The following is a 57,671-nucleotide window of genomic DNA, read 5'->3' on the forward strand; positions in this document are numbered from 1 at the left end:
TATATGTAATAAGAAAGAGATTAAGTATAACTACCTTTAACAAGCTTATGAAATTGTTTTATATTACTTGCTTGTGACTCTTAACATTGATAAATAAAATAACACTAGGTTAGAAACTATATATAAAAATAGAATTAAATTAAATAAAACCTAGAAAGAACATTTAGCTTAAATGCTCTGTTTAAGTTTTGATTTGTGAAATAAAGCTCGTATTCTATCTCTTTAAGCTTAAATTATTCTTAAAGTTTGAAAATTTTTTTTAAAAAAATTAAGAATTTAAAAAAGCATTCTAAATTCTTAATTTTAAATTCTACTAGCGGTATTTAATTTATAAATACTCTGCTAGAAATACCCCCCCCCTATCTCGTGTAACATAGAGCGAACGCAATTTCTACCATCTTCTTTTGCTTTATATAAATAAGCATCAGCAGCTTTTAATACTGATTCAAAATCTCTATTATCAGCATTTCTACAAGCTACACCAATACTTGTGCTACCTTTCCAAATCACTTTTTTATGTTCGTCTAATACTTCTATACCATTTACTACTGCGTGTAAAGCATTTGCAATTGCCACTGCTTCATCTAAAGAATATTTTTGTAATATTACTAAAAATTCATCACCACCTAAACGGCAAAAGTGTATGCTATCTCTATCGTTATACTTATACTTATTACATAATTCATTAGTATCAAAAAAATATTTAACAGCATTTGAAAATTGTTTTAAAACCAAATCTCCTGCATGGTGTCCATAAGTATCATTAACTTCTTTAAACTTATCTAAATCTAATTGAATAATAGCACAGGTTGGGTCTTGATATTCATTCCATATATTATTTAATACAAACATAGCCTGTCGTCTATTAAACAATCCTGTTAATTCATCTGTAATTGATTTTTTCTTATTTTCTTGAATTTGTTCTTGCAGTTGTTTTTCTTTTTTGTTAAGACTTGATTTAATATCTGCTTCAATTTCTAATAATTTCTCGTTTCTAATCTCATAAATTTTTAAAAGATTTGATAAGGTAATAGTTAGAATTTCTATATTTTTATCCATCTTTTCATTTATCATCTCAAATGCTCTTTGAGGACTATTACCAGCTTCTATAAATTTAATTTGTTTAGCTATTTTATAATCTTCTCCAACTATATGAAAAATCAGCCAATTTTTAACAAAATAAGCCAAGTTAATTGCAAGTTCTTTTTGATATACCATATCATCTTCACTATTTTGCTTTAACACTGCATCTCTCATCTTACCTAATTGTGATATACACTGCGAGTGAATATCTCTGTGGGTTTCTACATATTTTGTATATATAGCCATACTTTTCATATAATCTTCTTCATTTTTAAAATGCCAAGCAATATGACTTAAAACCACTTGAAATACAGATTCAAATTCTTTATAACCACTATTAGCTGCTTCAAATACTTGCTCTATTAATTCAAAGAACATTTTATGTTCTTCATCAACCACATCAATACCTATTTCTAATTCAGGCCCCCAGCCTTTTATATATTCTTGAATTGTTGCTTTTTTACTTTCACTACTCATATATTACTCTATTTCTTCCTGAATTTTTTGCTTTATATAACTTAGCATCAGCGTTTTTAAAGGCTTTTATTTTATCATCTTCTACCATTTCAACTCCAATACTAATAGTAACTTTTATAATTTTTTCATTAAATTTAAATATTTCTTTTTCTATATTTTCTCTTATATTATCTAATTTTGTTACACAATTTTTAAAGTCTTGATTTTTATATACGATTACAAATTCTTCTCCGCCAAATCTATAAACTTTATCTACATTAGCTTTTAATATCTTAGCTACATTTTTTAATATAAAATCACCAGCATCATGACCATAAGTATCATTAACTTTTTTAAAAAAATCTATATCACATACTGCTATTACATCATTAGTAATAAGCCTAGTTCTATCATAAGCTCTTCTATTTAAAACTTGAGTTAAAGCATCAAAAAATGCTAATTTATACCCTTCAAGAAATATAGAGATTAAAAATATTAAAGAAGCAAATTCAAAAAACCCAACATCTGTTTTTTCAAGAGTTTTAAAAAACATAAATTCAAAATAAGCTCCAATATACGCAAAAATTAATGTTTTTTCAAAAAATATAAAAAATCTTAATATCAATAAATACACTAAAAATACTAGAAAAAACACTAAGCCTAAATCAGTGATAAAAGAATTTGAAAATAAAAATTTATTAGTAGAATTTAATGCAAAGCTAGTATTTTGAGATAAAAATATACCTAATACTATGTATAAAATAAAAACAAAACTAATAGGTAATAAGCATTTTATAGTATCATACTCTTTTTTTAAAGATACTAAAAGCGCAAAAGCAAAAGGCATAAACAAACTTACATAAATATGGGTTTGATAATTTGCTGAAAATAAATAAATCATTTTAGAACTTATTAATAAAATACATACCGATATTATGTTGTATTTTTTAAAGTAAAGTGCAATAATAAGTGCTAATATCTCTAAAATAAAAGTAGCACTAGGCAAAGAAATTATTAATTCACTTAAAAATGAGTTCATTGATTGTAGAGCCTTTTGTAAATTTTAAAGAAACGATTATATAAAAAAAGGATAAAAAATGGTAGAAATCAAATCTCTTACTATGAGATACCCTACGGGATTATTATTTGAAAATGTAAATTTAAGCTTAAAAAGAGGCGAAAAATATGGACTTATCGGTGCAAACGGGGCTGGAAAATCAACATTTTTAAAAATTATAGCAGGAGAACTTGAAGCAACTAGCGGAGAAGTTAGTTTTGAAAATGGCGTAAGATACGGCGTGTTAGAGCAAAATCAATTTGCGTATGAAGAATTTAGTTTAAAAGATGCAGTTTTATATGGAAACAAAAGACTTTATAATGCAGTAAAAGAAAAAGAAAATATATATGCAACTTGCACGGATTATACCGATGAAATAAATAATCGCTTAAGTGAACTTGAAATGATTTGTGCAGAAGAAGACCCAAATTATGAATACGATACTAGATGTGAAAAAATATTAAGCTCTTTAAATCTTCATAATTATGATGAACTTATGAAAAATGTTCAAACAAGTGATAAATTTAAAGTTCTAATCGCACAGGTATTATTTGCTAAACCTGATGTGTTATTTTTAGATGAGCCTACGAATAACCTTGATTTAGACGCTATTAATTGGCTAGAAAATGAACTAAAACGCCACGATGGAACAATGGTTGTAATTTCTCACGATAGATTTTTCTTAAATAGTATTTGCACAAGAATGCTTGATGTAGATTTCAAACAAATTCGTGAATTTGCAGGAAATTACGATGATTGGTATATGCAAAGCACACTTATTAAAAGACAAAAAGAAGCAAGTCTTGCTAAGAATTTAAAAGAAAAAGAAGCTTTAGAAAAATTTATAGCTCGTTTTAGCGCAAATGCTTCTAAAGCAAGACAAGCAACAAGTCGTGCAAAAAACTTAGCAAAACTTGATGTAAGTGAAATAGAGATTTCAAGTAGGCGTGACCCATCAATTTTATTTAGATGTAATAGAGAAATTGGTAATGAAGTTTTAGAGCTAAACAATATAAGTAAAGCTTATGATAAGCAACTATTTAAAAACTTAAATCTTAAAGTAAATAAAGGCGATAAAATAGCAATAATTGGAGCAAGTGGAGCTGGAAAAAGCACACTAGCAAAGATTATAATGAATGAAATTTCTCCTGATAATGGAGAAGTAAAAATGGGTGCTACAATTGAGCCTAGTTACTTCCCACAAGATACCTCAAGTAAAATTTGTGAAAATTTGAAACTATATGACTATTTAATTAGCGAAAAACATAAAGATATTGATGAAATTCGCAAATGCTTAGGTAGAATGCTCTTTAGCGGAACCGATCAAGAAAAAATGGCAAAAGATTTAAGCGGTGGTGAAAAGCACAGATTGATGTTGAGTAAAATTATGCTTGAAAGGGGTAATTTTATCTTACTTGATGAGCCAAATAACCATCTTGACCTTGAAGCTATTATTTCTCTTGGTGAAGCACTTTATGAATACGATGGAGTAGCAATTTGTATAAGCCACGATAGGGAATTAATCAATTCTTATGCAAATAGAATTTGGTATTTAAACAACGGTGAGCTTATTGATTTTGTTGGCACGTATGAAGAGTTTTTATTAAAATATGGGGAGAGCAAATGACATTTAAGGTGGAGTATTCGGCAGGTTTTGGTAATTTTAGTCAAAATCATATGGGTTTTGGGCCTACTATTTATATTGAAGAAATTATTAACTATGAGAGCAATAAGGATTATTTTGATTATGTTGACTTCTTTTTAAAGTATTCAAAAAAAGATGATACATTCTTTCAAATTAAATTACTTGAAGATAGAGAATTAAGTGAAAATGAAAAATTGTCTAAGAAAAAGTATTTAATGCTAAGAGATGCGATGTGTGAATGGGCTAAAAACAACACTCAAGATGAAGAGATAGAATTAGAAAAAAATTATCATCAAGGAGATTAAAAATCTCCTTTCGCTTAATTTAAATTCTAAAAAAATAATATTAAGTTTTATACACAAAATATCTAGTAATGATTACTATGCAATATTTTTATATAAATAATTACAATAATTCAAACTTTAGCTTTATAAAATCTAAGTTGATTGTAAAATATTGCTATAAAATTATGTTTTTATATTTTAATTTTTATACTTATTTAATTGTCAATATCTAATTTTGTTTGTGATTATTCCAAAAATATACCATTGACATTTAATAATAAAACTAAAACATTTATGAATATGGTTAAAAATAATACTTAAATAATTGGCGAAAAATACAAAGTGGTACGCTAGGTAGGAGTCGAACCCACAACCTACAGATCCGAAGTCTGTTGCTCTATCCATTGAGCTACTAACGCAACAAAACTAAAATATGATTTTTTAAAAAAGTGGGGTGAGTGATGGGAATCGAACCCACGACCCTCAGGACCACAATCTGATGCTCTAACCGACTGAGCTACACTCACCATAAATGAAATAATAAAGAAGTGGTCGGGGTGAAAGGATTCGAACCTTCGGCCCCTTGGTCCCAAACCAAGTGCGCTAACCAGACTGCGCTACACCCCGAAAATGTTTTATAAGAAAGGTCGCATTATATATTAACTTTTTTAAAATGTCAAGAAAAAAATAATTTATTCACAAAATATTGCTAAAATTATACACAATGACCCCGTAACTCAGTGGTAGAGTGTTACCTTGACATGGTAAAAGTCGTTGGTTCAAGTCCAATCGGGGTCACCATTTTAATTATTCTTTTTTGATTATTCTTTTTATAAAATATGTTTTAATATTTTTTCTTGTGGAATTTAAATACTTTAAGAAATTATATAAATTTATAAGATTAATATATTTAAAAATAAACAACCGCAAAAGCAGTTGTTTAAAAAAAATAACTTGCCTAAAATAAGGCAAATTATAAATAATAAGCTATTAAAGCACCACCTACTACTAAAGGTATATTATAGAATATAAATGTAGGGATACATACATCTTTTATGTGATCACTTTGATTATCAGCATTAAGCCCAACGGTAATTCCTAAAGTTGCTTCACTAGCAGGACTACCTGTATCTCCAACTGCACCAGCACAAGCAATGATGAAAATAATACTTTCAGCACTAAAACCTAAAGCCGTGCAAATTGGCACAAATAAAGTAGCAATAATAGGAACCGTTCCAAACGAACTTCCAATTCCAAGAGTAATTAATAATCCTATACACATCATTCCAAACGCTATTATTAATTTATTAGTAGTAATACTTAAAGTAAAATCAACTATTTCTTTAATAGCTCCTGTGCTTTGTAAAACAGCTCCAAAACCACAAGCAATTAGCATAATAAACGCTACATAACCCATTAAAGAAAATCCACCCAAAAACACTTCATCAATTTTTTTATACTCAACTCCACCGCTTACACAAATAAATAAAAAGCCAAGTAAAGCCGAAAGCGGTAAAGAACCAACAAGTATTTGAGTAGTTAAAGTAATTAATAAACCTATCATTACCATTAGTTCTTTTTTACCAAAACTAATATTATCTAAGTTTTCATATTTTGTTTCAAGCTCTTGATATGCTTTAGGTTTTCTATAATAAATAAACGAAGCAAGAAGACCAAAAAACATTATAAAAAACATAAGCCAAACAACACCAGCAACATCACTTTGAGTAACTTTTACTCCATTATCATTTAGCGATTGAGTAATTATATCTTGGAATATAAGACCAAATCCCACAGGTAAAGTCATATAAGGCGTTGTAAGCCCAAATGTTACCGCACAAGCTACAGCACGCCTGTCAATTTTCAGCTTATTAAATAGACTTAGCATTGGTGGGATTAAAATCGGAATAAATGCTACGTGAATTGGAATTAAATTCTGAGAAAAGCTTGAAATTATAGCTAAAGAAAATAGCAATAAAATTCTTTTATCTGACATCTTTTTACTAATAAAATTAACTAAATAAGCAGTTAAATTAGTCCTAGATACAGCAACTGCTAAAGCACCTACTAAAACATAGCTAAGTGAGGTTTGCAAATTGCCACTCATACCACTTATGAATGTATTCATAATATTTTTTAATACTACTAAAATATTATCATCAAAACTAACACTCATAAGTCCTGCTATTAGTCCAGAAACTAAAATAGCTAAAAATACATTAAATCTTAATAGACATAGTCCAAGCATTATAAAAACGCTTATTAAAACAGGGTTTGTTAACATAAATTTTCCTTTAAATTAATTTTGTTTAAATGTTTAAAATATAAAAAATAATATGATAAAAAAGTATTATGAAGTCTCAATGCCCTAAGGCATGATGGAAGAAGAAGCTTGTAAATAAATTGTTTGTTAAGACAAATGATAAAACACTCATTTAAAAACTCCTTTTGTAAAATATTTGCGTTATTCAACCTAAAATATTCTGAAATTTTCCTTAAATATTTTATTTTTTTAGAAAAAATCATTAAAATTATCTAAAATTCAATACACTAAAACCTTAAGGAGTAAATATGAAAAAATTAGTAATACTTATATTTTCAATATTTGTTTATGCAAATGAAGCACAAATCGCTCTTGATTTAGCAAAAGTTAATGAATATTTATCAAAAATTAGTGCTTGTAGTAATAATGATTTTAAAGGCTGTGATGAAGCAAATAATATAAATAAAATAACTTATATAAAAGAAGCAAAAGACTATATAAACGATGAATGCAAGGCAAAAAATATGGCAGCTTGTTATACAATTTCTACTTTTAGTGATGATGATTATACGATTTTTAATGCTTTAAGACTTGCTTGTCAAAATCATTTTGAATTAGCTTGTACTAAGCTTGTATTAAATTACGAACAAAACTCAACAAAAGCACTAAAAATCATAAAAGCTCAATGTGATAACGAAAATAACCAAAACTCTTGTTATGCAACTGCTAGATATTATAAAGGATTTTTAGATAAAGAAAACGCTATTAAATACGCTCACATTGCTTGCAACAAAAATTTCTTTAATGCTTGCATATTTGAAGCAAGTGTGCATTTAGAAAATAATGACACAAAAAAAGCATTCAATCTTTTAGAGCAAACTTGCAATAAAGGCTATGAAGAAGCTTGTTTTGCTGGAGCTAATGCTTATTTAAATATGGGTAAATTTAAATTAAGTAAAAAATTCTTAGAAAAATCTTGTAATTTAGGTAATCAAATATCTTGCAAAAAACTAAGTGGTTTTTAATATATTTTGAAATTCTAAAAAAGGATAATAATGCTTGAATTTTGGCAACATTTTTATGAAAATACCAATAGAGTTGCATTTAGCATAGGAATGTTTAAAATACATTATTACGCACTTTGCTACATACTAGCACTGCTTATTGCATTATTTATAGGACAAAAATTTGCTCCACGCTTTGGCTTTAGCAAAAAAGAAATAGAAAATTATTTCGTTTGGATAGAAATAGGCATAATCTTAGGAGCTAGGATAGGATATATTTTAGTTTATAGCGACGATAGATTATATTATTTAAGCAATCCTTGGCAGATGTTTAATCCATTTGTAAATGGCGAATTTGTAGGAATTGCTGGAATGAGCTATCACGGAGCATTAGTTGGTGCATTAATTACAACTTATCTTTATTCTAAAAAATATAAAAAAAATATGTTTAAAATACTTGATTTAGTAGCATTATCAGTGCCATTAGGATATATATTTGGAAGAATTGGAAACTTTTTAAACCACGAACTATTTGGCAGAGCAACTGATGTAGCTTGGGGAGTTTATGTAGGAGATACCTTAAGACACCCTAGTCAATTATATGAAGCATTCGCTGAAGGTTTAATAATTTTCATTATCATTTACATTTTTTCAAAGAGAATAAAGTTTAACGGGCAATTAATCTGTATTTATGCAATGTCGTATGGGATAGCTAGATTTATTTGTGAATTCTTTAGAGAACCTGATTTTAATTTAGGCTTTATTGCATTAAGCCTATCTATGGGTCAAATTTTGAGTTTAATTATGTTTTGCTTTGCTCTTAGTTTGTATTTTTATTTAAATAAAATTAAAGCTAATCATTAACACGGGGGGGGGGTATAATCAAAATTACAATATTTTGATAGTATCAAGATTCAAATCATTTTAAGGAGTAAAGTATGAAAAAACTTTTATTTTTAGGTGCAATTAGTTGCTGTTTATTAGCTGATACAAATATAAATCCAAGCGAACTACCACAAAACATTCAAGACTTTGTAAAAACTCATTTTACAAATGAAAATATAGTTAAAGCTGAAAAAGATTGGGATTCTTATGAAATCAAACTTAGCAATGGAACTGAACTTGATTTTTCTAAATCTGGAGATATTAAAGAAATAGATGGAAAATACTCTCCAATTCCTGATAGCATTATGCAAGATGTTTTAAAACTTGCTAAAGAAAATCAAAAAAATGCGAAATTAATGGAAATTGAAAAAGAATGGAACGGATATAAACTAAAATTTAATAACAATTATAAAGTTTATATAGACAATAACGGAACTATCACAAAAACCGTGCTTGATGATTAAAAACAATAGGAATTTCAATTTGAAATTCCTAAGATTAGGAAAGATATGAAAACACTTAGAAAATTACATTCTTACATTGGAATTTATGCTTGTTGGTTACTTTTTATAATAACCTTTTTTGGAACCATTAGTTATTTTAGAAATGAAATTGATTTTTATATGCAGCCAAAATTGCACGAAAGCAAAACTATCTTAAATAATGATATAAATGGATTAAGTAGTGCTATTAATTACGCACAAGAAAAATATAAAGATTACGATTTTATATCTATCAAAACTCCTAGTTATTATAATAATTTATATGAGATTAATTATTATAATTCTAATTCAACAAAAGGCGAAAGAAAAAGTAATATAAGCTATTTTGATGGAGAAAATATACTAAATAAAACAAGCACTTTAGGAGCTAAATTTTTAACTAGCATTCATTATAAATTATTGCCTATTAATGGTAGTTTTAAAGATTTCTTAGAAGCAATTGTTAGTATTTTTGCAGCTGGGATAATATTTTTATATATAAGTGGGATTTTGATTTGGAATAAAAAGAATTTCAATAAAATTAATGTGAAAAATGATTTAGCAAGATTATTTGATTTTCACATAGTTGCTGGACTTTTTGTAGGTTCATTTTTATTCATCTTAGCACTTAGTGGAATAGGTATAAATTACATTAAAGATATAGAAAAATTATTTACCACAACTACCACTAAACAAGCAAAAACACCAAGTAACGCAAATACAAATAGTGATAAAAGTTTTATTTTTGATACAAATTTAATTAGCAAAGCTATTAATAATTTAGAAAATACAAAAAATATAACAATTGTTTTAAATAAAAGCACAAAAGAATTTGCAATTACTTTAAATGATGATAAAAATGTAATGCCATCAATTAATACAAAAAGTAATAAAAGCTATGTTTTTGATAGTGAAGCTAATGTAAAACAAACTCCAAAAGAAAGCAAACTAAGTGCATTTTCATCAATTTATGAAATATTTTTTAATATTCATAGAGTTATGTTTGCTGATTTTCAACTTTATTTTATTTTATTTTTATGTGGAATATTTACTTGCTTATTTATATACAAAGCTTTATTATTAGCTAGTAAAAAACATAAAGATAATCTACTTTATAAAGCAATTGCTTATGCAGCATTTTATCCATCTTTAAATGCTACTGCTATTTATTTTATCGCTAATAAACTTACTCAAAATATGCAAGTAGAACAATTTGCATTTTTAATAAGCTTTATATTAAGCATTATTCTTAGCTATATTTTTGTAAATAAAACTAAAAATCTAATGATAATTAGCTTAATTATTTTATTGGCATTATTAATATCTGATATTTGTATTAGCGGTTTTGTATTTATAACAATGATGTTTGACTTTGTTATATTACTTATAATTTTAGGATTAATTATTAATTTAAGGAGAGCAAATGTTAATAATATTAATTAATTTAATAGGAGCAATCTGCCTTAGTATTGATTATAAAAAAGCAAGTTATATTTTATTTGCAATAGCATTTGTATGTGCCTTATATCTTGATGCAAAACTATATAATTTAATGATATTTTTTAGTTCAATTTTTGCATTTTGTATAATTACGATTTGGGCTAAACACCTATATGATTTAAATAATAAAAGCTCTAACATTCGCTAATTTTTAGCGAATGTGGTTTTGGATTAGTTTTTGCTTTATTATTTAAAATCACAAAAGGAAAAATATGAAATTTAGCCAAGATGAGATATTTTCAGCTACTGATGTAGTTCGTAATTTTTCTGCAATTTTAAAAAAAATTGAAGGAAATAAAAAAGTCTTCGTAGTAAAAAATAACAAATTCCAATGTGTTATGCTAAACCTTGCCGAATATGAAAAATTACAAAATGCTTTAGTAATTTTAGAAGCTATTTATAAGGACAAAAAAAATGGCAAGAATTAATATAAAAAATCTCGGGCTAAGTTATCTAATAAGACAAGGATATGGAGAAAAAGTAGCTTTAATAATGCACGGCTGGGGTGCTAATAAAGAACTAATGGAGCAATTTTTCACAAAATCTTTAAGCAAACATTGTAAGCAAATGATATTTTTAGACTTTGCAGGATTTGGTGGAAGTGATGAGCCAAGTTATGCTTTTAACTCTATTGATTATCTTAATTTGACAAACGAATTTATAAAAGCATTAGATATAAAAGTTGATATTTTGCTAGGTCATTCTTATGGTGGCAAAATTGCTTGTCTTATGGCTAGTAAGAATGATTATGATGCGTTGATTTTATGTGCTAGTGCTGGGCTAAAATTACCAAAAAGCCCTAAAGTAAAGCTAAAAGTCTTTCTTGCAAAATGCTTAAATAAATTAGGATTTAAAAATATAAGAAGATTTTTAGCTAGTAAAGATGGTGCTACACTAAGCCCTATTATGTATGAGACTTTTAAAAATGTAGTTGATGAAGACTATCAAAACGAAATTAGCAAAATCAACACAAAAACCTTGCTATTATGGGGAGAAAGCGACACTGCAACACCACTTAGCATAGCAAATAAAATGCAAGGTTTAATCAAAAACTCAAAATTAATTACCTTTAATGGAAATCATTTTTTCTTTATGCAAAATGATTTAACGCCTTTTATTGATGAGTTTTTTCAAAAAGCTTGAAGAATTAGAAATAATTTATTTTAAAGATTGCTACAAATCTTGCAACGGGCATTGCTGTAATGCAGATAAGCCCTTTAATGTAATAATCCCTATGCTAAAAAGCGAGTATGAATACATTAAAGATAAAACCAATCTAAGTCTAGTTGCAAGTATTGCTTACAAATTAAAATGCGAAAAAACAATCACTTTATGCTTTGTCAAATGCTCTTATAAAGGCTTATGCGCTTTTCGTCCTTTAGCTTGTAAGCTATATCCGTTTTTTGCTCTAGTTAATGATGATGGGTTGGTTTTGGATATAAATGCAATTAGTTTGTATGATTTATTTTATAAAGATTTTTCATCTCATCCTTGTCCTTTGATAAAGTATGATTTTGATAATTTAAAAGCGCAATTTTTATTAAATGTAAAGCAAATCTCAAATGAGCCAATAATAATTTTTATATTTAGAGCATTAGAGCTTTTAGTCAAATACCTTAAACTTTATTTAAAAGATTTATACCTTGATAATTGTGAAAACAAAAAAGAGATTTTGCATACAAACAATTTCTTAAATGCTTACAAAAACGAAGAATTTAAAAATGAAATAAATGAACTTTATTTAAGATTAAGCCTAAAATATAAAGATAATTTAGATAAATATTTATAAGAATTAAGAAATAAATTCTTAATTCAAATTCTTAGAAATTTCTTAAGTGATAATTCAATCTATCAACTAATATTTGATGTTTGAATAATTCTCCTTCAAACTTTACACTCTTACACTCTAGCATTTTTAAAGATTTCGCTATCATTGAAGCAATACTATCAACAACACCAAACAAAATCGCAATATCATCAAGTCCGCCTAAACGATATATCAAAATCAATCTAAAAGACTTACTAACATCCATTAAAATAGGTTTTTTAGCTAATTTAAAATCAAGCCCGCTAGCAATTCCTATTTCATATTTATTAGCTAAATCAAGAAGTTCAGTTAAGCTTAATTTAAGTCCTAAAATATTTGCCGAGCTTATTAAAATACCACTAAAAGTATTTAAAATCTCGCTATCTCCTTCAAGTTTTAAGCCAAATTTTTCTTTATAATTTGCTAATAACTTAGCACCTAATTTGTTTTTATTTAATAATTCTGCGTGATTTTTACTTTCAAATTCTAAAAAAGCTGATAATTCATTATTAATATAAATCCCATCATCTCTTACAACAACCTCATCGCCTTTATTAAATCTAGCTAAATCATCATAACACCTTGCTCTTTTAGTTTGTGCGTAAGAACTAGCGAGTGATTGTTCATAAACGCCATAATTATCCCAAAAATCTCTTTCACTACAGGCAATACAGCCATGCCCCGCTTGAACCGGCCAAGAAGTTTTAGCATTAAACTTTGTCTTAGGACAATTATTAAAAGTATATGGTCCTTTACACCCTACTTTAAACAAACAAGCACCCGATTTAGCTGCTTCATCTCCAAATTCTTCAACAAATTCCCCACTCTCAAAAGCTATTTTTCTTTCGCACATATCGTGTAAGCATTTTGAATAAGCAAAAGTAGGACGATTATTATCATCTAATGTAGGAGCTTTATCAAAAAACGCAAAATGTAAAATACTAGCAATGATATTGCTCTCACTTGGAGGACAACCAGGAATTAATACAGCATCTTTTAAAATATCTTCAATACTAATAGAATTAGTAGGATTTGGCTTAGCTGCTTGAATACCACCATAAGATGAGCATGAACCTACAGCATAAACACAACTTGCACGATTAGTTAATTCTTTTAATTTATGTAAAGCAGAGTGAGCTGGAGCCCCACTTGTATAAAACTCATTACTAGCAATAGCACCTTCAACTACTAATAAAAATGGCTCTTTAATTTCTAATAAATCTTCAGCTAAAAATCCACTAGCTGCCATATAAGTTTCGTGATAGATTAAATCTATAAAATCAAAAATCAAATCATCAAGACCAATACTCTCACTTCTAATAAAGCTCTCACTACAGCCTGTGCATTCGCTAAAATGTAGCCATATTAATTTTAACTTTTTTGCATTGATTTTTTCGTAGATTTCTTTTTCATCAGCTTTCACGCCTAAAGTTTTTAATGTAGATTGAATTTGAGCTAATACATTTGCATTCATAATAATCCTTTATTTAAGCTTAAAATATCAAATTAAATGAATAATAGCGAAATAATTTTTAAAATTAGTAACTTTTCTACTCAAGTTACTAATTTAACTAGCGGTATATTTAAGATATATTTTATATTTACCCCGTTTTAACGGGGCTAAATGAGTTTAGTTTGAAATATAAATACTAACTAAACCAAACTTTAAATATTCTTAAAATTATACTTTTTTTCAAATTTTAATAAATTTTTATAAGTCTTAGTTAAAAATATATCTTAAAAAAACATAGACTTTAAATACTTAGTTAGACCTAAATTCTCTAACATTATTATAAGTATTACAATAGGACAAATAAATCTTATAAACAATAACCATATTTTAAATCCAAACTCACCCATATAAGGAATAAATAAAGTTTTAAGTTTATTCACTTCTACGAAAAATCCTACGAAAATACAAGTAATAATCGCTGATAATGGCATTAAAATATTAGAAGTTAAATAATCTAATATATCAAATATACTTTTATCAAAAAATGTAAAAATTGAAGAATATTCATTATTAAAACCTAATATGCAAAATATCCCCATAATATAAACAAAAATACCTATATAAATTAGAGCAAGTTTTCTTGAAATTCCAAATTTATTTATTAAATAAAAAGCAAAAGGTTCAATCATTGAAACAGCACTAGTAAGCCCAGCAAAGAGTAATGCTATAAAAAATGCAATCGCAAGTATATTTCCAATAATTCCAAGATTTGAAAATAAACTCATAAGGCTTACAAATATAAGTCCTGGTCCTTGCTCGCTTGCATTTGCTCCGTATTCAAAAACAAAGGTAAATACAATAAGCCCCATCATAATACCAACTAAAATATTTATAAAAATAATTGATAAAGTTGATTTAATCACATTTATATTTTCTGGCAAACTAGCAGCGTAAGTTAAAACTACGCAAACACCCATAGAAAGGCTAAAAAAGCTTAGCCCTAAAGCGTCTAAAATTAATTTTATATTAAGTTTATCTTCAACAAATAAAACAGAAAAATCAGGCTTAAACAAAAAGCTAAACGCCTTAACAAATCCATCAAAAGTAAAACTATATAAAAGCATTAAAATTAATAATATAAACAAACTTGGCATCATCCATACATTCATTTTTTCAATGCCACTTTTAATTCCTTTACTAACAACCCAAAAAATCATAAAAAACACTATACTAAAGCAAATAATTTGAGATAATAAGTCTTTTGTCAATAAATTACCAAATAAATCTCCAGCTTCGCTAACAGAATTTGGTAAAGCAAAAAAACTAGAATAAATGTATTTTAAAATCCAGCCTATTACAACGCTATAAAAACAAACTATTAAAATAGCTCCTATCATAAAAAATCCTGCAAATCCCCAAGCTTTTTTATTAGATTTTGCTAAATCGCTAAAAGCATTCACAGCGTCTTTTTGAGTGATTTTACCAATACTAAGCTCTCCTAAAAAAACCATAAAAGCTACTAAAAATGTTAAAACTAAATAAAGCAATATAAAAATAGAACCACCATTAGTTCCTACCATTGTAGGGAATTTCCACGCATTTCCAAGCCCAACAGCAGAACCTGCCATCGCTAAAATAAAGCCAATTTTAGAAAATTGTTCTCTCATTTTTATCCTTTAAATTTAAAATACACAATAACAAGCACAGCAATAGGTGCAACAAATCTTGCAAAAAATATCCATATTTTAAAACCAAGCTCACCCATATAAGGGATAAAAGTTTCTTTTAAATCTTGCTTACTAATAAAAAACCCAACAAAAATTGCAGCCATAAATGAGCCAAAAGGCATAATGATATTTGAGCTAACATTGTCTAAAATATCAAAGAAATTCATTCCAAAAAATGTTAAATTATTTTTATAAGCTTCAATACCTGAAAATATACATAAAAGCCCTAAAATATAAACAACTACCCCAATTAAAACAATAGCTTTTATTCTTGAGAAATTGAATTTATTTATTAGATAAAATACAAAAGGCTCTATCATTGAAACCGCACTAGTAATCCCTGCAAAAAATAAAGCTATAAAAAATGTAACAGCTAATATTTTGCCTAAAAGTCCAAGTTTTGCAAAAAGCGAAATCAAAGAAATAAAAATAAGCCCAGGACCTTGTGCGCTAGGGTCAGCATTAAACTCAAAAATAAAACTAAATACAATAAGCCCCATCATAAGACCTATTAAAAGATTTATAAAAATTATATAAAAAGTTGAACTTACAAAATTAGTTCTTTCAGGTAAACTAGCTGAATAAGTAATAATGCTACCTGCTCCAATACTTAAAGAAAAACAAGCAAGTCCTAAAGCGTCTAAAAAAGAATCTTGATTAATCTTGCTAAAATCAGGCATAAATAAGAAATTAAAAGCATCTTTAAAACCATCTTGAGTAAAGCTATAGCAAAGCATTAATAAAAGCATTATAAATAATGTTGGCATCATAAATACATTTAACTTTTCAATACCATCTTTAACACCTTTTGCCACCGTATAAAAGGCTATAAAAAACACTATACTAAAACATATTATCAAAGCACTTAAATTAGTTTCCACTAAATTAATAAAAAGCTCTTTATTATCAGCGATTTGAGTGCTAAGTGTATTTATATTAAAAATAGTAGATAGTGAATAATAAATATAATAAATTATCCAGCCAATAATCACACTATAAAAACTAACGATTAATAAAGCCCCAATCATTGTAAAGCCTACTAAAGACCAAGATTTTTTATACTTAGGTGCTAAAAAATAATAAGCACTAGCAGGGTCTAGCCTTGATGCTTTACCGATATATAACTCGCACAAAAATATAACAAATCCAACGCCTAAAGTAAGCAAAATAAACAGCATTACAAAGGCTGAACCACCATTAGTTCCTACCATTGTAGGGAATTTCCACGCATTTCCAAGTCCAACAGCAGAACCAGCAACTGCTAAAATAAATCCAATTTTAGAAAATGTATTATTCAAAATAAGCCCTTTTTTTGGTTTTTTAAGGTTAAAACTTTCATTCTATAATAATTTTTAAAAATTTGTATAAATAAAAATTAAAAATATATAAAAAAGGCAAAAATTTGTGTAAAAATACTAAAGAATTTACATACAAAATAATCTTAAGCTATGATGGTTCAAGATTTTTTGGTTCAGCAAAGCAACCAAATTTAACTTGCGTTCAAAATACACTTGATAATGCTTTAAAATGTGTTGGGGTATTTAAGCCTAGTATATTTGCTAGTAGGACTGATAAAGGAGTGCATGCAAATTGCAATGTGGCAAGAATTAGTTCAAGTTATAAATTAAATAAAGATTTTGTATTAAAAAAACTCAACAATACTCTAAATGGTATTTATATAAAACATATAAAAGAATGCGAATTTGAACCTAGATTTGATGCAAAACTTAGAAGCTATAGATATATAATCTCGCCTTATTTTAACGCCTTTAATAAAGCATATTGCTGTGATTACTCAAAAGAAATTGATATAAAATTATTAAAAAACGCTTTAAAAGTATATGAAGGAGAGCATGATTTTGCTAATTTTTGCTTAAGCCTTGATGATGATAAAAATAGCATTAGAACTATTTATAAAACTAGAATTTATAAGTATAAAGATTTGATTGTTTTGAACTTTTTTGCTAATGGATTTTTAAGGGGTCAGATTAGATTGATGGTTGATTTTTTACTTAAAATAAATGAAAAAAAATTAAGCATAGAAGAGCTAAAAGAACAATTAGCTTGCAAGGAAATTCACTCAAGAACCCTTGCAAAACCAAGCGGACTTTATCTTAAAAGCATAATGTATTAGAAGTTATATCCTATACCAACTAATAGATTTGAGTTAGAAAAATTACTTCTACCTTGATAGCCTAATTTAGCATTTACATATAAGCTCTCATTAATATCATAAATTCCCTCAACACCAGCACTAATATATGTGCTATTTAAATCTTTAAAATCATGATGCAAAAATATTTCTCCACCTGCTGTTACATTATCAATAATTTTTACAGAATAATGCACTCCAGCTTGAATACCAAATCCATTTAAAGTAGAGCTTGAAATACCATCATATTTTGGCTTTATTGAATAATAATAAGCTCCGGCTAATATATTTAACGCATCATCTAATTCTTGATAAGGTAAGCCAATCGCATAACCACCTAAAGCACCAAATGAATAAATGTTATATTTATACTTACCATAATAAGTTTTGCTCTCTTGCTTTGATACGCTTATATTTGCACTATATACTAAATCATCTATATTGTTATAATTTTTATAATAAATATTAGAATTTAATACATTATCACTTCCCACGCCAAACTCAATTCCCGTATGATTGTAAGCGTTAGCATAAGAACTTAAAAACCCTAAAGTTAAAACAGAATATAAAATCTTTTTCATAATCTTCTCCTAAAATAAAAAAACGATGAATACTAAATATTTTTAGACAATAAACAGCTATATTTTTTAAAAAAACTAGTAAAAATATATTATTTTTTGTATTATTAAATCACATTTTAAATTCCTTATATTTTGAGTTATCATTTTGTAACCAAAAATAGGAATAATTTTGTCTTATTTTTAAAAAAGGAGATTTTATGAAAGTTAATTTTAAAGGTAGCCCTGTTGCAATTAGTGAAGCAATTAAGCTAGGAGATAGTATTAAAGATACTAAAGTAGTAGGTAAAGATTTAAGCGTAATTAATCTAAATGAAGACGCTATTATAGTAAGCGTTCCTAGTATTGATACAGGTGTATGTGCTAAAGAAGCTAGAGAATTTAATGTAAAAGCTAACAAACTTGGAATGAAAGTTTATGTTGTAAGTATGGATTTACCTTTTGCTTTTGCAAGATTTTGCACTGCTGAAGGCTTAGAAAATATAATTCCAGTTAGTGATTTTAGATACGGCGAATTTGTTAAAAACTACGGCTGTAGAATACAAGAAGGTGCTTTAGAAGGACTTACAACTAGAGCTGTTTTTGTTCAAAAAGGTGGAAAAATAGTTTATAGCGAAGTTTGTGCTGAAATTACAGAACTACCTAATTTTGACGCTTTAGAAAAAGCTCTAGCGTAATTAATAAATATCTAAATCTTAGGATTTAGATATTTAAATTCCTATTTCAAATTCCTTAGAATTTCAAGCAAATTAATTTGAATTTTATCTTATTGTTATTTTATAAAGATACTTTATCTACTATTAAATGATTATTTTTTATCGTAAGGTAGTTTTTTTAATTCTACTTGTTTATTCAATATAAATTTATTAAAAAAACTTTCTAAATACGAAAAATCGCTTTTTATATTATTTTTAATATTCTCATAGTTAGCCAAAACTAATGCGTCTCTAAAATACTTTGAGTTGTTTTTAAAAATATCATTATTAGCTTCAAAACCTTTGCTTTGTAGATATTTGATTGCAAAAACAGCGATTGTTCTAGTATTGCCTTCGCGAAATGGATGAATTTGCCAAATATCACTTATAAATTTTGCTATATTTAAAACTTGCTCTTCTTTACCCATTAGAAGATAATTTTTCTTTTTTTCCTTATCAAAATCATATTCAAGAGTATCGCTAATCTCATTAAAATCAACATATTCTACGCTTTTATCTCCCCCTAAAATATCTTCATTTTTAGCAATATTTACATCTCTAAAAACACCAACATATTTTTCAAGCCCTTGAACAAAAGCATCTTGAAATATATTTTTATGAATAATTTTTAAAGCAATCGGAGAAAATCTAAAGCTATTATTGTCTAAAAACTTAGCAATATTTATAGATACCAAATCGCATTCTTTTTCACATATTTGTTGAATATCAAGTTTTTTATTTTGATAATATGTTTTAATGCTAATTTCTAATTCTTGATATGTTTTTGCTGTTGTTAAAGTTTGTTTAAAATATTCAGATGGTTTAAGATTATCAACCAAACTAAGCCCAATGCCTATTTCAATATAATCTTTATTTATATTTTCTTTATTTTGTATTTCCGTATATTGAGCTACCATTTTTTATCCTTTTTTCTTATTTTACAATAATTTTTTGTATTGTTAATTTTATAAAGCGATATATAACTTCTTAAATGACCTTTACAATTTAAACCCTTTTTCTCTAAAGTAATTTATAAAATATACAAATTCAAAATTAATCACTAAAAAAGATAATTTGACTAAGAATTTCATTTTTCTTAAAAAGGTTTTTTTTAATTTTTATATTTTTATAATTCATATTTTAAATTCCTTTAAAATTAAAGCGAATAATAAAGGAATTTAAAAATGAAATTTAGATTTAAATTCCGTGCCAAAAAGCACGAAATTTATAAATTATTAGTTAAATTAAAAATGAAAACCTAAACCAAGATTTATATAAAGGTTATTATTCTTTTGTGAAAATAAATTATCTTTAACACCCACTTTAGTGCTGACATAAGGGCTATAACGAGATGGTGTAGTATTAAACAACATACCTAAAGATATATCATAAGCATTTCTATTCTTTTTCACACCAAATTCATTTTGAACATCTCTAAAATAATTATTACTTAAATAAAAATTATAATAAGCATCAAGAGTTACCATATATTTTTTTGTATCAAATGGTTTTGATAAGGCACTTAAACCAAATTTTAATCCCTTAATATCATAAATAGCACCGCCTCTAATACCCATATTATGATACGCAAGACCACCCATTAAGTTCAAACTAAGCTCATCTTCATATTCATCATTAACATACATTCCATAACCAATCAAAACACTAAAATCAAATTGATTATTTCTTATAATTGGAATTAAGTCATCAAATCTATCTTTGTAATTATTCCAAAAATAATTAGCCTCAAAACTCCAAACAAATTCAGAATCTCTTTCGTGCTCTTTATAAGTTCTAATATAGCCATTAATATCCCAATTATTATTGCCTAAATATTCTTTATTATTGATAATAAACATTGTTTTTGAAGTAGATAAAAAGCCAAAATTAATACCAGAATAAGTTCCCGCATTAGCAGCTACACCTAAAGCACCTAAACAAAGTGTTGAAAACAATAATTTCTTCATTCATTCTCCTTTTTTGATAAAAAAGAAAATAATACCCCCCCCCCCATTCTTAAAAAATACTTAATATTGTAAAAATTTATATGATTTGTTTAAGAATTAAAACAAATTAATCAATATTATCTTTAACACTAAATTTTTTTATCATATAAGAACTAGCAAAATTAACACCTTTTAGTGTTACTAATGCACCTTTTTCTTGAAATCTATCTTTTATCTTATCAAGCATATAAATAGCACTAATATCCCAAAAATGTGCGTTGCTAACATCAATTAATACATTTTTACAATTTTCATTAAAATCAAATTCACTATAAAATTTATCAGCACTTCTAAAAAATATTTGCCCGTAGAATTTATAAACTCTAATATCACCATTTAAAGTTTTTTTGCAATTTAAAAAATACGAAACTTTATTTGCAAAAAATAAAGCTTCTAATAAAACCCCAATTAATACACCTATAGCAAGATTATGTGTCAAGATAGTAGCAATAACGGTAGCAATCATTACAGCATTTGCTGAAAATGGAAATGATTTTAATTGCCTAATAGATATAAAATCAAATGTGCTTATAGAAACCATTATCATAATACCAACTAATACTCCCATAGGAATATAATTCACAAAATCAGCACAAAATAATATAATCAAGCATAAATATACCCCTGCTAAAAATGTAGAAAGTCTAGTCCTTGCACCTGATTTTACATTTATCATAGATTGACCAATCATTCCACAACCTGCCATTCCACCAAAAAATCCCGTGCTAATATTTGCTAAACCTTGCCCTATACATTCACGATTTTTATTGCTTTTTGTAGCGGTTAATTCATCTAATACATTAGAAGTCATAAGACTTTCCATTATCCCAACTACTGCAAGGCTTAATGAATAAGGTAAAATAATTTGTAAAGTTTGTATATTTAATGGAACATTAGGTATTAAAAAATGTGGTAATTCACTTGGCAATTCACCTAAATCCTTAATCATTCTAACATCAAATCCAGCATTTATACTAATAATAGTAAGTATTATAATCGCTACCAATGAGCTTGGAATAATTTTGCCGATTTTAGGAAGTAATGGAAATAGATAGATTATGCCTAAAGCAACGCACATTATCACTAAACCAAGTAAGTTTGATTTAAAAATTTCATCAAGTTGAGCCATAAAAATTAAAATCGCCAAAGCATTAACAAAGCCAACCATAACCGAGCGTGGGATAAAACTCATAAATCTAGCTATTTTTAAAATACCAAAAAGAATTTGAAAAATCCCTGCTAAAATCCCCGCTACCATTAAATATTCAAGCCCATAGCCTTTAACTAAATCAATCATAAGCAAAGCCATTGCACCCGTTGCAGCCGAGATTAAAGCAGGTCTTCCACCCGCAAATGCAGTTACTAAAAGTATGCAAATACTAGCATATATTCCTACCTTAGGATTAACTCCTGCAATTAGACTAAAAGCTATTGCTTCAGGAATTATCGCAAAGCCTACTACAAGCCCTGCTAAAGCTTCTTTTGTAATATTGTTAAGATTAAATAAATATTTTTTTTGCAATGTTTGTCCTTAAAAAGTTAATATAAATAAAATGGAGTGTAACAAAGTTATGTTATTTAAAGTAATAATATTAATTAAACAATTTTTAGTATCAATTAAGATTAAAAGTTATTTTTAACTTTATATCATTAAAGCTAATTAGGAATTAGCTAATTCCTAATCTTGCCTTAGAGTTATCACTAATTTTCATTAATTCATCTAATAATTTATCTTTTTCTTTATCAAAATCAAATTTAAAGCTTTGTTGCATTAATTTTTCTTTATCTACAAATTCATCCATTGAAATTCCATGTTTGTTAAAAATAGCTTGTAATTTAGGGTGATTTAGTCCAATATTTCCTGCAGGTGCATCATATTTTTGCATAAATTCTTTTGATGATTTTTTAGCAAATTCAATTATTTTTAATTCTAAATCAGGTGTGATTTGATAGTTTTCTAATACTTCTTCTGCTCTTTTAAAAAATTGTTCATCTAAATCATTTTTAATTGGATCTAATTTCCTAGTTTCAATTTCTCCACAAGCTTCTAGGAACATCATTACCCCTAAATCTTCTTTAGGTAATCTTGCTATATAATCAACCGAAGTTTCTTTATCTTTTCTAGGAGTATGCCAGTCAGTTGGAAAATAGGCACATAAACCAAACATAGACCAAGCAAAATCATCTTCAGCATTTGATATACACTTATTAATTAGTTCATCATTTATATTACTTGCTGCTTTACTTTGAGCTTGTAAAGCTTCTTCAAATGAAGTGTTTTTATTATCTTTTAAATTATTTGTCTTAGTAAAAGAACTAAGAACAATCCTATCATTTATTAACATTTGCTCTCCTTTAATTTATAATAATTAAACAAGAGCAAAATGTGTTCCAAAAACTTAAATAATTATCAATCTCTATTTATAAAAGTTTTTGCTTTTGTTTCACCCCAATATCTTACCTCAAAAAATCCAGAACTATTGCCAGCTAATGGACAATGATATTTAGTACCAGTTAAATAGCCTGTGATTCTACTAAACATACTTGTAGAAGTACATCTAATACTAGAGTTATTATAAATTACTGTAACTCCAGTTAAATCTTGTCCCATTACTGTTGCAACCCCTTCTCTAGCTGTACTACCTGCTACACTAAAGCTAGTAGGACCATAAGCAGGACCTGCAAATACCAAAACCGACAACACTGAAACAAACATAAGTTTTTTCATAAAATCTCCTTTTAAATAAAATACATTTTATTATATAAAATATATTAAAATTTTCTAATAAAAACATATATTATTTTTATTTATTGTTTATTTTTGTAACATTTTTATATTTTACTTAAATTTTCATATCTAAATATTTAATATTTTAATTCATTCAATAGTAATTATTTAATTAGAAATTAATTCATAAATCAATATAATTCAAATTATTTTTAAGGAGAGTTTATGAAAAAGATATTATTAAGTTTAGCTTTAATTTCAGGCTTATTTGCTGTTGATATTAGTAATATTGATAAAGCTTGTAAAAATCAAGACCAATCAAATTGTGCTTTTGAGCTTGATGAATACTGCAAAAAAGATTTGAAAGCTTGTTATCAATACTCAAAAGATTTATGTGCTAAAGATAATTTTAGTGGTTGTTTAATGACAGCTATTGCTAATGTAAAATTAGTGAAAGAACAATTAATTGATATTAAAGAAGCCTATATTGATGCTCAAAAAGCTATAAGTAAATTATGCGAATTACCAAATATAATAGTAAAAAACGAATCATCTCATAACAAATTTTGCGTTGTAGCAGGAGATGGATTGGTTTTAAAAGATGGTAAAGATTATGGTTTAGAAACAAATCCACAAAAAGCCTTGAGTTATTACAAAAGAGCTTGTGATGCTCAATCTAATGTGGGTTGTGAAAGATATAATAGTTTAAAAACTTTTTTAAATAAATAATTCTAAAATTATCAAGGAAATGGCTTAAAAAGTCCTTTCCTTTTAAATCTTATTAATATTTACACTTATAAAATGCTTTTTGTTTTATTGCTTGATTGTTGTTGTTATATCCTTGATAATACTCATCTTTAGAATACTCAAAAAACTCAAGATAAAAATCTATATGCTTATTTTGTGTTTTTATATTTTTCATCATATTACAAATTTCATTGCTTGTAGTTCTATCTACATTGTTATAAATATTTAAATGAATATTATTAAAAGACGAATCGTATAAAATATAAGTTCTACTAATACAATCTTCTTTAGAATTACAATAATTATTTTTAATAAGTTTTTCTTCTATTTTATCAATTGATAAGCTAACAATATTTATGATATTACTATCAGCTTTGCCGTAACTTAAAAAAACTAAAAAACCAACAATAAAAAATATTAAAAAAATCATTATATAAAGTATTGTTTTTAGCATTTTAAAGACATTTCTAAGCTTTTAAATCTAGTAATTTATAATCTTTTAGCTCATCAATTAGCTTTATACTAAACTCGCAAAATTCTTCTAAATTATTTTTGTCTTTTAATTCTTTTTCTTTATCTTTATTTATCTTTAAAGAATTTGAGTTTTTAAATAATTTTATATCTTGCTTTAGTTTTCTTATGTGATTATTTTCTTCATTAATAGCGTATTCTTTTAGTCTTAAATCTATTTTAGGCTTTTTATCAATTTGATTTTTTTCAGTGTATTTATATAGATTTTCTAATTCTTCTAAATATTTTTCTTTACTCTCATTTAACATAAGTTCATCTAGCGTTAATGAACCATCTTTATTTTTATCCTTTAAAATAGTATCACTTAAATCCTTTGAAATAGTATTATGAGCTTCATACATTTCATCGCTAATATCATCTCCTTTAGCATTAAGTTCTACGCTAGTAATTTGCAATAAATTATATTCATTTATCTCGCCATCAAGCCTTACTCCTAGCCTTGAGTTTAACATCTCTTCTTTACTAAGCACTGCATTTTGGCTAACTTCTAAAAATTTATTAGCAATCTCACTAAACCAACCTGCTACATAATTAGCAGCGTCGCCTTTTAAAATAGTTTTTCCATTTTCTTCTAAAAAATCATTTTTATTAAAAAAGCTTTTTAAATCTTTTAAAGTATCTTTATCTAAGCTAATTCCTACGCTTTTATTATCAAGACTAAAAAATACATTTAATTCTTTATCACTTGTTTTATATTCAAAATTATTTGTTTTTATATCTTGTCTTATTTGGCTTAGATTAATAGTGCTATTTACATCAGCTTTTTTACTAACACTTGTATTTATAAAAGAGCTTAAATCTACATAAAATCCATCTATTTTTAGCATTATTTCTCCTTTAACTTAAAGAATTAATTAAGCTTTTAAATCTAGTAATTTATAAGCTTTTAGCTCATCAATTAGCTTTATACTAAACTCGCAAAATTCTTCTAAATTATTTTTGTCTTTTAATTCTTTTTCTTTATCTTCATTTATCTTTAAAGAATTTGAGTTTTTAAATAATTTTATATCTTGCTTTAGTTTTCTTATGTGATTGTTTTCTTCATTAATAGCGTATTCTTTTAGCTTTGGATTGGCTTCTATTTTTTCTTTTTTATTTTTTAATTCTTCTTTTGCTTGATTTAAGTTTTTAAAATACTCGCTTTCATCTTCAATATATTGCTCTTTTACTAAAATTTCTCCATCTTTATCTTTATCAAAAAATATTCTATTATTAATCATTTTTGAAATAGTGTTTATATTTTTTTCGCCAACTTGACTTAAATATTCTTCATTTGCTTTTTCATTTAAAACTATTTTATCTAAAACATATATTCCATTTTTTTGTTGATTAAAATAAAGCCCATTAGTAAATGTATTCATTAATTCATCACTATTTAACACCCCATTATTATCGCTATCACTTTCAAGATATTTTAAATCAAAAGCAATCTCACTAAACCAACCTGCTACATAATTAGCAGCGTCGCCTTTTAAAATAGTTTTTCCATTTTCTTCTAAAAAATCATTTTTATTAAAAAAGCTTTTTAAATCTTTTAAAGTATCTTTATCTAAGCTAATTCCTACGCTTTTATTATCAAGACTAAAAAATACATTTAATTCTTTATCACTTGTTTTATATTCAAAATTATTTGTTTTTATATCTTGTCTTATTTGGCTTAGATTAATAGTGCTATTTACATTTTTTATTTTATGTAGGCTAGAATTTAAAAACCCACCCATATCACAAATATTTAAATCCATATTTAACTCTCCTTTAACTAAACTTATATCGGTTAATTTTATTTTTCTTTAAGAGTTTTTAGTAATAATTTACTAAATTTTAAAAAAAGGAGAGATTATGAAGAAATTATTTTCATCTGTTATTTTATTGTTAGCTTTAAGCTCAGTTATATATGCTGCAGGACACGAATATAAAAAACCAGTAAATCACTGCACGATTACTTGGTATGGCAAATTATATTGCAGCTCAAATATCAATGATTAATCAAAAGAATTACGAATTTATTCGTAATTCATATATAAGTTTTACTGCATTTATAAAATACAAAATTATTAAAAATTAAAAGAATTTAAATCTATTTATTTTTTATAAATATATCTAAACCACAAATTAGCATAATCAATCAAAGCACTTCTTTTATTTTTTGCAAAAAACTTATCATATTCATTGATTTTTACATATACGCTTTTAATGAATTCTCCATTATCAACGCCGCCACCAACTCCTACAATGTCATCATCGCTAACCCTAGCAAAAAATAAATGTTGAGTATTTACCCCACTACCAAATCCTGTATAAAATTTATTAATATAAACTAATTTTTTAGGCTTAAATCCTAATTCTTCTATACATTCATCTAAGGCGATTTCTTCTAAGCTTTTGTTTTTATCAATTATCCCACTACATAATTCAACCGAAAATCCACTCTCATAATCTTTACAATTTTCGTAATAATATAAAGGTGCTCTAAATTGTTTTACAAATATAAAACTATCCTTGCTCTCGTGATATAACATAATACTAACAGAATCAAAAGACTTTATAAAATCCCAATCTACCTTATGCTCGTTTATAACAAAACTAGCTCTTAAAGGTTTTATAAAATCTGATTTTTTAAACTCAACTATTTTAAAATCACTTATATCAATTTTCATTCAAGCTCCTTTAAAACCTTAAGCCCTATTTCATCAAATTGTTTATTTTTATAATGATTTTGCATTATATTATCAATACTTGCAGCAAAAATCATATAAATATATGACAAATCTTGAGTATTTAATGCTTTATAAAAATACTCATCATCAAGCCCACTAGCTATAATATCTATAGCTTCTTCGTAATTATTAAACTCATAGCCTAATAGTTCTAAAAATCTTTTAGCATTTGAATTAACCACAAAAATAGGCTTTTTTAAAAGAAAATTACTAAGCATTAAAGCCGTATCAAAACCAATGCCTTTAATATCCATAATCCAATCAAAACTAGCATTATTAATAAAATCATCAAAACTGCTAAAATCATTCACAATTGCCTTTGCTAAATCGCTAATTTTTTTTGCTTTTGTATTATAAAATCCACTTGCTTTTATTAACTCGGCTAGTTCTTTTACATCAATTAAAGCAAGTTTGTTTATAGAATTTGAAATAGGAATTTCAACATTTTTTAATGCTTTTTGAGTGTTTTGCCACTTGGTATTTTGACCTATTAAAAGAGCTAAAAATTTTGAAAAATCATCATAATTTTGCCATTCATAAGAACCTTGTAAATTATGTTTTAATAACGCTTTAAAAATACTAGCTCCATTAATCATTCAAATCCTTTTTTAGTTCATAAAATTGTTTAGCGATACGACCATTTTTTGTGCCTTTTAAATTTGCAAATTCTAAAGCCTTAGCCTTTATCTCATCACTAAATTCATCTTTAAATAATGATTTTACAATGCTTAAATACTGCTCTTGGCTCATTGAATAAAAATTAAGCCATATTCCAAATCTTTCTTTTAAAGCAAATCTATCATCGCTTTCATCTTTAAAATCAGCGTCTTGATAATTTGTATTACTTGATTTTAAAAGATTTTTATAATTTGAACTTAAAATAAACATTATATTATCACTTAATTTCTCGCATCCACCATCTAAAATCGGCTTTAATGCCTTAAAACTATCATCATTTATACTAAAGCTTATATCATCTAAAAATATTACGAATTTGTATTCTAATTCGCTTAAATCATCAATAATATATCTTAAATGCGATAAATCTTCTTTAAAAACCTCAACTATTCTTAAATCACTTTTAATAAATTCATTAAAAATAGCCTTGATTAAACTAGATTTGCCACAACCTTTTGCACCGGCTAATAAACAATGCTGATAGGCTTTGTTTTGTAAAAAATTATTCATATTATTTTTTAAGATATTAAATTCTTTATCCAAAAACAAAAGGTCTTTAAAATCAACCAAATCAAGGTTTTTAATAGGCTTAAAGCTACTAGTTCTTGCTCTATAACTAGCAGCTTTAAATTCTTTAAACAATGCTATCAAAACTAACTTCTTTTAAATCAGCCACACAAGCAATGTGCTTATAAATGCTATAAACTAATGCTAAGCGATTATTTTTAATCTCTAAATCATCAACATTTATCATAACATTATCAAAAAACTCATCAATGATAGGTTTAAGTGCAAAAATCTTACCTAAATTATCACTCACATCATCACTAAAACTAATATCTTTATAAGCTTTATATAATTTAATCTCATATTCATTACTTAATTTGCTTTCATCACAATATAAATCTTTACTATCTTTTATGATATTTGCAAGTCTTTTAAATGTTGAGATTTTGCTCTCATAATCTTTATCTTTTGCTAGATTTATAAGTGCTTTTATATTCTCATCAATTACTACTAAATCATTATTATTCACATTTAAAACCGCTTTTATAAAAGATGAATTTACGCTATATAAAGCATTAAATCTATCTGTAATAAAATTAAGCAATTTAACTTTATCATAATCTTTATAAAGACCTTTAAACTCGTTTAATAAATCTAATAAATTAAATTTAACGCCTAAATCAATTAGAATTTTAATAATACTTAAAGCTGCTCTTCTTAATGCGTAAGGGTCTTTATTACCACTTGGAAGCTTGTTTATACTAAATAAAGCCATTAAAGTATCAAGTCTAGTTGCTAAGATTACAATTTTACTTAATTTTGTGCTTGGGATAACATCATATAAATATTGCTCTTTAATAGCAGTGCAAACTTCACTAGAATACCCCATATTAGCAGCATAATATGAGCCTACAATTCCTTGTAATTCAGGGAATTCGCCTACCATTTGTGTCCTTAAATCAGCCTTGCTAAGTGTGATTGCATCTTTTATATTTTTTGTATTTTCATAAGCAAATAATTTTGCTAATCTTAAGGCAATTTCTTCTTCTCTTTGTTCTTTTTGTGCTATTGTGCCTAATTCTTGCATATAAATTGTATTGTTTAATAATTCAGGTTGTAAGCCAAGTTTTAGGTCATTTTCCCAGAAAAACAACGCATCACTAAGCCTTGCTCTTAACACCTTTTCATTACCTTTTTTTATAGTTTCTAAATCAGGATTGAATGAATTTGTAATCGTTATAAAATTATTGCTTAAAGAATTATCCTTATATACTGCAAAATAGCGTTGATTTTCTTTCATTGAAGTAATTATTACTTCAGGTGCAACTTGTAAAAATTCTTTATCAAAACTACCTAAAAGCGCTGATGGATATTCAGTAATTGCTACAACTTCTGCTAATAATTCTTCATCAATTTCAGCTTTTAAATTCCATAATTTTTCAATATTTCTTATTTCACTTAAAATGATTTCTAATCTATCTTTAGGATTTAAGATAACTTTGCCTTCTTTTAAAGTCTTAAAATACTCATCTTGGGTATTAAAAGATATTTTATCCATACTAATATTTCTATGAACGAAAGTGCTTTTACTTGAGTTTATATTAAACAAACTTGCATTAATTAATTCATCATCCATCATAACGCATAGTCCAGTAATTGGGCGAATAAAACTAAAAGTATTTGCACCCCAACGCATACTTTTACCAAAATTAAGACTTGTAATAAAGCTTTCTAAAATATCATTTATTAATTCGCTAAATAATTTACCTTTTTCTATTTTTTCTACATATAAACAAACTTTTCCTTTAATTTCTTTAAAGCTAAGTTCGTTTTCGCTAATATCTGCTTTTGCTAAAAAGCTCTCACCAGCTTTACTCAATTTCCCATCTTTATAGGCTACTTCTTTAGGAGCTCCGATTAATTCTATAACGCTATCGTTTGCTCTTTCGTTTGCTTTAAATGTAAAAACAAATCTTCTAGGAGTGTATAAAAACTCTAAATTACTAAATTCAATATTATTTGCTTTTAAAACCACTTCTAATTTATCTTTTATATTTGGTTCTTCTTTTAAAAAAGGAATTGCAGGTAATTCTTCTGTAGTTATTTCTATTAAAAACTTTCTCATTTTATCTCCTTAAATGTAAAACCTTGCTCTTTAAGAATTTTTCCAACTTCTTCTTGATGAGCTTTGCCTTTAGTCTCAAGTGTAATTGTAATATTTGCATCACCAAAATCAGTGCCTAATCTATCATAATCAACTTTTATTATGTTTGCTTGTGCGTCTTTTAAAGCCTTAGTTAAATCAAGTAATGCCCCTGCTTTATCAATTAAAGTTACGCATATTTGCATTTTTCTATAACTTTTAATAAGACCTTTTTCAATAATATTATTTAGCATTGTAATATCTATGTTTCCACCACTTAAAATGCAAACTACATTGCCACTTAGATTAGGAATTTTGCCGTGCATTACAGCAGCTACACTTGCTGCTCCTGCACCTTCAACTACTTGTTTATGTTGCTCTAATAAAAATAAAACCGCATTAGCTATTTCTTCATCGCTAACCATAACCATATCATCTACATTGTTTTTAATTATATTAAAACTATCTTCATTAACATCTCTTACAGCTATACCATCAGCTATTGTTTTTACCTTGTTTGAGTTTATGATTTTACCTTCATTAAAGCTATTTAGCATAGCACTAGCACCCTTGCTTTGCACTCCTATTACTTTAATATTTGGATTAATTTGTTTTGCTGCACTAACAATACCACTAATTAAACCACCACCGCCTACTGGAACGATGATATAAGAAATATTGTTTAATTCTTCAATTAGTTCTAAAAATATAGTCCCTTGTCCTGCCATTACAAACGGGTCAGCAAATGGGTGAATAAAGGTTAGATTTTTAGTCTTTTCTAACTCTTTTGCGTAAGCATAAGCTTCATCAAAATTATCGCCTTTAAGTATTACATTAGCACCTAAATTAGCTGTGCTGCTTACTTTATTTACTGGTGTTGATTCTGGCATTACGATATGAGCTGCTATACCAAACTTTGAAGCAGAAAATGCTACCCCTTGAGCGTGATTTCCTGCACTTGCTGCAACTACTCCTAGTTTTTTTTGCTCTTCATTTAAACTTGCAATCTTATTATAAGCGCCCCTTATTTTATAAGCTCCAATTGTTTGAAGATTTTCACATTTTAAATATATATTATATTTATCATTTGATAAAAATCTTGAATAATTAAAAGGCGTTTTAATTGCCACATCATATACTTTTTCTTTAGCCGCATATATTTTGCTAAGCTCTATCATCTTTCTTCCTTTCTAGGTAAAATCCACACTCTAAATGCTCTGAATTTATAAATTGGTCAAACAAAACAAATCTTTTTAACTCGTGAGTTTTGCATAATTTTTCTAAATCTATTTTAGCCGTTAATGGATTGCACGAAATATAAATTATATTATCATAGTTTTTTACTAAATTAACACATTCGCCTAAGCCACATCTTGGCGGGTCTATTAAAATATGTGAAAAACAAAAATCATCTAAATTTAAATCTTTTAGCCTATTAAAAGTTCTTACCTTATTAAAAGCGTCTTTTACTTCACTATCTTTTAGCCTTGCTGTAAAAATATTATTTACATTATTTAATTTGCAATTTTTATTTAAAAATGTCACATTTTTTTTACTAAGTTCTGTTGCAAAAACTTTTTTAAAAAATGGTGCAAGTGCTAAGGTAAAATTACCATATCCACAATAAAGCTCTAATAAATCATCGCATTTTTTATCTTTAAGACAAGATTTTGCAAACTCAAGCATATTTTCATTCATACTTAAGCTAGGTTGGATAAAACACTCATCATTAAACTCATACTTAATACCATTGCTAAAATGCTCTAAAATATCGCTTGGATATGATATTCTTTGTTTTCTTGATTGCATTATTAAATTAAGCTTTAAATTAGTTAATTTGCTTAATTTTTCGTAATAATTTTCTATTTTAAATTCTTTTATGTCTTTATGATATAAAAGCAAAACATTTAAAGTATAAAAGCTCTTAAAAAATCTAATTTCAAATAATTTATCTTTTAAAACTTCATCTAAAGCCTTAAGTAATTTAGGCATAAATTCTCTTATCTCATCACATATAAAAGAAGTATCAAAATCAGTTATTTTTACCTTATCTTTAAACATAGCATAAGATATTTCGCCGTTATTTTTGTATAAAGCAAAATTAACCCTAGTTCTTAAGCCATCTTTATAAATCTTCTCGCAAGGAATTTGAAATTCCTTGCAAACTAAGTCAAATTTATTCAACTTTTTTTCCTATTAAGCGAAGTGCTAAGCTCATCATAACAACACCTAAAATAATTGTTAAATACACATTTAAGCCAAGACTTACAGGAATATATCCAAAAATTACGCTAATAGCACATACTAAAAGAGCATAAGGCATTTGAGTTTTAACATGCGCACTTAATTCACATTTTGCACTCATTGCACTTAAAATTACGGTATCAGCTATCGGAGAACAGTGGTTTCCAAAAATAGCACCTGTTAAAACACAAGAAATATTTATAACCATATATTCATGAAGCTCATTGCCACTCATACCAGCTTCAAGACCAACTGCGTGTGCAAGTGGGATTGCTAAAGGCATTAAAATACCCATAGTTCCATAACTTGTGCCTATTGCAAAACTCATAGCCGAGCCGATTAAGAAAATTAAACTAGGAAGTAATACATGCGGAGTTGAGCCTGATAGTAATTGAACTATGTATTTATGAGTGCCTAATTCTTTTACAATTGCAGCTAAGCTCCAAGCAAAAAGTAGCATTGCAATTGTAAATATCATACTCTTCCAGCCATGTAGCCAAGTCTCTACTGCTTCTTTGTGATTGATTTTTTTGCGAACTAGACCTAAAATAACTGCTACAACACTAGCAAATAATGCAGCTTGAAATAATGCTAAGCTTGAGTTTGCTTCACCTAAAGTAGTTCTTATCGCATAAAAACTTAAATAATTTTCTTCAATCTTGCTTAAAATGTCTGCTTTATCAGGGTCATCTATAATTGCATTTAAACCACTAAAATAAAAACTTGCTAAAGCTGTAATAATAAGAGTTAAAATAGGAATTAAAGCATCACTAATTTTATGCTCTACTCCATCATTTGGTTTTAATTCACGCTCAAGTTCAGCTCCAACATCAAGTGCAGCTTCACTTACTATTCCTGCACGAGCATTTTTTTCAGCTATATACATTGAGCCAAATTCTCTTTGCTGAATAGCTGTTAAAACAACGAAAATTAGCATAAAGATATTATAAAATCTATAAGGAATTGTTTGCATAAATACTCCAAAAGCATTTACATCGCTAATTCCTACTAAAGAATAAGCAGTTTTAATAAGTCCAACTTCAATACCTATCCAAGTAGAAATTATCGCAATTCCTGCAACAGGTGCAGCGGTGCTATCAAGTATGAAGCTTAATTTCTCACGAGAGATTTTAAACTTATCAGCAATTGGTCTCATAATAGGACCAACGGTTAAACTATTTGCATAATCATCAAAGAAAATACAAAGCCCTATAAGCCAAGTGCTAACTTGAGCTGAAACAGGACCTTTTACAAAACGAGTAAGCGCAAGTGCAACTGCGTTTATTCCACCCATTTTAGTAATTAATGCAACCACACCACCTATACAAAATACTTGCAAGATTACTCCTGCATCATCGCTATCTATCATAGCATCTAGCAAATGTTTTACTATATTTGAAAATGACGCTAAAAATAAATTTACCCAATCCATAAAAGATGGATTATTATAAGTAAATGTATAAGTATCATTTACAATATTTGCTGTGTAAAAATTAGCAAAAGCTAGAAGAAAAGTCCCCGTAAAAACACCTATAAATAAAGATAAAATTACTTCACGAGTAATAAAAGCTAAAATAATAGCCATTAAAGGCGGTAAAAGTGTTAAAACGCCATATAATTGCATATTGCTAACGCTTGTATCAGCTGCGTTTGCAAATATACTAAAAAACATTAAAAACAAAAATCTCATTTTAAATTCCTATTTTAAATTCTACATTCTTTTTGATACTAAACAAGCCGTAATAAAGGCAACAAATGCTACTAAAACTATATAAGCTCCACCACCGATTTGATATAAAAATAGTGGATTTTCACCAATTGCAACTTTGTTTAAAAACGGCAATAATATAGGAGTTATAAATCCTGCTATTGCGTAAGCTAGGTTGTAGCTAAAGCTAATTCCACTATAACGAATTTTTGCAGGGAAAATCTCAACCATAATTAAAGGTGTAAAGTTCATAAGTCCTGCACTAAGAGTTGCTAATAAATAAAAACTCACAAGTAAATTAATATCCTTGCCTATATACAACTCATAAAAATACATCGCACCAAAAACACCCCAAAGAATGGCAAAAATCTTATAAATCCTACTAATTCCAAATTTATCACTTAAAAATCCTGTTAAAACACAACCAATCATCATAGCAAGTATTCCATACATTTGAAGAAGGGTATTATCAACAGGGTCTAATTTCATAACAGCTTTTACGAAATTTGGAGCAATTAATAAAAATACAACCACACAAGCAGTTAAAACCCAAGTAACTAAAATAGAAATAAATATCCCAAATCTATGATTTTCTATAACATCTTTTATAGGAAGTTTTACTAAAGAATCACTTTCTTTCATCTTTTTAAATACAGGAGTTTCATTTAAATATCGTCTAAGATATAAAGAGATTATTCCAAAAATACCACCTAAAGCAAATGGAATTCTCCAACCCCAATCCTTTAGCTCTTCGGTAGTAAAATTAAGCTGCATAATAAGTGCAACCAAACAACCAAGTAAAATTCCACCAACAACGCTTGAAGTTAATAAGCCTATAAATAGACCTTTTTTGTTATCTTCACTATGCTCTCTTACAAATACCCAAGCACCAGGTAGCTCTCCACCTATTGCCATACCTTGAAAAATACGAACAAATAAAAGTGCAATAGGGGCTGCATATCCAATTGTCTCATAAGTTGGAATAATAGCAAGTGCAAAAGTAGGAATTACCATAAGTAAAATACTTAGCATAAACATATTTTTTCTACCAAATTTATCTCCAAAATGTGCCATCACAACGCCGCCTAAAGGACGAGCTAGATAAGCTGCTGCAAATGCTCCATAAGTATTTAGCTCTTGCCAAAACGGACTAAGCGTATTTGGGAAAAAATGATGTGCAAAATAAGATGAAAAAAATACAAATATAATAAAGTCATAAAACTCAAGAGTTCCACCAAGTGAGCTTAAGGCTAGAGTTTTTACTTCTTCTTTGTTTAATTTTTTTGTCATATATCTCCTTTTTCGTAATTTAATTTATCTCTATTAATAGCCAATTCTTCATAAGCTTCGCTAATAAATTTATTTATTTGATAATCAAATGATGAAGTATGAGATAAACCTACAATTACTTGAACTTTAGCACCTTTTACTCCAAAACGATTTTTCATAGCTTCTTGCCTAACTTCATCTATATAACTCTTAACTACAACCTCATCTTCATTAATAATAAAAACTAAAAACTCATTTCCACTCCAACGAGATATGTATTTTTCATAGTTTTCACTATTTTTTCTTAATATATATGCAAATTCTTTTAAGACTTCGTTGCCTAATTCTGTTGTGTATTCTTCGTTAATTTTTCTTAAGTTATTAATCTCTATTACTATTACACTAGCTTGAGTAATTACATCTTCATCAGCATTATGTTCAAGTTTTGCATTCATAATTTCTAAGAAAGAATATTTATGATAAGTTTCAGTTAAGGTGTCAAAACTAGTAAGTCTTTTTAAATGGCTCTTTCTGTTTTCATCATTAACAAATCTAATAACCTGACCTAATTCCATAATAATTTGGGTAAAAAATATAGCACTAACTACGCAAATTATATTGATAATATATATAAATACTTGTCCTGGCTCTTGATACGCCTTGTCGCAATAGAAAAATAAAAATAAATATAACAAGAAATAAACAAAAGGAAATATAAAAATTAAAGCAGAATATTTTCTTAAATTAAGATAATAATAAGATGTAAGCATAATTAGATATAAATCAAATCCATATCCCCAACCAATACTTAAAGAAAAATAAGTAGCTGTAAAAATTGATTCTAATTGAAATAAATACCAAGCATAATGCCTAACGCTTATAAAATTTACTCTTATAATTTTTTTAAACAATGATGATTTAAAAGATTTTTTACCATTTAAAATCTTTCTATATCTATTATAAAAATAATTTTTTTCTCCAAAACTCTTATAAAGTTTTCTACCAACAAACAATAAGAATAAAAAAGCTAAATAATATAAAGATGTTGCAAAAATTTCATAAGAAGTAATTATAAAACCATTGTAATAAAAAATCAAACCAGTAAAAAATCTAGCAAAAAATAAAAATAGACTATTTACTAATATCAAAACTTCATATTTAACCACTTTAAACCTTTTAATTTATATCGTCATATCCACTTTTATACAATATATACTCACGACCCATTGTTTTTGTTTCATATTTTAATTTTACGGTTTCATTTATTTTTTCTAATAAAACTTTAGGTCTTTTTTGAGTATCTATATGCTTGTGGTATTTTGCAACAATTTTTAAATAAATATCAAAATTATCTTTTTTCTTTCTAATCATCTTATCAAAATCTTTGCTTATTGATTCAAGTAAGAAATAAAACTTAGAGCTTTCTTCTTCTAAAATTAATACAAAAGTATTTAAATCCCATTTAATTATAATTTCATCATTAGGATAATAAACTCTTAAAAGACTTAAGAATTCATTCATTACTTTATTTTGGTAGTAGTAATCTATCTTAAAATATGAATCTTGGTCTTTTTGAACAAAAGCTATCTCAAATATACAAACATTAAGATTATTGTATTGATTTTGTTGTCTTTGTAAAAGCAATTGTGTGAAATCTTTTTTATCAATTAGATTGAATTTAGTATGTATTTTTTTAGTTATTTTTATATGACTTTTATTTACAGATAATTTTTCTATATCTTCTATTGATTTTAGACCTACTACATGGTTGCTAAATACTATGCTAGAAAAAACTACAAAAACAGAAATTATAAATAATAAATTAGAAAAAAAACTCTCCTTATAATAAGGATGCCAAAAATAATAATCAATTAAAAATAAAGATATAAATATAGTTAATAGCACTAAATAAGTAATATTTGCTATCAATAATCTTTTTTTAGAATCATTTATAAACATTATATAAATCAAAGTGGCTAGCAAAATAATATATAAATGAGCCCCGCCTGCCATAGAATATAAATATATATTACAACAAATAGCAATGATTATACATGCCCCACCACCCATAAAGCTAAACCAGTCAAGATACCTTGCTACTGATTTTTTCTTTCTATTTAAAAGTAAGGCATAAAATAAACAAGCACAAACAATATACAAACTTGATATAAAAAATTCTTTAGCAAAAAGCATAGTAATACCTAAAAAACCAAATGTAATAATTATGGTTAATATTAAAATTACATAAATTCTTTTTAAGGTAATATTATGATTTCTTATATCTTCATAGGTATCATAAAGCTCTTGTATAAATTCTACTCTTTGACTATCGTATTCTCGCATTATGCCTCGTCATAACTATAATCATCGTCATCATACATATCTTCATCATATATATTATATTCATCAAGACTGCTTAATTCATCATCAAAATCTTGCTCAAATTCGTCATCAAACTCATCTAACTCATCGTCAAATTCGTCTAATTCATCATCAAAGTCATCATATTCACTAAAGCCATCTAACTCGTCATCTTCATAATCTAAAAACTCATCATCATCGTAAGCCATATAATTTTCCTTAATAAAATTAAAAATGCTAATATACCATTTTATTTATATTATTTGTTAAAATCTAAGCAAAAATAAAGGAAAAAAATGCAACTTACACACATAAACGAGCAAAATAATCCTACTATGGTTGATGTTAGTGATAAACAAATTACTAAAAGAAGAGCTTTAGCAAGTGGCAAAATCACAATGAACGAAGAGGCTTTTAAAGCAGTCTTAAACGGAAATGCTAAAAAAGGAGCGGTAATAAATACAGCTATTGTTGCAGCTGTTATGGGAGCTAAGCAAACATCAAATTTAATTCCAATGTGCCATCCACTACCAATTAGTAAAGTTGAAGTAGATATTGAGCCAATTGAGAATGAATTTGCTTTTAGACTAAATGCAGTGGTAATCACCGAAGGAAAAACAGGTGTAGAAATGGAAGCATTAAATGCTGTTAGTGTAGGCTTATTAACGATTTATGATATGGTTAAAGCAATTGATAAAACAATGGTTATTGATGATATAAAATTATTAGAAAAAGACGGAGGCAAAAGTGGTCAATTTAGAAGAAATTAAAGCTGATTTAAAGATAGAATATCCTTGCAACTGGAGCTATAAAGTAATACTTGATAAAGATGATGATATAAATGAATTAGTAAAAAAGCTAGATATTAAAAATGCAAAAATTGAAAGTTCAAAATCTACAAGTAATTATAAAAGCTATAACCTAAGCCTAGAAGTGCCAAATGAAGCTTATAGATTAGAATTATTTTCTACTCTTAAAAAACATTCTAAATTTGTTTTATAAGGAAAAACTATGAAGAATATATTATTTAATGAAATACAAGAAAAAGCAAAAAAAGAATTTATTAATTCAAACGATGATGGATTAATCGCTAGATTATATACCAAGTATTGTGAAGAGCTAGAGAATTTAGAAGCGCTTACAAATGAGAATAAAAATATAGTTTTAAAAGCCCTTTTAAGAGCAAAAATGTCTATAAAAGAGCAAGAGATTTATACTCTTACAAATGAGCTTGAGATGATTAGAAAAGAAATAAAGTCAAAAGAATTAGAGCTTTATAATATTACAAAATCAAGTTTTAATGAGCTAAGTAAGGTAGTCCAAAATGATATTCAAAAAGAATACCTTGAAGAACTTATGTTAAATGAAGCAAACTCATTGCAAATCCTTTACGAAACTTCTCAAAATGCTTTTATAAATGTTCTTGAAACTAATATAATGATAGAAGAAAGATGCTTTTTAATAAGTAATTTTATGTTAATTAATGCACTTGAATATGCTAAGTTTAATAAGGATAAAATAATTAATGCAGCTGAACTTATCTTAAAAGCAGCACTTGAACTAGCAAATGAATGGCAAAGCTATGCCGAAGAGCTTTTGACTGGAGTATTAAATGGACTTTTAGAAGGTATATTTGCTATCTTAGAAAGGCTTAAAAAGGATTTAGAAGTTAGCTTAAGTGATAATGAACTTGATAATATGAAACTATCTCTTCTAAGTCTTGAGCGTGATTTTATAGCTATGATTAAGACAAATCTAAATAACGATGCTTCAGGTAAGGCACTTGAAAATATTTTAAATAATAAACTTGATAATAATTTTGCTAAATTTGCAAGATTAGTAAGAGAAAACAAGCAACTACTAAATATAAAATTAATCAAATTTCAAAATAGCGAGCTAAACGAAAAAATCAAAAAAGAATTAAATACTTTAGAAAAAGCTTATAATGAATTTGATGTAAAAAAATTAGCTTCAAATATTTTCACAAAATTTAAGAAGAACTAAAAAAAGAATTTGAAACTCTCGTTTCAAATTCTAAAAATTATTTAACTTTTATATTACTAAAAATTGCTGGAGTATAATTTACACCCATATTAAATACTTTTTCATCAACCTTTTTAGCATATTCATTTTTTCTATCTTGGTCAATTTTTTTGTATTCAACACCATCTTGATAATATTTTCTTAATATTGCGATTTTTTCTTCATCAGTTTTAGCTGTTTTGATTTCATCAAAAATATTAAGCGATTTATCTAAAGCATTCTCGTGCATTGGAAGTGGAGTTAAAACAAATTTAATATTAGTTTTTTTCAAATCTTCTTCTATATTTTTTAAATGTTCTCTACAATAAGGACAATCAGGGTCGCTAAATACTACCATTGCAGTATTGCTATTTTGCTTTCCTAGATTAATAATCATATCAGGATTTTCTTTAACAAAATCTGTTAATAATAAGCTTAATTTCTCTTGTTTTTCTTTTTCTTTTTTAGCCATAAAACTAGCTTTTAAATCTATACTTTCTTTCATATTAAGCATAGTTGGTGTTCCATAAACTCCATCACTAAAGAAAACATCAGAGCCAACTACAACTCCATCTTTTAATAAATTAAACTCTACCATTTCAAATTTTGAATCAGGAACTTTATCAACTTTTACTAATTCTACTTGAATATTTTCTGGTGTAATTGTTTTTACAAATTCTATAACTTTATCACTAATTTTGCTAGCACTTAAAGCGCTTACAACCGACATTGCTAATATTATTTTTTTCATACTAATCTCCTTAAAAAAATAAAAGTTTAATTTTGCATTAAATAGCGTTTATTGTCAATATTTTTTACGCCCTTTAAAGTGTCTAAATACTCAAGTAAAGCAATGGCATATTTTCTACTTAAGTCATATTCATTTTTAAGTTCTTGCACTCCTACACCTATTTTTAAAATAGGGCTTATGTTTTTTACAAATTCTTCAAGTGCTTGTGTGCTAATAAAATAATTATGTGCTAGTCTTTTTACCTTATTTTGAGAACATAATTTCTTCATAATATCATCGCCACTTTTTCTATCTAAATTAAGCTCATCATAGATATTATAAGGAGCTTTTGGGGTTAGGCAATTTAATTCATCATATATTTTTTCTTCATTATTTTCTAATAATTTTTCTAATTTTTCGCCTTTTTTATAAAAAAGACCATTATTAAATTCTAAAAAATCTAAATCTTTTAAAGCCAAATCACACAAAAACTCATCAATTCCTAATGATTTTTCTAAGCTTTTTGCACTTTGTAATGAATAAGGGTTTTTAGTAAAAAGCTCTTTTATATTGTTTTTTGTATCTTCTAGGGCTTTTTTTGCATATACACAAGCACCATTTAAATCTACTATCTCACCTACTTCTTGAGCGTATTCTAAGGCTTTTTGCGTGCTTAGATTAAATCTTTGCGGCGCACAAAAAAGCCCAAAACCTGAACTATGATTTTGATTTAATAAAGCAAAAGCACTTTTAAAATCTTTTTGCTCTAAAGCATTTAATAATTCAATCATTTTTGATTTTTTAAGCGGCTCTGTAAGTGGATTTAACACCACTCCACCAGCAACAGCACGAGCATTTTTTAAGATTATAAAAGGCTCATTAAAACTTAGAGCAATTGGTTTTTTTAATACAAATTTTGCAAATCTATCGTATTGTAAAAATTTCGCTTCAATTTGCTTATTGGCAGCACAAAACAATACATTTTCATCATGCTTTAATTTACCTTCTAAAGTAGTATAAATCTCATTTGCACTTCTTAAATAACCCTTAGAATAAATGATATTTCCTACTTTTAAATTCCCTTTAAAGACAAAAGCAACCCTAGCAGGTGCTACTACACTTTCTACATTTTTATGCTGAACTTCAATTGATTTTATTTGAATATTTTCTAATTCATCGCTTAAATAAGTTTTGCATTCTAATTTGCCACTTTTTAAAATACCCGTTGCTACAAGACCAATGCCTTTTACATTAAATACTCTATCAACATTGATTTTTAAAGCAAAATCTTCATAATTTGGAACTTTTAAACTCAATAAATATTTTTTAAGCTCATCTATGCCTAATTTATTTTTAGCACTTACTAAAAATACTCTAATAGGCGTAAAATCAAGTTGCTTTAAAATCTCTTGCTTTTTAGCATCAATATCTTGGCATAAATCAATTTTATTTAAAACTAAAATTATATTTTTTACACCCATAATTTTTAAGATAAAAATATGCTCTAAGGTCTGCGCTTTTAGCCCTTCGTTAATATCTACAACAAGCATTGCGTATTCACTTTGAATACCACCTATCATTGTCTTAACCAGGCTTTCATGACCTGGCACATCAACAAATGAGATATGCTCTAAGTGTGAAAAGCTCAAATCAATAGTAATCCCACGCTTTTGCTCTTCAGGTGTATTATCTCCATCAAAATCATTTAAAGCTTTAATTAATGAAGTTTTGCCGTGGTCAATATGACCTGCGGTTGAAATTATTAACATTTATAAAGTCCTTCCTTTCTCCATAGTGCGAAATTTTTTTCATATCCTATGCCGTAATCTTCGTAAAATTTAGGGCAATTAATAGCCATTTCTTGAGTTTTGTTTGGCTCATCGTGTGGATAAATATAGTATTTTTCTTTATCAGGATGATTATTATCTAAATATGTTGGTATTTGCAAGGCTTCATTGTTATTTACAAATTCTAAGGCTTTATTGATTGCTTTATAAGATGAATTTGATTTTTTAGAATTAGCTAGAAAAACTACACATTGAGAAAGTGTAATCCTTGCTTCAGGTAAGCCAATGTCTTTACATATTTGCAAACACGAATTAGCTATTACTAAAGCATTTGGATTTGCATTGCCTACATCTTCACTAGCAAATATACAAAGCCTTCTAGCAATGTATAAAATATCAATACCTGCATTTATCATTCTAGCAAGGTATAAGATTGCTGCATTTACTTCACTTGCTCTTAAGCTTTTAATAAGGGCTGAAGTTAGTAAAAACTCATCTTCTTTATTGCTAATATAATTTGGTCTTAGTGCTTTTAGCTTTTCTAGGCTGATATTTTTAAAAACATTTGCGTATCTTAAAAGATTTAGCATTGCTCTTGCATCGTTTGAGCTTGATTTGATTAAATAATCTTTTATTTCTGTGCTTAAATTAGGTTGAGCTTGTTCTAAAATCTCTTTTAATTCATCATAACTTAATGGCATAAACTCAAAAAACAATAACCTAGAGCATAAAGCCTTATTTAGTGAATACAAAGGATTATGAGTGCTTGCAGCTAAAAAATAAAAATTATTTTCTTCTAAAGGTTTTAATAATACATCTTGAACGCCTTTATTTAAACGATGAATTTCATCAATAAATACAACAGGCTTAAAAAGGCTATCTTTTTTAATAACTTTTCTAAGTTCTTCAACGCTAAAGCTAGCACCATCAAACTCATAAAAATTAGTTTTTAATTCTTTTGCTATAAATCTTGCAAAAGTGGTCTTACCTACCCCGCTTGGACCATAAAAAACACTATGCGGAATTTCTTTTGCTTTTATAAACTCATCAAAAATTTCTCTTACTTTATCCTGCCCTACCATTACTATCCTTTAAGGGCATTGTAATGATTTATTTTAAAAACTTAGCAAAGCTTAAAGCAAAATTAATATATTTTCCAAATCCAAATTCTTTTAAAATAAACAATGATATTTCTTTTAAAATATCAGGTTTTACTTCTTTAACTTCTACTTCTTTTTTAGGCATAAATTTATTCACTAATTCACTTGCCTTGCTTACAATTACTTGAGTTTTTGTAGCTTTTCTAGGTTTTTTAAAAAGTGCAAAAATTGATTTTGCAAGTTTTTTAATAAACGAAAACATTTTCCAACCTTTATTGATAATAATTTTACAAATTATAATTATTTTTGATTAATAAAGTGATATTATTTTTCATAATCTTTATTGAAATTATTTTTAAATTCATTTTTAACTTTAATTTACTAAAATAAGCGTTTTTTTAATTAAGGAAAGTATATGCAAAATAAACTAAAAGAATATGCAAAATTAGTTGGTAACACGCCTTTAGTTGAAGTTGAATATTTATATAAAAATAAAAAATCAAAAAGCTATTTTAAACTAGAATATTTTAATCCAAGTGGCTCTATTAAAGATAGAATGGCATTAGAAATTATGCAAAATGCTGTTAAAAATAATGAATTTAAAGCTGGTATGAGCATAGCCGAAGCAACTAGTGGAAATACAGGTATAGCTTTTTCTGCTTTAGGTGCTTTTATAGGTGCTAGTGTTGAGATTTTTATGCCTTGCTGGATGAGTGAAGAGCGTAAGAAAATAATTAAAAGTTACGGAGCAAAATTAAGAGAAGTTAGTGCTTGTGAGGGTGGATTTAGTGGTAGTGTAAGACTTGCTGATGAGAGTGCAAAAAATGGCAATGTATTTTTACCTCATCAATTTGAAAACGAAAGCAATGTAAAAGCCCATGAAAAAACTGCAAATGAAATTCTAAACACTCTAAAAAAACACAATCTAAAGCCAGATTGCTTTGTAGCAGGAGTTGGAACAGGTGGGACTATAATGGGAATTGGCAAGGTATTAAGACCACTTGGAGTAAAAATATGCCCATTAGAGCCTGAAGGTTGCGCTAGTATGAGTAATCCTGGAGAAAATTCAGAGCATAGAATTCAAGGCATAGGAGATGGTTTTGTGCCTGATATTGTAAAGCTAAATGAATTAGATGATATCATCATAGTAAATGATATAGATAGCGTTATAATGGCACAAAAACTAGCTAAAATCGGACTTGGAGTTGGAATTTCTAGTGGAGCTAATTTCTTAGGTTGTATTAAAGCTAAAGAGCTTTTTGGAGATTGCGTAAGCGTTAGTGTATTTGCTGATGATAATAAAAAATATCTAAGCACTGATTTAATGCTAAATATGCAAGATGAAGAAAGATTTTTAAGCAATAAAATTGAATTAATCGGATTTAAAGTATTATAAGGAGAAGATATGAAAAAATTAATTTTACTAAGCATAATTTCAAGTATTGCAATGGCAGATTGCTCTTATAAAATCAACAAATTAGAGCGTGAATTAAGCTATGCAAAACAATATGGCAATTTTAATAGAGTTAGAGGTTTAGAAAACGCTTTAGCAAATGTAAGAGCACATTGTGGTGGCGGTAGTGTTTATAATAATGATTATTACACTAGAAAAAATGAGATTAAAGACACTATTGAAAGATTAGAAGATGAAGCTGAGCGTAAGATTGATAGGATTGAAGACAAGCTTGATGAATTAAATGATATGAAAAATAGTATGAGTAAAGACGAATACAAAAGAAGAAAAGCAGAATTAAAAGCTGAAAAAAATCGTATAAAAGACGAATATAAAAGACAAAAACAAGCTTTAAAAAACTCTTATAAATATTAAAAAAAGCCTAATTTTTTAGGCTTTAATTCTTCAATAATTGCTTAATCGCTAAAGATGATAATAAAAGCCCCATAGAAGCAGTCATTCCCATAAAAGACCCTAGCCCAACACACATTGGCTCTTCTTCGCTATAAGCCATTTTAAATTTACCCTTAAATCTGCGTTTTTTAAGTTCAAGTCTAACGGCTTTTGCTAAAGCACACATTTTGGTCTTATCCCAATTTGCAACCTTTAATTTTAAAGGGTCAATTCTTTTTGCAGCCCCACCACTGCTAATAAAACTAATGCCTTTTTCATAAGCAATTTCAGCTATATCGCATTTAGCTTTAACATCATCAATACAATCAATTATTAAATCAAATTCTTTATCTTTTAAAAACTCTAAAAAGCTTTCTTTAGTGATTAATAACTCATAGCAATTTGCCTTATAAAATTCAGCAAAAACGCTAGCCTTACTAAGTCCAATATTTTCAGAATGTAATTGTCTATTTTGATTACTAGCTTCAAAATAATCCTTATCAATCCCACTTACATTAATACCAACTCTAGCAAGTGAGCTAAAGCACATACCACCAACTCCGCCAAGCCCACAAATTAGCACTTTTTTTGAACTCAATTTATCATAATTATCTTGAAATAATAATCTAGCTCTTGCAAATCTCTCACTCATTTTCTAACCATTTCTTTACTTTTTTTAATTCTTTTTTAGCCGTTAGATTTAGCTTAATTGGAGTAATACTTGCATAACCTTGTCTTACATAATCAATATCATCATCTTTTGCTTTTACCTTGCTTAAATCATACAAGCTATCTAGCCAATAATACTCTAATCCTCTAGGGTTTTTACATATTTTACTTGAGAATTCATATCTCATTTTACCCATCTTACAAACTTTATAACCTTTATAATCACTCTCACAACTTGGATAATTTACATTTAAAAATCTTCTTTTTTTAAGTGGATTAAGCTTAAGTAATTTTAAGATTAATTTAACAGCAAGTTTACTTGAACGCTTAAAATCTATATCTTTTTCATAAAGTTGAGAAAAAGCAATCGCATTCACTCCACAAAGCACACTCTCCATACAAGCAGCCGCCGTGCCTGAATAGGTTATATCTTCAGCTAAGTTTGCTCCATTATTAATCCCACTTACTACCAAATCAGGTAATTTATCCTTAAAAATAGTGCAAAATGCAAGATTTACGCAATCACTTGGAGTGCCGTCTTTTAAGGCATAATAATTTTTCTTAATTTTTACAAAACTTAGTGGATGATTTAGTGTAAGCGAATGCGCACAAGCACTCTTATTGCTCCAAGGAGCAACCACAAAAACTTCTAAATCTTTAATCTTTTTAAGCCTTTTTCTAAGTGCTAGAAGACCTGGTGCATCATATCCATCATCATTGGTTAATAATATTCTCATTTTTACCTTTTCATATCAAAATCTATAAATAATTTTATTTTTTTATCATTATTAAATAATTCTAATCTATATCTCATAGTGCTTAATAAACAAGTGCTTACCACAAACTCACTTTCATAATCTCCGTTATCAAGTCTAATAAGCTCGGCATTTATAACACCCATATCCATATTAAGCCCATATAATTTAAGATTTAGATTATCGTATTTAGGTAAGCCTTTAATTATTAATTTAGTTTCTTCCATAAATCTTATCGGACGATTAATAATTTCAAAACTAATTTTTCTACCTTTGAAATCTTTTTCGCATATATCTTTATTAATAGAGCATTTAAGTGGAGTGTTTAAATAATTTTCATCAATTTTTTCATCATCACAAGCTATGAAAAATAAAGCTAAAAATATTAACACAACTCTCATTTTAAATTCCTTCTAATAGCAACCAAACTAAAGATTATTAGGATAATTACGCTAATTATTAGCCATAATGGGCTTTCAAAATTGCTCTTTTCTCCTGCGTAAGAATGCTTACCTACTAAATAATAATTCACTCCAAAATAAGTCATCAAAATAACGCCAAATCCCCACATACTAAGCAGTGCGTATAATAATTTTGATTTTAATTTTAAATGCACTAAAATTGCATATATTAATATGCTTATTAAAGACCAAGTCTCTTTGCTATCCCAGCCCCAGTATCTTCCCCAAGACTCATTAGCCCAAATTCCGCCCAAAAAATTCCCACAAATTAATAATAATAAGCCTAAATGATTTGCTAAATATATTTGAATATTTGCCTTATCGTAAGGTTTTTTAAATATTACGCATAATAAATAAGAAAAGCTAATTAAAGCACTTAAGCCAAAAAATCCATAAGAAGCAGCAATTAAACTTACATGAATACTAAGATAAGGAGAATTTAAAACAGGCATTAGATTTGTAATTTGTGGATTAATATCATTAAGATGTGCTGTAAATAATGTAGCAACGCTAAACAATAAACACAAGCTAAGTAATAGATTTTTTCTAAAAACAAGTCCAGCAAAAACGGAGCTTAAAGCAATATAAATTAAACTCTCATAAGTATTAGTAAGCGGAGTAAATCCTGCTACAAAACCCCTTAATCCAATGAGAATTAAATGGATTAAAAATAGTATTAAAGCAAGATAAAAAATAATTTTAGTATTTTTATTTATCACAAATAAAGAAAGTATAAAAAGCACTAAATAAGCAAAACACAAACTATAAAAAGCATCATATTTGCTTAAAAATATTTGAGTTTTAATCTGTGCTTGGCTAGGTAAAAAATCAAACTGATTTTGCAAGTTTTTAATCTTAGATAAAATCTCATTAGCCTTGCTATAATCATTAGTTTTTTTAGCAATTACTAAAGAGCTTAAATATTCATTAATTAGCTTTTGATTATCCAAGCTTATATTATTTGCAAATGGGCTTTGCAAGTGGTTTTCATCAGGAATTATCTTAAATAATTCTGCTGTAAAAATTAAATATAAAATATTCACACTCTCATCAACTCTAATCAAATCCTTATCATAATCATTAAAATTCGCTTCTCCTTTAGCATAGGTTTTTTTAATTTCATCTTTTAATTTATAACTTGAACCATCGTAAAAATCACTAAATTTTGCTTGTTTTTCACAATTTAAAAATTCTCTTAATTTAGGATTTTTGACCCTAATTAATCTAGCTTCATTTACATAAGTAACATCGGTAATTAATCTAAATATCTCTTCACTTGCAGCGTTTTTATTAGGACAACCAATTTTATTGCATAGCTCTAGTGAAAAAGTATAAAATGGCAAAAATCTATCATTTAAATCTTGAATAATTAAAGAATTTAATTCATTTATATGAGAGTTAAAATCATTTGCTTTTAAATTTGGACTAAGAATTATTATAAAAACAACACTTAAAGCCTTAAAATATTTTCTAGTTTTTAGACTAAATAAATTTAAAAAACACCCAATAAACAATAAAGCATAGCCAATATAAGTAGGAGTTTTGCCTAAATCTTTATTAGCACTTAAAATCGTGCCTTTTAAATCTTCATCGTAAGAATGCTGAAAATACCTAATACCTTTATAATCAAGCACTTTATTCATAGCTATTTTTACATCTATTTTTTGATTATTATCTAAGATTAATAACTCACTTTCATAATCTTTTGCACTCTTGCTACCTGCGTGGGTTATTAAATTAAATCGTTTTAGATAAATATCAAAATCAAGCTTTAAGCTCTCTTGCTTCCAAGAAATATCATAATCATTTATCTTAATATTATCGTTTAATGCAAGTATTAGTTTTTCTTTTGAAATTCCTGATTCAAATTCCACTCTAATCGCTTGTAAATTACCCCCGCTCATACTAAGTGCGTCTTTTGAATGAACTAAATAATTTAAAGCCGAAAAAGAAAACTCATCTAGCAAATATATACCATCTTTTAATTTAAAATCACTACTTAAAATTTGATTTAAGAATTTCATTTCTTGATTAGTATTTATATAAAACTCATTATCTTTTATATAAAAATTAACATAATTAGTGCTTGTTTTGTTAAAGCAAAAATCAATATTAGCAACACTAACGCATTCATTATAATTAATCTCAACATCACTATATCCACTATCAAAATTAAATCTTAATTTTAAATAACTAGGGTCGTTTAAATCATCACTTTTTACCTTAGTAATCCCTGCTTCATTGCTAAAATCAACAAACCTTAAACTTGCATTATCAAGTTTTATAATCTCATTTAAATTACTAGTTTTACTGATTTTATCATTATGTTTTAAGACTAATTCAGTTTTTGTGCTTTTTATCTCATTTGCTTTATTATCAACCCTTAAATGAATAATGCCTTCAAAACCAAAAAAATGAGTTAAAACAGCACCAATAAATATAAAAATAAAAGAAATGTGAATTAAAAATAATGAAATATTTTTATAAAGTTTGTATTTAAAAATCGCATAAATCACACTTAAAAACAATAAAACCATAATCAAGTGAAAATACCAAGCATTATAAACTAAACTCATAGCATAACTTGTGCCTTTTGCACTCTCAATAAATGTAGCAACCCCACAAAAAATAGCAAAAATTAGCATATAAACTAAAGAAATCTTTAAATTTAAAAATTTATTTAAAAACATTATTATTAAAACTACTTTCTTTTAAAATCATTCTTAATTGATAAAATTTATTATCTAAACTTAAAGCTATATTTTATAATAAAAGCCTTAAAAAATAAGAAAATTAATTAAAATTATTTAATACATTTTTTCTCCTTTTTGAATTATTTAAATTATATTTTATTTTTTATATTTTTTTAAGAAAGCTTTAAATGAAATTGGATTAAACTTCATTGTTGTAATTTTAATTTTAAGGAGAAAGCTATGAAACGCTTGTTAGCACTAGGTAGTGCCTGTATTATGTTATATGCTAATAATATAACACCTCAAGCTGATGGTATCGAGCCTAGAACTCTTCACGATTATGTAAATCAAGAAACTGATTTTATAGAGTTCTTAAAAGATCGCCATCCTATGTTTAAATACGAAAAGGAAGGAAATTTAGTTGGAAAATATTCTATTTCTAATCGCCAAGAAGAATTCGTAGAATTCGGTGGGCATGGAAATTATGAAAAAGACACAGGTCGTTCTGCATCAATTACATATCGTCTAGGTATGGAAAGTATTTTAGATTATCCAAATAAATTCGTAGGACCTAAAAAATGTGGTGAATGTCACCCTGCTCAATATGAAGCTTGGAATCGCTCACGCCACTCAAAAGTTATTCGTTTTCCTGATGAATTAGAAGAAGCTGGAGGAGACCCTAAAAAGCCTATGTATGGAAGCAGCGAAGCTACAATTTTACCAAAAGGTGTTGAAGCTGATGATGTATTTGTAATCGTAGGAACTCCTAGAACAAAATATGGTTTTATTGATAAATGGTTAGTTCGTGGAACTTATCACATTGAAGATGGAAAATTAGCTGATGGAACAGGTAAAATGGTTGCTGGAGGTAATCAATTCTCACGCCTTTGGGTTGAATCACTTACACCTGAAGTTGCGAAAAAAATCGCTGAATTCTCACCTGGCTTTCCTACAAAATTAGAAGATTTTGGCAAACAAACTTCAAGCGTTTGGGGAATAAACTCTTATGGTTCTACTTATAAAGAAAAAATGATGTTTCAACCTGCATCTGCATATTGTGAAGTATGCCATAGCTTTAAATTTGACTTTAAATCTAAAGAAGAATTCTTAGCAGCAATTGGAAATAAAGACGAGCTTAGAAAACACGCAATTTCTAAAGGAATTAGCTGTGAAGAATGTCACGGAGCTGGAGCTCACCTTTATGGAGCAAGGGGTGCTGGTATGCCAAGTAATTGCGAAAGATGCCATCAAAGATTTGCTTATGATAGCGAAGATGCGAAGATTGACCCAAGAAAGCCATTTAATAGCTACTTTAAATCAGCGTGTCCATCTTGTGGAACTGAAGGCTCACAAATGTATAATACTATGCACTATGATAAAGGTATGAGATGTTCAACTTGCCACGACCCACACGAAGTTACTGCAAATGATTGGAAAGACCCTTATACAAAAGTAGGACTTAAAAAAACTTGTAGTGATTGTCACGAAACTCAAGCTGAAATGTTTAAATACGGCGGAGCACACGCTAAAGATAATTGCACAGGCTGTCATATGCCAAATATGATGAGTTGTGAAAACTTTGCAAGCGTTCAAAACCCTGATAAAGGTGGATTTGACAATGTTCGTGCAAGTCATATATGGAAAATTTATGTAGATAAAGATGCAAAAACTCTAAACCCACCAGAAGGAAAACCAAGAGACCCACAAACAACTAAAGGTTGGACAATTGCTAGAAAAGATGGCAAATTCTTTGTGGATTTAATGTGGAGTTGTGGAAGAACTAGCTGGAGTGATGTAAATCTAGTAGGACCTGGGGCAAGTGGTTGCCATAGTGCTGTGCAATCAACTTTACCAAAAGAATTACACTTCACAGACCAAGAGCAAATCTATGATAAAGTTATGGAATGGCAATTACCTGTTAAAGAAGGCTTTAAAAAACTAGAACTTGCAATTCGCAAAATTGATAGAGAACAAGCAAAAATGGATAATCTAAGCACAAAAACTAAATCAGAAATTATCCTACTTACAAAAGAAGCAAGAGCAATTTATGAAAAAATTGAAAAAGATGGAAGCTGGGGCGTTCATGGTCCAAAATATGCTCTAAAACTAATAAATGAAGCATTAGTTTATGTAGCACAAGCTCAAGATTTATTAGATGGTAAGAAATAATAAAAGGTTAGGAAAAATCCTAACCTTAGTGAAAGGATAAAATATGTTGCTAAGACTTATTTTTGCCATCTTTTTAAGCTTTAACCTTTTTGCATCGGAAGGCGATTTTGCAGTAGTTGAAGGAGTAATTCCTATATCTATGGCTGATGTAGAAAAAGAATTAGGTAAAAAAGATGTATATATATTTGACGCAAATACAAAAGAAGAAAGAATAAAATACGGCTATTTAAAAGGCTCTATTTTTATTAATACACCTGAATGGGTAAGTTTATTGCCTAGCAATAAAGACGCTAAGATTATTTTTTATTGCTTAAATAGAATGTGCTATGCAAGTAGCGATGCTGCATTAAAAGCACAAAAACTAGGATATACAAATGTTCGTGTAATGCTAGATGGAATTGAAAGCTGGATTCTTAGTGCAAGACCTATTGAAAAAGGCGGCATAAAACCACTTGTAAAAAGCCATGATATTAATAGTTGGCACGAAGGAAATGAAGTAAGTAGTTTTAAAGATGAATTACATAAGAATTTAAGATTTGGTAACCTTCCTGCTTGTAGAGATTGTCATGGTGCTAGTGGAATTATCAATGATTTAGCAAACGATAAAGACAATGTAAATGCAAACTGCACTAGTTGTCATAAAGAAGTTAAGGCTGAATTTAGCGGAAGTGTGCATGATAAATTCACAAATCCAAGAGAAAAATCTCCATCATGTTCGGATTGCCATAATGTGCATGATAAACAACAATTAACCTCTTTAGCTGTTAAAAAACTAAGCGATGTAAAATGTGGAAGTTGCCATGAAAAAGAGCAAAAACACTATCACGAAACTTTCCACGGAAAGGCTATGGTTTTAGCAAAAGATGGTGAAAGCAAAAAAATAGCTGCTTGTTTTGATTGTCACGGGGCTCATAACATTCATAAACCAAAAGATGAAAAATCAACTTTATATGGTGAAACTAGAATAAAAACTTGTGAAAAATGCCACGAAGGAGCTAATGATAACTTTAGTGATTTTATAGCTCATGCTGACCATACTGATAAAGAGAATTTCCCTTTACTTTATTGGGCTTATGTGTTTATGACAGGACTTGTAATATCAGTATTTGCATTCTTTGGCTTACACACATTCTTGTGGAGTATAAAACTAATTTATATGAGTATTAAATATAAAGATGAGTGGCGTGCAGCAAAAGAAAAAATGCATAATGACAAGGTAAATATTAAACGCTTTAGCACCTTGCATAGAATTCAGCATTTCTTTGTAGCTTCAAGCTTTTTAGGATTAAGTTTTTCTGGCTTACCGCAAAAATTCTATACCGCTCCTTGGGCTCAAACTATGATTGATTTAATGGGCGGAATTGTAATGGCTACTAAAATACACCATTTTAGTGCGTTTATTATGATTGCAGTATTCTTAAGCCACATTGCTGAAGTAGTTTATAATTCTTGGACTAAGCGTGATGCTATTCGTGATAATAATGGAAAGCTAAGCTTTAAATTATTCTTAGCAAAATTATTTGGACCTGATAGTTTAATGCCTAGAATGCAAGATTTAAGAGATGTTGTGGCTCATTTTAAATGGTTTATTGGAAAAGGCGAAAGACCTAAGTTTGATAGATTTACTTACTGGGAAAAATTTGATTATATAGCAGTATTTTGGGGTATGTTTATCATTGGCTTTAGTGGTTTAGTATTGTGGTTTCCGGTTGAATTTACGAAGATTTTACCTGGCTTTATGCTAAATCTTGCAACGCTTGTGCATTCTGATGAAGCACTTTTAGCTACAGGATTTATTTTTGCGGTGCATTTTTTCAATACTCACTTTAGAGCTGATAGATTCCCTATGGATATGGTTATCTTTAGTGGAGAACTAACCGAAGAAGAGTTAAAGCACGATAGACCTGAATGGTATGCAAGGCTTAAAGCTAGTGGAAAATTAGACGAACTTAAAAATGAGAGCAATTCTTTTGCTAAGTATTTTTATTTTGCAAGAGTTGTTGGATTTTTAATGTTATTTACTGGACTAATTTTTCTGTTCTTAATAATTTATGCCTTTGCTGATATGTTGATAGGATAAGAGTATGAAAAATAAAGATGCTAATATGATTTTAAGTTTTACGGCATCAAGTTTAATTGCTGCAGCACTAATTCTTAGTGCTTGTGGCAATGAAGCTAAAGAGCCTGAAGCTGTGGTTAAAGACTTTGTGCTTTTATGTGAAGCTGGGAAAATGAGTGATGCTGCTAAATTACTTGCTAGTAAAAATAATGTGGATTATTTTAAGAAGTTTCAAGATAAAGGTAAGGATATGATTTTTATAGATTATGATTATAAAGGTAATGATGATACTATAGAAATGAACTTTACTAAAAAGAACAAAAGTAGCGAAATAGCAATAGTTCAAGTAGATACAAACTACAAAATCCAGCAACATAAATTCAGTAAAGATGTGATTTTACACAACGAAAATGGCGAGTGGAAAATCTATGAATACCCAAGCTTATATCCTGTAAAGGTCAAATAAGTCTAGTTAACTAGACTTATTTAAATTCTTTTTAATTGCTTTTAAAATTACTTGAAAAAATGAAAATATCAAAATAAAAATATCAAAAAAACAATCATTTATATTATCAATGCCTAAGATAAAAGATATTGCTAAAGATAGCAAAAATAAAATTGATAGAATTTGATTTAGCAAATACGAAATTATAAAAATTACAAAAATTATTAAATAATTTAAAAAACCATTTTCATAATAAATATCAAAAGTAATAATATTTAAAAATGATAGAAAAAATAAAAGATTGATAACAAAAATATAAACATAAGCCCTAAAATCAAGCAATTTGCCTTGATTAAAAATTATTAATAGCAAAATTAAAACACTAAAAATACTAAGATTAGAAAATATACTATAAGTATAATCATTCAAACTCAAACCATTAAATATAGATATATTTGTCAAAAAAATTATCGCTAAATATATAAAAATTTTCTTCTTAATTGTAAGTTTTTGAAAAATACTTGCAAAAATTGATAAATAAAGTAAAGTATAAATAAAGTGCATTTTTAATCCTTTTTGTTAAATAAAAATTGTTTGTATTGAATAAAATCACGATTATGTGTGTATGTAATATGAGCTTTATTATCGCTAATGAATACACTTGCGTAGCTCATTTCTTTACCTTTATCAATATCTAAAATCCTATGAAAATCATTATAATCTTTCATAATAGCAAGGCTTAAAGTATTTCTTGAACCATCTTTATCGCTATTAAAAAGCAAGAAAATATCATTATTTACTTTGAATAAATTAATAGAATTATCATAATTTTTTAGATTTGTTTTTGTTAAATCATTGCAGTTTAAAAGATTATCACAAGTCATAGTATAAAAATCATAATTAGCACTTTTGCTAGACCTAAAAGCAAATAAAGCTAGTTTATCATTAATAGCAACGACACTTGGCTGAAATAAATCTTTAGCATTAGTGAGTTTTTTGATTTTTAAAAGTTCGCCTGAATTATTAAATACTAAAGCTAAGGGATATTTATTGGCTAATTCGTGATAAATCGGGAGTAAAAAGCCAAATTCTTTATCTAAATTAACATAAATAGCATTAGCTCTTACAAGATTACTAATATTTGCAAAAGGGCTTAAATGAAGGACTTTTTGGAATTTAAAATCAATAGTATCAATACTGCTAATATAATGATATATTTTGCTATTTGCCCAGCCGCCAAAACTAACTCCTACAACAAATAAATGGATTTTATTATCTGTTTTGACTAAGGTTGGATTTCCGATTTTTTTAATATATTCTTTGCTATCTTTCATAAGCTTTTCTCTAGTAATTAATGCAAAAGGCTCTAAATAATTTGTGCCTTGATAAATACTCGCATAAATTGCTACATCTTTTGCACCTTCTTTAGAGCCTGCAAAAAATACGCTAAGCAAATAATCATTATTAAGAGATATTGTGCTTGAAGAATGTGCTGATAATACACCTTGTTTCATTGGTATAGAAATGCTTTTTAGTTCTTGGATTGTTTGGGTTTTGTGGTTGGTTGATTTGGTTAAATAAGTAAAATTTATATCTTTGTTATTTAATAAATACCCCCCCCCCATAAAAATAAACTAAATAAAAATAATGTGAGTTTTTTCATCTTTGTCCTTTGTGGTTTTTAAAATCATAACTAATATTCATAAATTAATAATTTTGAAGTTTTATTTTTTCTGAAATTAAATCATTGAACCATTCAATATTTTTTTGTATATCTACTTTTCCATTTGTTATTTTTGCAATTAATTCATAATTTTTAGTGTTATCATAAACCAAAATCTCATCACACAACGGCATAATTTTTAAAAGATTTTGCATACTTTCGTAATATCTTTTATCTATTAAATGCGGTTCTATATCATGTCCACCTTTACTAACTCGTATTTTTACACGCTCTTTTGCTGTTTGCGGGCTATCAAGCCCTACAAAGCGTAAATTTATTTTGTAATTATTCTCTTTTAATTCATCAAATAGATTTAATATAGATTTTCCACAAAGTGTAGTTTCTTGATTGAAATTAAGTTTATCATCTATATAAACTTTACGCATTGTTATAGCTATTCTTGAGGCACGAACTTGAGTTTGTCTATCTCTATAGTCTCCAATACTTTGAGCTATTTCATCTACATTTATACGATAGCCTAAATTTATTCCTTTTTCTAGTG

At 27.4% G+C, this 57,671-nt stretch carries 59 protein-coding genes and 4 tRNA genes (1 of these 63 running past the window's edge); 23 read left to right on the plus strand and 40 right to left on the minus strand.

What is annotated here, in order from left to right:
* Positions 1-342: 342 nt before the first annotated feature.
* Positions 343-1,560: a GGDEF domain-containing protein gene (locus KJR01_RS04210; RefSeq protein WP_214117412.1), complete on the minus strand. Its 1,218-nt coding sequence runs from the start codon at positions 1,558-1,560 to the stop codon at positions 343-345.
* Positions 1,553-2,578 carry a GGDEF domain-containing protein gene (locus tag KJR01_RS04215; RefSeq protein ID WP_214117413.1) on the minus strand — a complete coding sequence of 342 codons (1,026 nt, stop codon included), beginning with the start codon at positions 2,576-2,578 and terminating at the stop codon, positions 1,553-1,555. The genes KJR01_RS04210 and KJR01_RS04215 overlap by 8 nt, the downstream gene beginning before the upstream one ends.
* 58 nt (positions 2,579-2,636) lie before the next feature.
* On the opposite strand from KJR01_RS04215, the gene KJR01_RS04220 reads away from it, so the two are divergent.
* A complete protein-coding gene (locus tag KJR01_RS04220) occupies positions 2,637-4,223 on the plus strand; it encodes an ABC-F family ATP-binding cassette domain-containing protein (protein WP_214117414.1) in 1,587 nt (528 codons plus the stop codon).
* Complete coding sequence (locus KJR01_RS04225) at positions 4,220-4,546, plus strand: hypothetical protein (protein ID WP_214117415.1); 327 nt, start codon at positions 4,220-4,222, stop codon at positions 4,544-4,546. The genes KJR01_RS04220 and KJR01_RS04225 overlap by 4 nt, the downstream gene beginning before the upstream one ends.
* 322 nt (positions 4,547-4,868) lie before the next feature.
* Here KJR01_RS04225 and KJR01_RS04230 read toward each other — a convergent pair.
* The 3 genes from KJR01_RS04230 to KJR01_RS04240 all read right to left on the minus strand — a co-directional run bounded on the left by KJR01_RS04230 (position 4,869) and on the right by KJR01_RS04240 (position 5,152).
* Positions 4,869-4,944: transfer RNA gene (locus KJR01_RS04230), tRNA-Arg, on the minus strand.
* 31 nt (positions 4,945-4,975) lie between these two features.
* Positions 4,976-5,052 (minus strand) — tRNA-His (locus KJR01_RS04235).
* 22 nt (positions 5,053-5,074) lie between these two features.
* Positions 5,075-5,152, minus strand: a tRNA-Pro gene (locus KJR01_RS04240).
* A gap of 99 nt (positions 5,153-5,251) precedes the next feature.
* On the opposite strand from KJR01_RS04240, the gene KJR01_RS04245 reads away from it, so the two are divergent.
* Positions 5,252-5,326 (plus strand) — tRNA-Val (locus KJR01_RS04245).
* Between the two features lie 172 nt (positions 5,327-5,498).
* Here the strand turns inward: KJR01_RS04245 and KJR01_RS04250 are convergent.
* A complete protein-coding gene (locus KJR01_RS04250; protein ID WP_214117416.1) occupies positions 5,499-6,809 on the minus strand; it encodes a Na+/H+ antiporter NhaC family protein in 1,311 nt (436 codons plus the stop codon).
* 287 nt (positions 6,810-7,096) lie between these two features.
* Between KJR01_RS04250 and KJR01_RS04255 the strand changes: the two genes are divergently transcribed.
* The 8 genes from KJR01_RS04255 to KJR01_RS04290 all read left to right on the plus strand — a co-directional run bounded on the left by KJR01_RS04255 (position 7,097) and on the right by KJR01_RS04290 (position 12,448).
* Complete coding sequence (locus tag KJR01_RS04255; protein ID WP_214117417.1) at positions 7,097-7,813, plus strand: SEL1-like repeat protein; 717 nt, start codon at positions 7,097-7,099, stop codon at positions 7,811-7,813.
* Between the two features lie 30 nt (positions 7,814-7,843).
* Positions 7,844-8,656 (plus strand): prolipoprotein diacylglyceryl transferase, encoded by an 813-nt coding sequence (lgt, locus tag KJR01_RS04260; RefSeq protein WP_214117418.1) that lies wholly within the window; start codon positions 7,844-7,846, stop codon positions 8,654-8,656.
* A 74-nt stretch (positions 8,657-8,730) separates the two neighbouring features.
* The gene (locus tag KJR01_RS04265; RefSeq protein ID WP_214117419.1) at positions 8,731-9,141 is read left to right on the plus strand and encodes a PepSY-like domain-containing protein; all 411 of its coding nucleotides are present in this window, start codon (positions 8,731-8,733) and stop codon (positions 9,139-9,141) included.
* A 45-nt stretch (positions 9,142-9,186) separates the two neighbouring features.
* Positions 9,187-10,602, plus strand: a complete 1,416-nt coding sequence (locus tag KJR01_RS04270) for a PepSY-associated TM helix domain-containing protein (RefSeq protein ID WP_214117420.1) — start codon at positions 9,187-9,189, stop codon at positions 10,600-10,602.
* Entirely contained in the window at positions 10,583-10,807 is a 225-nt protein-coding gene (locus tag KJR01_RS04275; RefSeq protein ID WP_214117421.1) for a hypothetical protein, read from the plus strand. The genes KJR01_RS04270 and KJR01_RS04275 overlap by 20 nt, the downstream gene beginning before the upstream one ends.
* A 64-nt stretch (positions 10,808-10,871) precedes the next feature.
* Entirely contained in the window at positions 10,872-11,087 is a 216-nt protein-coding gene (locus tag KJR01_RS04280) for a type II toxin-antitoxin system Phd/YefM family antitoxin (RefSeq protein WP_214117422.1), read from the plus strand.
* Positions 11,074-11,802: an alpha/beta fold hydrolase gene (locus KJR01_RS04285; protein ID WP_214117423.1), complete on the plus strand. Its 729-nt coding sequence runs from the start codon at positions 11,074-11,076 to the stop codon at positions 11,800-11,802. Before KJR01_RS04280 ends, KJR01_RS04285 begins: the two co-directional genes overlap by 14 nt.
* Positions 11,780-12,448, plus strand: a complete 669-nt coding sequence (locus KJR01_RS04290; RefSeq protein WP_214117424.1) for a hypothetical protein — start codon at positions 11,780-11,782, stop codon at positions 12,446-12,448. Before KJR01_RS04285 ends, KJR01_RS04290 begins: the two co-directional genes overlap by 23 nt.
* Before the next feature lie 31 nt (positions 12,449-12,479).
* Here the strand turns inward: KJR01_RS04290 and KJR01_RS04295 are convergent, their stop codons facing one another.
* From KJR01_RS04295 to KJR01_RS04305, 3 genes are all read right to left on the minus strand, one after another.
* On the minus strand, positions 12,480-13,940 hold the full coding sequence (locus KJR01_RS04295; protein ID WP_214117425.1) for a hydrogenase small subunit: 1,461 nt from the start codon (positions 13,938-13,940) through the stop codon (positions 12,480-12,482).
* Between the two features lie 263 nt (positions 13,941-14,203).
* Positions 14,204-15,586 carry a sodium-dependent transporter gene (locus tag KJR01_RS04300; protein ID WP_214117426.1) on the minus strand — a complete coding sequence of 461 codons (1,383 nt, stop codon included), beginning with the start codon at positions 15,584-15,586 and terminating at the stop codon, positions 14,204-14,206.
* Positions 15,587-15,588: 2 nt separating this feature from the next.
* Positions 15,589-16,944, minus strand: coding sequence for a sodium-dependent transporter (locus KJR01_RS04305; RefSeq protein WP_214117427.1), 1,356 nt, complete (start codon positions 16,942-16,944; stop codon positions 15,589-15,591).
* A gap of 104 nt (positions 16,945-17,048) precedes the next feature.
* Between KJR01_RS04305 and truA the strand changes: the two genes are divergently transcribed.
* Complete coding sequence (truA, locus tag KJR01_RS04310; RefSeq protein WP_214117428.1) at positions 17,049-17,780, plus strand: tRNA pseudouridine(38-40) synthase TruA; 732 nt, start codon at positions 17,049-17,051, stop codon at positions 17,778-17,780.
* On the opposite strand, the gene KJR01_RS04315 is transcribed toward truA, so the two are convergent.
* Positions 17,777-18,379 (minus strand): hypothetical protein, encoded by a 603-nt coding sequence (locus tag KJR01_RS04315; RefSeq protein ID WP_214117429.1) that lies wholly within the window; start codon positions 18,377-18,379, stop codon positions 17,777-17,779. The two genes, truA and KJR01_RS04315, sit on opposite strands and share 4 nt — an antisense overlap.
* A gap of 197 nt (positions 18,380-18,576) precedes the next feature.
* Between KJR01_RS04315 and tpx the strand changes: the two genes are divergently transcribed.
* On the plus strand, positions 18,577-19,053 hold the full coding sequence (gene tpx, locus KJR01_RS04320) for a thiol peroxidase (protein ID WP_214117430.1): 477 nt from the start codon (positions 18,577-18,579) through the stop codon (positions 19,051-19,053).
* Between the two features lie 131 nt (positions 19,054-19,184).
* Here the strand turns inward: tpx and KJR01_RS04325 are convergent, their stop codons facing one another.
* The 5 genes from KJR01_RS04325 to KJR01_RS04345 form a co-directional block, all read right to left on the minus strand.
* A complete protein-coding gene (locus KJR01_RS04325; RefSeq protein ID WP_214117431.1) occupies positions 19,185-19,988 on the minus strand; it encodes a Fic family protein in 804 nt (267 codons plus the stop codon).
* A 327-nt stretch (positions 19,989-20,315) separates the two neighbouring features.
* Positions 20,316-21,038: a hypothetical protein gene (locus KJR01_RS04330; protein WP_214117432.1), complete on the minus strand. Its 723-nt coding sequence runs from the start codon at positions 21,036-21,038 to the stop codon at positions 20,316-20,318.
* Between the two features lie 106 nt (positions 21,039-21,144).
* Positions 21,145-22,599 (minus strand): SulP family inorganic anion transporter, encoded by a 1,455-nt coding sequence (locus KJR01_RS04335; protein WP_214117433.1) that lies wholly within the window; start codon positions 22,597-22,599, stop codon positions 21,145-21,147.
* A gap of 145 nt (positions 22,600-22,744) precedes the next feature.
* Positions 22,745-23,422 carry a hypothetical protein gene (locus KJR01_RS04340; protein ID WP_214117434.1) on the minus strand — a complete coding sequence of 226 codons (678 nt, stop codon included), beginning with the start codon at positions 23,420-23,422 and terminating at the stop codon, positions 22,745-22,747.
* 65 nt (positions 23,423-23,487) lie between these two features.
* Complete coding sequence (locus tag KJR01_RS04345; protein WP_214117435.1) at positions 23,488-23,793, minus strand: hypothetical protein; 306 nt, start codon at positions 23,791-23,793, stop codon at positions 23,488-23,490.
* Positions 23,794-24,030: 237 nt separating this feature from the next.
* Here KJR01_RS04345 and KJR01_RS04350 point away from each other — a divergent pair, with 237 nt between their 5' ends.
* Positions 24,031-24,534, plus strand: coding sequence for a hypothetical protein (locus tag KJR01_RS04350; RefSeq protein WP_214117436.1), 504 nt, complete (start codon positions 24,031-24,033; stop codon positions 24,532-24,534).
* A gap of 52 nt (positions 24,535-24,586) precedes the next feature.
* Here KJR01_RS04350 and KJR01_RS04355 read toward each other — a convergent pair whose 3' ends face one another.
* Genes KJR01_RS04355 through KJR01_RS04365 form a run of 3 tightly spaced genes read right to left on the minus strand, consistent with a single transcriptional unit; the run spans position 24,587 to position 26,825 of the window.
* Positions 24,587-25,006: a hypothetical protein gene (locus KJR01_RS04355; protein WP_214117437.1), complete on the minus strand. Its 420-nt coding sequence runs from the start codon at positions 25,004-25,006 to the stop codon at positions 24,587-24,589.
* A 13-nt stretch (positions 25,007-25,019) separates the two neighbouring features.
* On the minus strand, positions 25,020-25,910 hold the full coding sequence (locus KJR01_RS04360) for a hypothetical protein (RefSeq protein ID WP_214117438.1): 891 nt from the start codon (positions 25,908-25,910) through the stop codon (positions 25,020-25,022).
* 27 nt (positions 25,911-25,937) lie between these two features.
* Positions 25,938-26,825, minus strand: coding sequence for a hypothetical protein (locus KJR01_RS04365; protein ID WP_214117439.1), 888 nt, complete (start codon positions 26,823-26,825; stop codon positions 25,938-25,940).
* Positions 26,826-26,922: 97 nt separating this feature from the next.
* Between KJR01_RS04365 and KJR01_RS04370 the strand changes: the two genes are divergently transcribed.
* On the plus strand, positions 26,923-27,069 hold the full coding sequence (locus KJR01_RS04370) for a hypothetical protein (protein WP_214117440.1): 147 nt from the start codon (positions 26,923-26,925) through the stop codon (positions 27,067-27,069).
* Between the two features lie 95 nt (positions 27,070-27,164).
* Here KJR01_RS04370 and KJR01_RS04375 read toward each other — a convergent pair whose 3' ends face one another.
* From KJR01_RS04375 to KJR01_RS04425, 11 genes are read right to left on the minus strand one after another with little or no spacing between them, the layout of a single operon-like run.
* Positions 27,165-27,740, minus strand: coding sequence for an NUDIX hydrolase (locus tag KJR01_RS04375; RefSeq protein ID WP_250325140.1), 576 nt, complete (start codon positions 27,738-27,740; stop codon positions 27,165-27,167).
* Entirely contained in the window at positions 27,737-28,396 is a 660-nt protein-coding gene (locus KJR01_RS04380; protein ID WP_214117441.1) for a hypothetical protein, read from the minus strand. The genes KJR01_RS04375 and KJR01_RS04380 overlap by 4 nt, the downstream gene beginning before the upstream one ends.
* Complete coding sequence (locus tag KJR01_RS04385) at positions 28,389-29,129, minus strand: DUF815 domain-containing protein (protein ID WP_214117442.1); 741 nt, start codon at positions 29,127-29,129, stop codon at positions 28,389-28,391. Before KJR01_RS04385 ends, KJR01_RS04380 begins: the two co-directional genes overlap by 8 nt.
* A complete protein-coding gene (gene glyS, locus KJR01_RS04390; RefSeq protein ID WP_214117443.1) occupies positions 29,113-31,110 on the minus strand; it encodes a glycine--tRNA ligase subunit beta in 1,998 nt (665 codons plus the stop codon). The genes KJR01_RS04385 and glyS overlap by 17 nt, the downstream gene beginning before the upstream one ends.
* Positions 31,107-32,306: a threonine ammonia-lyase gene (gene ilvA / locus KJR01_RS04395; protein ID WP_214117444.1), complete on the minus strand. Its 1,200-nt coding sequence runs from the start codon at positions 32,304-32,306 to the stop codon at positions 31,107-31,109. Before ilvA ends, glyS begins: the two co-directional genes overlap by 4 nt.
* Positions 32,293-33,312 (minus strand): tRNA (uridine(54)-C5)-methyltransferase TrmA, encoded by a 1,020-nt coding sequence (locus tag KJR01_RS04400; RefSeq protein WP_214117445.1) that lies wholly within the window; start codon positions 33,310-33,312, stop codon positions 32,293-32,295. The genes ilvA and KJR01_RS04400 overlap by 14 nt, the downstream gene beginning before the upstream one ends.
* A complete protein-coding gene (locus tag KJR01_RS04405) occupies positions 33,305-35,062 on the minus strand; it encodes a Na+/H+ antiporter NhaC family protein (protein ID WP_214117446.1) in 1,758 nt (585 codons plus the stop codon). The genes KJR01_RS04400 and KJR01_RS04405 overlap by 8 nt, the downstream gene beginning before the upstream one ends.
* A 21-nt stretch (positions 35,063-35,083) precedes the next feature.
* Positions 35,084-36,370 carry an MFS transporter gene (locus KJR01_RS04410; protein WP_214117447.1) on the minus strand — a complete coding sequence of 429 codons (1,287 nt, stop codon included), beginning with the start codon at positions 36,368-36,370 and terminating at the stop codon, positions 35,084-35,086.
* A complete protein-coding gene (locus KJR01_RS10450) occupies positions 36,367-37,515 on the minus strand; it encodes a GGDEF domain-containing protein (RefSeq protein WP_214117448.1) in 1,149 nt (382 codons plus the stop codon). The genes KJR01_RS04410 and KJR01_RS10450 overlap by 4 nt, the downstream gene beginning before the upstream one ends.
* A gap of 10 nt (positions 37,516-37,525) precedes the next feature.
* A complete protein-coding gene (locus KJR01_RS04420; protein ID WP_214117449.1) occupies positions 37,526-38,692 on the minus strand; it encodes a hypothetical protein in 1,167 nt (388 codons plus the stop codon).
* Positions 38,692-38,919, minus strand: a complete 228-nt coding sequence (locus tag KJR01_RS04425) for a hypothetical protein (RefSeq protein WP_214117450.1) — start codon at positions 38,917-38,919, stop codon at positions 38,692-38,694. The genes KJR01_RS04420 and KJR01_RS04425 overlap by 1 nt, the downstream gene beginning before the upstream one ends.
* A gap of 87 nt (positions 38,920-39,006) precedes the next feature.
* On the opposite strand from KJR01_RS04425, the gene moaC reads away from it, so the two are divergent.
* From moaC to KJR01_RS04440, 3 genes are read left to right on the plus strand one after another with little or no spacing between them, the layout of a single operon-like run.
* Positions 39,007-39,480: a cyclic pyranopterin monophosphate synthase MoaC gene (gene moaC / locus KJR01_RS04430; protein WP_214117451.1), complete on the plus strand. Its 474-nt coding sequence runs from the start codon at positions 39,007-39,009 to the stop codon at positions 39,478-39,480.
* Positions 39,458-39,712: an HP0495 family protein gene (locus KJR01_RS10215; RefSeq protein ID WP_214117452.1), complete on the plus strand. Its 255-nt coding sequence runs from the start codon at positions 39,458-39,460 to the stop codon at positions 39,710-39,712. Before moaC ends, KJR01_RS10215 begins: the two co-directional genes overlap by 23 nt.
* A gap of 9 nt (positions 39,713-39,721) precedes the next feature.
* On the plus strand, positions 39,722-40,714 hold the full coding sequence (locus KJR01_RS04440) for a hypothetical protein (protein WP_214117453.1): 993 nt from the start codon (positions 39,722-39,724) through the stop codon (positions 40,712-40,714).
* Positions 40,715-40,751: 37 nt separating this feature from the next.
* Here the strand turns inward: KJR01_RS04440 and KJR01_RS04445 are convergent, their stop codons facing one another.
* From KJR01_RS04445 to KJR01_RS04460, 4 genes are read right to left on the minus strand one after another with little or no spacing between them, the layout of a single operon-like run.
* A complete protein-coding gene (locus KJR01_RS04445) occupies positions 40,752-41,483 on the minus strand; it encodes a thioredoxin fold domain-containing protein (RefSeq protein WP_214117454.1) in 732 nt (243 codons plus the stop codon).
* Positions 41,484-41,509: 26 nt separating this feature from the next.
* On the minus strand, positions 41,510-43,231 hold the full coding sequence (gene selB / locus KJR01_RS04450; protein ID WP_214117455.1) for a selenocysteine-specific translation elongation factor: 1,722 nt from the start codon (positions 43,229-43,231) through the stop codon (positions 41,510-41,512).
* Complete coding sequence (locus KJR01_RS04455) at positions 43,225-44,331, minus strand: AAA family ATPase (RefSeq protein WP_214117456.1); 1,107 nt, start codon at positions 44,329-44,331, stop codon at positions 43,225-43,227. The genes selB and KJR01_RS04455 overlap by 7 nt, the downstream gene beginning before the upstream one ends.
* A 28-nt stretch (positions 44,332-44,359) precedes the next feature.
* Positions 44,360-44,611, minus strand: a complete 252-nt coding sequence (locus KJR01_RS04460) for a hypothetical protein (RefSeq protein ID WP_214117457.1) — start codon at positions 44,609-44,611, stop codon at positions 44,360-44,362.
* A 153-nt stretch (positions 44,612-44,764) separates the two neighbouring features.
* Here KJR01_RS04460 and KJR01_RS04465 point away from each other — a divergent pair, with 153 nt between their 5' ends.
* Entirely contained in the window at positions 44,765-45,745 is a 981-nt protein-coding gene (locus tag KJR01_RS04465) for a PLP-dependent cysteine synthase family protein (RefSeq protein ID WP_214117458.1), read from the plus strand.
* A gap of 9 nt (positions 45,746-45,754) precedes the next feature.
* Positions 45,755-46,177, plus strand: a complete 423-nt coding sequence (locus KJR01_RS04470) for a DUF1090 family protein (RefSeq protein WP_214117459.1) — start codon at positions 45,755-45,757, stop codon at positions 46,175-46,177.
* A gap of 22 nt (positions 46,178-46,199) precedes the next feature.
* Here KJR01_RS04470 and KJR01_RS04475 read toward each other — a convergent pair whose 3' ends face one another.
* The 4 genes from KJR01_RS04475 to KJR01_RS04490 are packed head-to-tail and all read right to left on the minus strand — an operon-like array spanning position 46,200 to position 50,770.
* Positions 46,200-46,847, minus strand: a complete 648-nt coding sequence (locus tag KJR01_RS04475) for a tRNA threonylcarbamoyladenosine dehydratase (protein WP_214117460.1) — start codon at positions 46,845-46,847, stop codon at positions 46,200-46,202.
* Positions 46,840-47,601: a 5'/3'-nucleotidase SurE gene (surE, locus tag KJR01_RS04480; protein ID WP_214117461.1), complete on the minus strand. Its 762-nt coding sequence runs from the start codon at positions 47,599-47,601 to the stop codon at positions 46,840-46,842. The genes KJR01_RS04475 and surE overlap by 8 nt, the downstream gene beginning before the upstream one ends.
* A 2-nt stretch (positions 47,602-47,603) precedes the next feature.
* Positions 47,604-48,020, minus strand: a complete 417-nt coding sequence (locus KJR01_RS04485) for a hypothetical protein (RefSeq protein WP_214117462.1) — start codon at positions 48,018-48,020, stop codon at positions 47,604-47,606.
* Positions 48,017-50,770, minus strand: a complete 2,754-nt coding sequence (locus KJR01_RS04490; RefSeq protein ID WP_214117463.1) for a cytochrome c biogenesis protein — start codon at positions 50,768-50,770, stop codon at positions 48,017-48,019. The genes KJR01_RS04485 and KJR01_RS04490 overlap by 4 nt, the downstream gene beginning before the upstream one ends.
* A gap of 243 nt (positions 50,771-51,013) precedes the next feature.
* Between KJR01_RS04490 and KJR01_RS04495 the strand changes: the two genes are divergently transcribed.
* The 3 genes from KJR01_RS04495 to KJR01_RS04505 are packed head-to-tail and all read left to right on the plus strand — an operon-like array spanning position 51,014 to position 55,467.
* Entirely contained in the window at positions 51,014-52,942 is a 1,929-nt protein-coding gene (locus tag KJR01_RS04495) for a cytochrome c3 family protein (RefSeq protein ID WP_214117464.1), read from the plus strand.
* A 43-nt stretch (positions 52,943-52,985) separates the two neighbouring features.
* Positions 52,986-55,022: a rhodanese-like domain-containing protein gene (locus KJR01_RS04500; RefSeq protein ID WP_214117465.1), complete on the plus strand. Its 2,037-nt coding sequence runs from the start codon at positions 52,986-52,988 to the stop codon at positions 55,020-55,022.
* A 4-nt stretch (positions 55,023-55,026) separates the two neighbouring features.
* On the plus strand, positions 55,027-55,467 hold the full coding sequence (locus tag KJR01_RS04505) for a DUF4878 domain-containing protein (RefSeq protein ID WP_214117466.1): 441 nt from the start codon (positions 55,027-55,029) through the stop codon (positions 55,465-55,467).
* A 6-nt stretch (positions 55,468-55,473) separates the two neighbouring features.
* Here KJR01_RS04505 and KJR01_RS04510 read toward each other — a convergent pair whose 3' ends face one another.
* The 3 genes from KJR01_RS04510 to KJR01_RS04520 form a co-directional block, all read right to left on the minus strand.
* Positions 55,474-56,010 (minus strand): hypothetical protein, encoded by a 537-nt coding sequence (locus tag KJR01_RS04510; RefSeq protein ID WP_214117467.1) that lies wholly within the window; start codon positions 56,008-56,010, stop codon positions 55,474-55,476.
* A 2-nt stretch (positions 56,011-56,012) separates the two neighbouring features.
* Positions 56,013-57,071, minus strand: coding sequence for an exo-alpha-sialidase (locus KJR01_RS04515; RefSeq protein WP_214117468.1), 1,059 nt, complete (start codon positions 57,069-57,071; stop codon positions 56,013-56,015).
* Positions 57,072-57,153: 82 nt separating this feature from the next.
* Positions 57,154-57,671, minus strand: the 3' portion of a protein-coding gene (locus tag KJR01_RS04520; protein ID WP_214117469.1) for an ATPase. Its footprint extends 73 nt past the window's final position; the window shows 518 of its 591 coding nt (coding positions 74-591); its start codon lies beyond the right edge, outside the window; its stop codon occupies positions 57,154-57,156.

The organism is Campylobacter sp. 2018MI10, from assembly GCF_018501175.1.
GTDB lineage: Bacteria > Campylobacterota > Campylobacteria > Campylobacterales > Campylobacteraceae > Campylobacter_E.

Bases quoted from the DNA above. Each gene is read 5' to 3' on its own strand.
- KJR01_RS04210 (WP_214117412.1), bottom strand. From the start codon at position 1,560: ATGAGTAGTGAAAGTAAAAAAGCAACAATTCAAGAATATATAAAAGGC.
- KJR01_RS04215 (WP_214117413.1), bottom strand. From the start codon at position 2,578: ATGAACTCATTTTTAAGTGAATTAATAATTTCTTTGCCTAGTGCTACT.
- KJR01_RS04220 (WP_214117414.1), top strand. From the start codon at position 2,637: ATGGTAGAAATCAAATCTCTTACTATGAGATACCCTACGGGATTATTA.
- KJR01_RS04225 (WP_214117415.1), top strand. From the start codon at position 4,220: ATGACATTTAAGGTGGAGTATTCGGCAGGTTTTGGTAATTTTAGTCAA.
- KJR01_RS04250 (WP_214117416.1), bottom strand. From the start codon at position 6,809: ATGTTAACAAACCCTGTTTTAATAAGCGTTTTTATAATGCTTGGACTA.
- KJR01_RS04255 (WP_214117417.1), top strand. From the start codon at position 7,097: ATGAAAAAATTAGTAATACTTATATTTTCAATATTTGTTTATGCAAAT.
- lgt (WP_214117418.1), top strand. From the start codon at position 7,844: ATGCTTGAATTTTGGCAACATTTTTATGAAAATACCAATAGAGTTGCA.
- KJR01_RS04265 (WP_214117419.1), top strand. From the start codon at position 8,731: ATGAAAAAACTTTTATTTTTAGGTGCAATTAGTTGCTGTTTATTAGCT.
- KJR01_RS04270 (WP_214117420.1), top strand. From the start codon at position 9,187: ATGAAAACACTTAGAAAATTACATTCTTACATTGGAATTTATGCTTGT.
- KJR01_RS04275 (WP_214117421.1), top strand. From the start codon at position 10,583: ATGTTAATAATATTAATTAATTTAATAGGAGCAATCTGCCTTAGTATT.
- KJR01_RS04280 (WP_214117422.1), top strand. From the start codon at position 10,872: ATGAAATTTAGCCAAGATGAGATATTTTCAGCTACTGATGTAGTTCGT.
- KJR01_RS04285 (WP_214117423.1), top strand. From the start codon at position 11,074: ATGGCAAGAATTAATATAAAAAATCTCGGGCTAAGTTATCTAATAAGA.
- KJR01_RS04290 (WP_214117424.1), top strand. From the start codon at position 11,780: ATGAGTTTTTTCAAAAAGCTTGAAGAATTAGAAATAATTTATTTTAAA.
- KJR01_RS04295 (WP_214117425.1), bottom strand. From the start codon at position 13,940: ATGAATGCAAATGTATTAGCTCAAATTCAATCTACATTAAAAACTTTA.
- KJR01_RS04300 (WP_214117426.1), bottom strand. From the start codon at position 15,586: ATGAGAGAACAATTTTCTAAAATTGGCTTTATTTTAGCGATGGCAGGT.
- KJR01_RS04315 (WP_214117429.1), bottom strand. From the start codon at position 18,379: ATGAAAAAGATTTTATATTCTGTTTTAACTTTAGGGTTTTTAAGTTCT.
- tpx (WP_214117430.1), top strand. From the start codon at position 18,577: ATGAAAGTTAATTTTAAAGGTAGCCCTGTTGCAATTAGTGAAGCAATT.
- KJR01_RS04325 (WP_214117431.1), bottom strand. From the start codon at position 19,988: ATGGTAGCTCAATATACGGAAATACAAAATAAAGAAAATATAAATAAA.
- KJR01_RS04330 (WP_214117432.1), bottom strand. From the start codon at position 21,038: ATGAAGAAATTATTGTTTTCAACACTTTGTTTAGGTGCTTTAGGTGTA.
- KJR01_RS04340 (WP_214117434.1), bottom strand. From the start codon at position 23,422: ATGTTAATAAATGATAGGATTGTTCTTAGTTCTTTTACTAAGACAAAT.
- KJR01_RS04345 (WP_214117435.1), bottom strand. From the start codon at position 23,793: ATGTTTGTTTCAGTGTTGTCGGTTTTGGTATTTGCAGGTCCTGCTTAT.
- KJR01_RS04350 (WP_214117436.1), top strand. From the start codon at position 24,031: ATGAAAAAGATATTATTAAGTTTAGCTTTAATTTCAGGCTTATTTGCT.
- KJR01_RS04355 (WP_214117437.1), bottom strand. From the start codon at position 25,006: ATGCTAAAAACAATACTTTATATAATGATTTTTTTAATATTTTTTATT.
- KJR01_RS04360 (WP_214117438.1), bottom strand. From the start codon at position 25,910: ATGCTAAAAATAGATGGATTTTATGTAGATTTAAGCTCTTTTATAAAT.
- KJR01_RS04365 (WP_214117439.1), bottom strand. From the start codon at position 26,825: ATGGATTTAAATATTTGTGATATGGGTGGGTTTTTAAATTCTAGCCTA.
- KJR01_RS04370 (WP_214117440.1), top strand. From the start codon at position 26,923: ATGAAGAAATTATTTTCATCTGTTATTTTATTGTTAGCTTTAAGCTCA.
- KJR01_RS04375 (WP_250325140.1), bottom strand. From the start codon at position 27,740: ATGAAAATTGATATAAGTGATTTTAAAATAGTTGAGTTTAAAAAATCA.
- KJR01_RS04380 (WP_214117441.1), bottom strand. From the start codon at position 28,396: ATGATTAATGGAGCTAGTATTTTTAAAGCGTTATTAAAACATAATTTA.
- glyS (WP_214117443.1), bottom strand. From the start codon at position 31,110: ATGAGAAAGTTTTTAATAGAAATAACTACAGAAGAATTACCTGCAATT.
- ilvA (WP_214117444.1), bottom strand. From the start codon at position 32,306: ATGATAGAGCTTAGCAAAATATATGCGGCTAAAGAAAAAGTATATGAT.
- KJR01_RS04405 (WP_214117446.1), bottom strand. From the start codon at position 35,062: ATGAGATTTTTGTTTTTAATGTTTTTTAGTATATTTGCAAACGCAGCT.
- KJR01_RS04410 (WP_214117447.1), bottom strand. From the start codon at position 36,370: ATGACAAAAAAATTAAACAAAGAAGAAGTAAAAACTCTAGCCTTAAGC.
- KJR01_RS04420 (WP_214117449.1), bottom strand. From the start codon at position 38,692: ATGCGAGAATACGATAGTCAAAGAGTAGAATTTATACAAGAGCTTTAT.
- KJR01_RS04425 (WP_214117450.1), bottom strand. From the start codon at position 38,919: ATGGCTTACGATGATGATGAGTTTTTAGATTATGAAGATGACGAGTTA.
- moaC (WP_214117451.1), top strand. From the start codon at position 39,007: ATGCAACTTACACACATAAACGAGCAAAATAATCCTACTATGGTTGAT.
- KJR01_RS04440 (WP_214117453.1), top strand. From the start codon at position 39,722: ATGAAGAATATATTATTTAATGAAATACAAGAAAAAGCAAAAAAAGAA.
- KJR01_RS04445 (WP_214117454.1), bottom strand. From the start codon at position 41,483: ATGAAAAAAATAATATTAGCAATGTCGGTTGTAAGCGCTTTAAGTGCT.
- selB (WP_214117455.1), bottom strand. From the start codon at position 43,231: ATGTTAATAATTTCAACCGCAGGTCATATTGACCACGGCAAAACTTCA.
- KJR01_RS04455 (WP_214117456.1), bottom strand. From the start codon at position 44,331: ATGGTAGGGCAGGATAAAGTAAGAGAAATTTTTGATGAGTTTATAAAA.
- KJR01_RS04460 (WP_214117457.1), bottom strand. From the start codon at position 44,611: ATGTTTTCGTTTATTAAAAAACTTGCAAAATCAATTTTTGCACTTTTT.
- KJR01_RS04465 (WP_214117458.1), top strand. From the start codon at position 44,765: ATGCAAAATAAACTAAAAGAATATGCAAAATTAGTTGGTAACACGCCT.
- KJR01_RS04470 (WP_214117459.1), top strand. From the start codon at position 45,755: ATGAAAAAATTAATTTTACTAAGCATAATTTCAAGTATTGCAATGGCA.
- KJR01_RS04475 (WP_214117460.1), bottom strand. From the start codon at position 46,847: ATGAGTGAGAGATTTGCAAGAGCTAGATTATTATTTCAAGATAATTAT.
- surE (WP_214117461.1), bottom strand. From the start codon at position 47,601: ATGAGAATATTATTAACCAATGATGATGGATATGATGCACCAGGTCTT.
- KJR01_RS04485 (WP_214117462.1), bottom strand. From the start codon at position 48,020: ATGAGAGTTGTGTTAATATTTTTAGCTTTATTTTTCATAGCTTGTGAT.
- KJR01_RS04490 (WP_214117463.1), bottom strand. From the start codon at position 50,770: ATGTTTTTAAATAAATTTTTAAATTTAAAGATTTCTTTAGTTTATATG.
- KJR01_RS04495 (WP_214117464.1), top strand. From the start codon at position 51,014: ATGAAACGCTTGTTAGCACTAGGTAGTGCCTGTATTATGTTATATGCT.
- KJR01_RS04500 (WP_214117465.1), top strand. From the start codon at position 52,986: ATGTTGCTAAGACTTATTTTTGCCATCTTTTTAAGCTTTAACCTTTTT.
- KJR01_RS04505 (WP_214117466.1), top strand. From the start codon at position 55,027: ATGAAAAATAAAGATGCTAATATGATTTTAAGTTTTACGGCATCAAGT.
- KJR01_RS04510 (WP_214117467.1), bottom strand. From the start codon at position 56,010: ATGCACTTTATTTATACTTTACTTTATTTATCAATTTTTGCAAGTATT.
- KJR01_RS04515 (WP_214117468.1), bottom strand. From the start codon at position 57,071: ATGGGGGGGGGGTATTTATTAAATAACAAAGATATAAATTTTACTTAT.